The sequence below is a fragment of the Arthrobacter saudimassiliensis genome (assembly GCF_059090665.1).
Window position 1 is genome coordinate 55,243 of sequence record NZ_JBNHFX010000005.1, and the last position, 56,927, is coordinate 112,169.

At 70.0% G+C, this 56,927-nt stretch carries 45 protein-coding genes, 1 tRNA gene and 1 pseudogene (2 of these 47 only partly in view); 21 read left to right on the plus strand and 26 right to left on the minus strand.

Annotated features, from left to right (window positions below; translation table 11 throughout):
- Together AC5RV6_RS16330 and AC5RV6_RS16335 are read left to right on the plus strand one after the other, a co-directional pair.
- Window positions 1-533: the 3' portion of a cytochrome c oxidase assembly protein gene (locus AC5RV6_RS16330; RefSeq protein WP_494008417.1), read on the plus strand. The gene continues 247 nt to the left of window position 1, outside the view; the window shows 533 of its 780 coding nt (coding positions 248-780); its start codon lies off the left edge, out of view; its stop codon occupies window positions 531-533.
- 171 nt (window positions 534-704) lie between these two features.
- Complete coding sequence (locus AC5RV6_RS16335; protein WP_494008418.1) at window positions 705-2,360, plus strand: RecQ family ATP-dependent DNA helicase; 1,656 nt, start codon at window positions 705-707, stop codon at window positions 2,358-2,360.
- Here the strand turns inward: AC5RV6_RS16335 and mmsB are convergent.
- The gene (gene mmsB / locus AC5RV6_RS16340) at window positions 2,344-3,252 is read right to left on the minus strand and encodes a 3-hydroxyisobutyrate dehydrogenase (protein ID WP_494008419.1); all 909 of its coding nucleotides are present in this window, start codon (window positions 3,250-3,252) and stop codon (window positions 2,344-2,346) included. The genes AC5RV6_RS16335 and mmsB overlap by 17 nt on opposite strands.
- A gap of 90 nt (window positions 3,253-3,342) precedes the next feature.
- Window positions 3,343-4,782 carry an MFS transporter gene (locus tag AC5RV6_RS16345; RefSeq protein WP_494008420.1) on the minus strand — a complete coding sequence of 480 codons (1,440 nt, stop codon included), beginning with the start codon at window positions 4,780-4,782 and terminating at the stop codon, window positions 3,343-3,345.
- A gap of 218 nt (window positions 4,783-5,000) precedes the next feature.
- Here AC5RV6_RS16345 and AC5RV6_RS16350 point away from each other — a divergent pair, with 218 nt between their 5' ends.
- From AC5RV6_RS16350 to AC5RV6_RS16360, 3 genes are read left to right on the plus strand one after another with little or no spacing between them, the layout of a single operon-like run.
- Window positions 5,001-6,233 carry a type III polyketide synthase gene (locus tag AC5RV6_RS16350; protein ID WP_494008421.1) on the plus strand — a complete coding sequence of 411 codons (1,233 nt, stop codon included), beginning with the start codon at window positions 5,001-5,003 and terminating at the stop codon, window positions 6,231-6,233.
- Window positions 6,230-6,985, plus strand: coding sequence for a class I SAM-dependent methyltransferase (locus tag AC5RV6_RS16355; protein ID WP_494008422.1), 756 nt, complete (start codon window positions 6,230-6,232; stop codon window positions 6,983-6,985). The genes AC5RV6_RS16350 and AC5RV6_RS16355 overlap by 4 nt, the downstream gene beginning before the upstream one ends.
- Window positions 6,986-6,999: 14 nt before the next feature.
- Window positions 7,000-8,142, plus strand: coding sequence for an FAD-dependent oxidoreductase (locus AC5RV6_RS16360; protein ID WP_494008423.1), 1,143 nt, complete (start codon window positions 7,000-7,002; stop codon window positions 8,140-8,142).
- A 95-nt stretch (window positions 8,143-8,237) separates the two neighbouring features.
- Here AC5RV6_RS16360 and AC5RV6_RS16365 read toward each other — a convergent pair whose 3' ends face one another.
- Window positions 8,238-9,914 carry an MDR family MFS transporter gene (locus AC5RV6_RS16365; RefSeq protein WP_494008524.1) on the minus strand — a complete coding sequence of 559 codons (1,677 nt, stop codon included), beginning with the start codon at window positions 9,912-9,914 and terminating at the stop codon, window positions 8,238-8,240.
- A 47-nt stretch (window positions 9,915-9,961) separates the two neighbouring features.
- Window positions 9,962-10,468 carry a MarR family winged helix-turn-helix transcriptional regulator gene (locus AC5RV6_RS16370; RefSeq protein WP_494008424.1) on the minus strand — a complete coding sequence of 169 codons (507 nt, stop codon included), beginning with the start codon at window positions 10,466-10,468 and terminating at the stop codon, window positions 9,962-9,964.
- A 184-nt stretch (window positions 10,469-10,652) separates the two neighbouring features.
- On the opposite strand from AC5RV6_RS16370, the gene AC5RV6_RS16375 reads away from it, so the two are divergent.
- Window positions 10,653-11,753 (plus strand): alcohol dehydrogenase catalytic domain-containing protein, encoded by a 1,101-nt coding sequence (locus AC5RV6_RS16375; protein WP_494008425.1) that lies wholly within the window; start codon window positions 10,653-10,655, stop codon window positions 11,751-11,753.
- Here the strand turns inward: AC5RV6_RS16375 and AC5RV6_RS16380 are convergent.
- The 6 genes from AC5RV6_RS16380 to speB form a co-directional block, all read right to left on the minus strand.
- Window positions 11,750-12,673, minus strand: a complete 924-nt coding sequence (locus tag AC5RV6_RS16380; RefSeq protein ID WP_494008426.1) for an alpha/beta fold hydrolase — start codon at window positions 12,671-12,673, stop codon at window positions 11,750-11,752. The two genes, AC5RV6_RS16375 and AC5RV6_RS16380, sit on opposite strands and share 4 nt — an antisense overlap.
- Entirely contained in the window at window positions 12,670-14,169 is a 1,500-nt protein-coding gene (locus tag AC5RV6_RS16385; protein WP_494008427.1) for a flavin-containing monooxygenase, read from the minus strand. Before AC5RV6_RS16385 ends, AC5RV6_RS16380 begins: the two co-directional genes overlap by 4 nt.
- 114 nt (window positions 14,170-14,283) lie before the next feature.
- Entirely contained in the window at window positions 14,284-14,553 is a 270-nt protein-coding gene (locus tag AC5RV6_RS16390; RefSeq protein ID WP_494008428.1) for a hypothetical protein, read from the minus strand.
- Window positions 14,554-14,697: 144 nt separating this feature from the next.
- Window positions 14,698-16,278 (minus strand): Na+/H+ antiporter, encoded by a 1,581-nt coding sequence (locus AC5RV6_RS16395; protein ID WP_494008429.1) that lies wholly within the window; start codon window positions 16,276-16,278, stop codon window positions 14,698-14,700.
- Window positions 16,279-16,388: 110 nt separating this feature from the next.
- Window positions 16,389-18,047: a thiamine pyrophosphate-binding protein gene (locus AC5RV6_RS16400; RefSeq protein ID WP_494008430.1), complete on the minus strand. Its 1,659-nt coding sequence runs from the start codon at window positions 18,045-18,047 to the stop codon at window positions 16,389-16,391.
- Window positions 18,044-19,012, minus strand: coding sequence for an agmatinase (speB, locus tag AC5RV6_RS16405; protein ID WP_494008431.1), 969 nt, complete (start codon window positions 19,010-19,012; stop codon window positions 18,044-18,046). Before speB ends, AC5RV6_RS16400 begins: the two co-directional genes overlap by 4 nt.
- 162 nt (window positions 19,013-19,174) lie before the next feature.
- Here speB and AC5RV6_RS16410 point away from each other — a divergent pair, with 162 nt between their 5' ends.
- Entirely contained in the window at window positions 19,175-20,857 is a 1,683-nt protein-coding gene (locus AC5RV6_RS16410; RefSeq protein WP_494008432.1) for an FAD-dependent monooxygenase, read from the plus strand.
- Window positions 20,858-20,884: 27 nt separating this feature from the next.
- Here AC5RV6_RS16410 and AC5RV6_RS16415 read toward each other — a convergent pair whose 3' ends face one another.
- A complete protein-coding gene (locus tag AC5RV6_RS16415) occupies window positions 20,885-21,460 on the minus strand; it encodes a helix-turn-helix domain-containing protein (RefSeq protein ID WP_494008433.1) in 576 nt (191 codons plus the stop codon).
- A 229-nt stretch (window positions 21,461-21,689) separates the two neighbouring features.
- On the opposite strand from AC5RV6_RS16415, the gene AC5RV6_RS16420 reads away from it, so the two are divergent.
- Window positions 21,690-23,228: a sodium:solute symporter family protein gene (locus AC5RV6_RS16420; RefSeq protein WP_494008434.1), complete on the plus strand. Its 1,539-nt coding sequence runs from the start codon at window positions 21,690-21,692 to the stop codon at window positions 23,226-23,228.
- A 66-nt stretch (window positions 23,229-23,294) separates the two neighbouring features.
- Here AC5RV6_RS16420 and AC5RV6_RS16425 read toward each other — a convergent pair whose 3' ends face one another.
- On the minus strand, window positions 23,295-24,494 hold the full coding sequence (locus AC5RV6_RS16425; RefSeq protein ID WP_494008435.1) for an AI-2E family transporter: 1,200 nt from the start codon (window positions 24,492-24,494) through the stop codon (window positions 23,295-23,297).
- Window positions 24,495-24,510: 16 nt separating this feature from the next.
- Window positions 24,511-26,247: a long-chain-fatty-acid--CoA ligase gene (locus tag AC5RV6_RS16430; protein WP_494008436.1), complete on the minus strand. Its 1,737-nt coding sequence runs from the start codon at window positions 26,245-26,247 to the stop codon at window positions 24,511-24,513.
- Between the two features lie 273 nt (window positions 26,248-26,520).
- On the opposite strand from AC5RV6_RS16430, the gene AC5RV6_RS16435 reads away from it, so the two are divergent.
- Window positions 26,521-27,648 carry a VIT1/CCC1 transporter family protein gene (locus tag AC5RV6_RS16435; RefSeq protein WP_494008437.1) on the plus strand — a complete coding sequence of 376 codons (1,128 nt, stop codon included), beginning with the start codon at window positions 26,521-26,523 and terminating at the stop codon, window positions 27,646-27,648.
- Between the two features lie 33 nt (window positions 27,649-27,681).
- On the opposite strand, the gene AC5RV6_RS16440 is transcribed toward AC5RV6_RS16435, so the two are convergent.
- Genes AC5RV6_RS16440 through AC5RV6_RS16450 form a run of 3 tightly spaced genes read right to left on the minus strand, consistent with a single transcriptional unit; the run spans window position 27,682 to window position 30,642 of the window.
- Window positions 27,682-28,569, minus strand: a complete 888-nt coding sequence (locus tag AC5RV6_RS16440; protein ID WP_494008438.1) for an ATP-binding cassette domain-containing protein — start codon at window positions 28,567-28,569, stop codon at window positions 27,682-27,684.
- Complete coding sequence (locus AC5RV6_RS16445) at window positions 28,566-29,624, minus strand: ABC transporter permease (protein ID WP_494008439.1); 1,059 nt, start codon at window positions 29,622-29,624, stop codon at window positions 28,566-28,568. The genes AC5RV6_RS16440 and AC5RV6_RS16445 overlap by 4 nt, the downstream gene beginning before the upstream one ends.
- A 22-nt stretch (window positions 29,625-29,646) precedes the next feature.
- Complete coding sequence (locus AC5RV6_RS16450; RefSeq protein WP_494008525.1) at window positions 29,647-30,642, minus strand: sugar ABC transporter substrate-binding protein; 996 nt, start codon at window positions 30,640-30,642, stop codon at window positions 29,647-29,649.
- A gap of 440 nt (window positions 30,643-31,082) precedes the next feature.
- Here AC5RV6_RS16450 and AC5RV6_RS16455 point away from each other — a divergent pair, with 440 nt between their 5' ends.
- The 3 genes from AC5RV6_RS16455 (at window position 31,083) to AC5RV6_RS16465 (ending at window position 35,661) form a co-directional block, all read left to right on the plus strand.
- Window positions 31,083-33,029: a BCCT family transporter gene (locus AC5RV6_RS16455; RefSeq protein WP_494008440.1), complete on the plus strand. Its 1,947-nt coding sequence runs from the start codon at window positions 31,083-31,085 to the stop codon at window positions 33,027-33,029.
- A gap of 102 nt (window positions 33,030-33,131) precedes the next feature.
- Window positions 33,132-34,727 carry an alpha/beta hydrolase family protein gene (locus tag AC5RV6_RS16460; protein WP_494008441.1) on the plus strand — a complete coding sequence of 532 codons (1,596 nt, stop codon included), beginning with the start codon at window positions 33,132-33,134 and terminating at the stop codon, window positions 34,725-34,727.
- Window positions 34,728-34,830: 103 nt separating this feature from the next.
- Complete coding sequence (locus AC5RV6_RS16465; RefSeq protein ID WP_494008442.1) at window positions 34,831-35,661, plus strand: aldo/keto reductase; 831 nt, start codon at window positions 34,831-34,833, stop codon at window positions 35,659-35,661.
- Window positions 35,662-35,790: 129 nt separating this feature from the next.
- Here AC5RV6_RS16465 and sucD read toward each other — a convergent pair whose 3' ends face one another.
- The 4 genes from sucD to AC5RV6_RS16485 form a co-directional block, all read right to left on the minus strand.
- Window positions 35,791-36,693: a succinate--CoA ligase subunit alpha gene (gene sucD, locus AC5RV6_RS16470; RefSeq protein ID WP_494008443.1), complete on the minus strand. Its 903-nt coding sequence runs from the start codon at window positions 36,691-36,693 to the stop codon at window positions 35,791-35,793.
- 36 nt (window positions 36,694-36,729) lie between these two features.
- On the minus strand, window positions 36,730-37,899 hold the full coding sequence (sucC, locus tag AC5RV6_RS16475; protein ID WP_494008444.1) for an ADP-forming succinate--CoA ligase subunit beta: 1,170 nt from the start codon (window positions 37,897-37,899) through the stop codon (window positions 36,730-36,732).
- Window positions 37,900-38,100: 201 nt separating this feature from the next.
- Window positions 38,101-40,629 carry a DNA helicase PcrA gene (gene pcrA, locus AC5RV6_RS16480; RefSeq protein WP_494008445.1) on the minus strand — a complete coding sequence of 843 codons (2,529 nt, stop codon included), beginning with the start codon at window positions 40,627-40,629 and terminating at the stop codon, window positions 38,101-38,103.
- Window positions 40,630-40,691: 62 nt separating this feature from the next.
- Window positions 40,692-41,486: an inositol monophosphatase family protein gene (locus AC5RV6_RS16485; RefSeq protein ID WP_494008446.1), complete on the minus strand. Its 795-nt coding sequence runs from the start codon at window positions 41,484-41,486 to the stop codon at window positions 40,692-40,694.
- A gap of 49 nt (window positions 41,487-41,535) precedes the next feature.
- Between AC5RV6_RS16485 and AC5RV6_RS16490 the strand changes: the two genes are divergently transcribed.
- Window positions 41,536-42,177 carry a hypothetical protein gene (locus tag AC5RV6_RS16490; protein ID WP_494008447.1) on the plus strand — a complete coding sequence of 214 codons (642 nt, stop codon included), beginning with the start codon at window positions 41,536-41,538 and terminating at the stop codon, window positions 42,175-42,177.
- Between the two features lie 21 nt (window positions 42,178-42,198).
- On the opposite strand, the pseudogene AC5RV6_RS16495 reads toward AC5RV6_RS16490, so the two are convergent.
- Window positions 42,199-44,160 (minus strand): annotated as a pseudogene (locus AC5RV6_RS16495) (MMPL family transporter); the annotation flags it as partial.
- A gap of 101 nt (window positions 44,161-44,261) precedes the next feature.
- Here AC5RV6_RS16495 and AC5RV6_RS16500 point away from each other — a divergent pair.
- Together AC5RV6_RS16500 and AC5RV6_RS16505 are read left to right on the plus strand one after the other, a co-directional pair.
- Window positions 44,262-44,852 (plus strand): MarR family winged helix-turn-helix transcriptional regulator, encoded by a 591-nt coding sequence (locus tag AC5RV6_RS16500; RefSeq protein WP_494008448.1) that lies wholly within the window; start codon window positions 44,262-44,264, stop codon window positions 44,850-44,852.
- A gap of 29 nt (window positions 44,853-44,881) precedes the next feature.
- A tRNA-Arg gene (locus AC5RV6_RS16505) sits at window positions 44,882-44,955 on the plus strand.
- Window positions 44,956-45,074: 119 nt separating this feature from the next.
- Here the strand turns inward: AC5RV6_RS16505 and AC5RV6_RS16510 are convergent.
- From AC5RV6_RS16510 to AC5RV6_RS16520, 3 genes are all read right to left on the minus strand, one after another.
- On the minus strand, window positions 45,075-45,989 hold the full coding sequence (locus tag AC5RV6_RS16510; protein WP_494008449.1) for a carbohydrate ABC transporter permease: 915 nt from the start codon (window positions 45,987-45,989) through the stop codon (window positions 45,075-45,077).
- Between the two features lies 1 nt (window position 45,990).
- Window positions 45,991-46,911 carry a carbohydrate ABC transporter permease gene (locus AC5RV6_RS16515; RefSeq protein ID WP_494008450.1) on the minus strand — a complete coding sequence of 307 codons (921 nt, stop codon included), beginning with the start codon at window positions 46,909-46,911 and terminating at the stop codon, window positions 45,991-45,993.
- A gap of 66 nt (window positions 46,912-46,977) precedes the next feature.
- Window positions 46,978-48,213: an extracellular solute-binding protein gene (locus AC5RV6_RS16520; protein WP_494008451.1), complete on the minus strand. Its 1,236-nt coding sequence runs from the start codon at window positions 48,211-48,213 to the stop codon at window positions 46,978-46,980.
- A 339-nt stretch (window positions 48,214-48,552) separates the two neighbouring features.
- Here AC5RV6_RS16520 and AC5RV6_RS16525 point away from each other — a divergent pair, with 339 nt between their 5' ends.
- From AC5RV6_RS16525 to AC5RV6_RS16545, 5 genes are read left to right on the plus strand one after another with little or no spacing between them, the layout of a single operon-like run.
- Window positions 48,553-49,488, plus strand: a complete 936-nt coding sequence (locus tag AC5RV6_RS16525) for an SIS domain-containing protein (protein ID WP_494008452.1) — start codon at window positions 48,553-48,555, stop codon at window positions 49,486-49,488.
- 9 nt (window positions 49,489-49,497) lie between these two features.
- Window positions 49,498-50,436 carry an ROK family protein gene (locus AC5RV6_RS16530; protein ID WP_494008453.1) on the plus strand — a complete coding sequence of 313 codons (939 nt, stop codon included), beginning with the start codon at window positions 49,498-49,500 and terminating at the stop codon, window positions 50,434-50,436.
- Window positions 50,433-51,407 carry a 1-phosphofructokinase family hexose kinase gene (locus AC5RV6_RS16535; protein WP_494008454.1) on the plus strand — a complete coding sequence of 325 codons (975 nt, stop codon included), beginning with the start codon at window positions 50,433-50,435 and terminating at the stop codon, window positions 51,405-51,407. The genes AC5RV6_RS16530 and AC5RV6_RS16535 overlap by 4 nt, the downstream gene beginning before the upstream one ends.
- Window positions 51,404-52,264 carry a class II fructose-bisphosphate aldolase gene (locus AC5RV6_RS16540; RefSeq protein WP_494008455.1) on the plus strand — a complete coding sequence of 287 codons (861 nt, stop codon included), beginning with the start codon at window positions 51,404-51,406 and terminating at the stop codon, window positions 52,262-52,264. Before AC5RV6_RS16535 ends, AC5RV6_RS16540 begins: the two co-directional genes overlap by 4 nt.
- A 6-nt stretch (window positions 52,265-52,270) precedes the next feature.
- Entirely contained in the window at window positions 52,271-53,083 is an 813-nt protein-coding gene (locus tag AC5RV6_RS16545) for a DeoR/GlpR family DNA-binding transcription regulator (protein WP_494008456.1), read from the plus strand.
- 33 nt (window positions 53,084-53,116) lie between these two features.
- Here the strand turns inward: AC5RV6_RS16545 and AC5RV6_RS16550 are convergent, their stop codons facing one another.
- Window positions 53,117-55,045 carry an ABC transporter ATP-binding protein gene (locus AC5RV6_RS16550; protein ID WP_494008457.1) on the minus strand — a complete coding sequence of 643 codons (1,929 nt, stop codon included), beginning with the start codon at window positions 55,043-55,045 and terminating at the stop codon, window positions 53,117-53,119.
- A 143-nt stretch (window positions 55,046-55,188) separates the two neighbouring features.
- On the opposite strand from AC5RV6_RS16550, the gene AC5RV6_RS16555 reads away from it, so the two are divergent.
- Window positions 55,189-56,868, plus strand: a complete 1,680-nt coding sequence (locus AC5RV6_RS16555) for a sensor histidine kinase (RefSeq protein WP_494008458.1) — start codon at window positions 55,189-55,191, stop codon at window positions 56,866-56,868.
- A gap of 16 nt (window positions 56,869-56,884) precedes the next feature.
- Here AC5RV6_RS16555 and fdhD read toward each other — a convergent pair whose 3' ends face one another.
- Window positions 56,885-56,927, minus strand: partial view of a formate dehydrogenase accessory sulfurtransferase FdhD gene (fdhD, locus tag AC5RV6_RS16560; RefSeq protein WP_494008459.1) — the 3' portion only. The gene runs 785 nt beyond the window's last position; the window shows 43 of its 828 coding nt (coding positions 786-828); its start codon lies beyond the right edge, outside the window; it ends in the stop codon at window positions 56,885-56,887.

Sequence of the window (56,927 nt, forward strand, 5' to 3'; positions counted from 1 at the left end):
TGCTGCTGGTCCTCTCACGTCCCTTTACCCTGGCGCTGCGCACCCTGGCGGTGTTTCCCGCCCGCCGGCTCAGCCGGCTGCTGCGCAGCGTCCCGCTGCGCTTCCTCGCCCATCCGGTGACGGCGGCGGTGCTGAACGTCGGCGGCATGTGGCTGATGTTCCGCACGCCGCTGCTGCAGGCCATGCAGGAGTCCATGCCGGTGCACTGGCTGGTCACCGCGCACCTGGTGGCCGCCGGCTATCTGTGGACAGCCGCCCTGATCAGCCGGGACCCCCTGGCTCACCGGGCGTCCTTCCCGCTGCGCGCCTCGGTGCTGGTGCTTTCGGTGGCGGCCCACAACATCCTGGCCAAACTGATCTACGCCGAGCCGCCCGCCGGGGTTCCGGCGGACCAGGCCGAGGCCGGAGCCCTGGTGATGTACTACGGCGGGGCCGTGCTGGAACTGGCGGTCATCATCATCTTCTGCCGGCAGTGGTACCGGGCCGCCCGGCCCCGGGAGCGCGCCGCCGTCGCCCGCCCCCGGACAGCCTGACGCCGGCCGCCCATCCTCTGCCCACACGAATCCGATGCCCGTCTCAGGCAACCCGGGGGGCGAAGCTCCCGACGTGGCCTATGCCACCCAATGCGGCGCCGGGCCGCGGAACTCAGTAGGCTGATGAACCGCGGCGCCGCCGGCACCGCTTCCAGGCCAGGAGGAAAGACCATGACCACGTCCCGCAGCGACCTGCAGCGCACCGCCGCCGAGGTGTTCGGCTGGGAGGACTTCCGGCCGGGACAGCTCGAAGCCATGGAAGCCGCCGCCGCAGGCCGGGACGTGCTCTGCGTGATGCCCACCGGCGCCGGCAAGTCCGCCGTCTACCAGGTGCCGGGCATGGCGATGCCGGGCACCGCCGTCGTGATTTCTCCGCTGATCGCCCTGCAGCGGGACCAGGCGGACGCCATCAACGAGGCCGCCGGGGCGGTCCGCGCCTACGTGCTGAACTCCACCGAATCCCAGGGATCCTGGGACGAGGCCTGGGCCGCGGCGGCAGAGGACGACGAGTCGCGGCGGGCGAAGTTCCTGTTCCTGGCTCCTGAGCAGGTCACCCGGGAGGAGATCGCCGACCGGCTGCGCGGGCTCGACGTCTCCCTGCTGGTGATCGACGAAGCGCACTGCGTCTCCGCCTGGGGCCACGATTTCCGCCCCGACTACCTGCAGCTCGGCCCCCTGGTCGAGTCCCTCGGCCGGCCCGTCATCGCGCTGACCGCAACCGCGGCCCCGCCCGTGCGGGCCGAAATCATCGATCAGCTGTGCATGCGGGAGCCGCTGCAGGTGGCGCAGGGCTTTGACCGCCCCAACCTGCACCTCGGGGCCGGCCGCTACGTCGAGGATGAGGACAAGCGCCGGGCGATCCTCGAGCAGGTGGCCGCGCTGCCGGGCCCCGGGCTGCTCTACGTGGCGACGCGCCGGGAAAGCGAAGAGTACGCCGAACGGCTGCAGGAGGCGGGGGTGCGCGCCGACGCCTACCATTCCGGCCGCCGGAAGGATGACCGCGAACGCATCCACGAGCAGTTCCAGGGCGACGACCTGGACGTGGTGGTGGCCACCACCGCCTTCGGCATGGGCATCGACAAGCCCAACGTGCGGTTCGTGGTGCACGCGGACGTGCCCGATTCGGTGGACAGCTACTACCAGGAGATCGGCCGTGGCGGCCGCGACGGCCAGGCCTGTGAGGTCTTCCTGCACTACCGGCCCGAGGACCTGGGATTGCGCCGTTTCTTCGCCGCGAAGGCTCCCGACGAGGACGGCCTGCTGCAGGTGCTGAACGCCTTGAAGGGCCGGCACAACCCGGTGCCCGCGGCGCAGCTGCGGGACGAGCTGGACGTCGGCGCCCGACGGCTTTCCGGCCAGCTTTCCCTGCTGGAGCAGTCCGGGTCGGTGGAGGCCGGTGAAGACGGCTACTGCTACGTGTCCCGGCGCGGCGGAGTCGACGCGGCGGTGCAGGCCGCCGTCGAATTCTCCGGGCAGCGGGAGAACATCGACTCCTCCCGCCTGGAAATGATGCGCCAATACGCCGAGACCACGGACTGCCGGCGCCGCTTCCTGCTGAACTACTTCGGCGAGGACGCCGAGGACATGTGCGGGTACTGCGACAACTGCGAGCGCGCCGAGGAGCAGGGGGAAGAGCTGGGCCCGCAGGAATCCGAAGGCCCGCAGCCCTTCCCCGTGCAGTCCACGGTGACCCACCCGGAGTGGGGGCCCGGGATGGTCATGAGCTACGAGGACGAGACCGTCACCGTGCTCTTCGAGTCCGAGGGCTACAAGACCCTGTCCCTGGAGCTGGTACTGGACAAGGAACTGCTCAAGCCTGGTCGGTGACCTCCAGCCGCCCGTCCACCAGCTGCACGATCATGGTGCAGTCCCGGCCGCCCTGCCCGCCGTCGAGCAGCTGCTGCAGCAGCTCCTGCACCTGGGCGCCGACCCGCAGGGGCGTGCCGGTGCCCTCCGCGGCCTGCAGCGCGAGCGTGATGTCCTTGTTCGCCAGCTCCGCCGTGAAGGTGGGCGCGAAGTCGTTGTTCGCGGCCGCGGTCGGGACCACGTCGGGCAGCGGGTACCAGGTGCGCAGCGCCCAGCTGTCTCCGGAGGAGACGGAGGCGATGTCCCAGAAGACCTTCCGGTCCAGGCCCAGCCGGTCCGCCAGCACCGCGCCCTCGGCGGTGCCGGCCATGTTGATGAACAGCATCAGGTTGTTGCAGATCTTCGCCGCTTCCCCGGTGGTCGGGCCCCCGGTCGGAATCACGTTGCCGGCCATCGGCTCGATGTAGCCGGCCGCCTCCTGCACCGCGCCCGGCTCACCCCCCACCATGAACGTGAGGGTGCCCGCCGCCGCCCCGCTGATGCCGCCCGAGACCGGGGCGTCCACGAACCGGAACCCGGCTCCGGCCGCGGTGTCATGCAGCAGCTGCGCCGTTTCGATGTCGATCGTGGAGGACTCCACGAGCAGCGTGTCCGTGGAGGCGGCGGCGAAGATGCCGCCCTCCCCCAGGTACACCGCACGCGAGTGTTCACCCTTGGGCAGCATCGTGAAGACCACGTCCGCTCCGGCCACCGCCTCCGCGACCGATCCCGCCGGTTCGATGCCGGCCGCCACGGCGGCCTCCACCGCCGCCGGAACGACGTCGTAGCCGCGGACCGTGTGCCCGCCCTTCACCAGGTTGGCGGCCATCGGCCCGCCCATGTTGCCCAATCCGATCCAGCCCACTGCGGCCATGCCAAGCTCCTTTGCTTCGCGTTGTGAAGTGCTGACAGCCTTGCACCCCCGCCCCTCGGCGGGCAAGGCCTGCCGGGGGGGGCGGTGCGGCTAGCGCCCGGGCCGGGTGCGGCGCCGTCCCCTGCCGGTGCCGGCGGCCGCCTCGGTTTCCGCGTCCTTGGCCGCCTTGGCGCTCATCAGGTCCGCGGTGCCCTGCGCGTCGGCGGCGTCGACGTCGTGCAGGGACAATCCCCGGGTTTCCCGCAGGGCCAGCACCGCCACCACCGTGATGATGCAGGCGATCAGCAGGTAGATGGCCACCGGCACGGAGGAGTCGTAACGGCTGAGCAGGCTCGTGGCGATGATCGGAGCCAGCGAGCCGGCGACGATGGAGGTGACCTGGTAGCCCAGCGAAACGCCGCTGTAGCGCATCCGGGTGGGGAACATCTCGGCCATGATGGCCGGCTGGCCGGCGTACATCAGCGCATGGAACATCAGCCCGATCGTCACCGCGGCCAGGATCATCAGGTCCCGGCCGGTGTCCATCATCGGGAAGGCGAAGAACCCCCAGGTGGCGCCCAGCACGGCGCCGGCCAGGTAGACCGGGCGGCGGCCCAGGGAGTCGGAGAGCCGGCCCACCAGCGGCACGGTGCAGAAGTGGATGAAGTGCGCCACCAGGAGCAGCAGCAGGATCCGGGACGTATCGGTCTTCACCACCGTGCTGAGATAGGTGATGGAGAAGGTGACCACCAGGTAGTAGAGGATGTTCTCCGCGAAGCGCAGGCCCATGGCGGTGAAGACGCCGCGCGGGTACCGGCGGAAGACCTCCACCACGCCGTAGCCCTTCGCCTCCTGCTCCACCTCCGCCTGCGCCGCCTTGAAGATCGGTGCGTCGGAGACCTTGGTGCGGATGTAATAGCCAACGATCACGATGACGGCGGAGAGCCAGAACGCCACCCGCCAGCCCCAGCTGAGGAATGCCTCCTCGCTGAGGGTGGAGGAGAGCAGGAACAGAACGCCCGTGGCCAGCAGGTTGCCCATCGGCACCGCGGACTGCGGCCAGCTGGCCCAGAAGCCGCGCGAGCGGGCCGGACTGTGCTCGGCGACCAGCAGCACGGCCCCGCCCCATTCGCCGCCGACGGCGAAGCCCTGGATGAAGCGCAGCGTCACCAGCAGGGCCGGCGCCCAGTAGCCGATGGAGTCGAAGCCGGGCAGGCAGCCCATCAGGAAGGTCGAGGCGCCGACCAGGATGATGCTCAGCTGCAGCAGCTGCTTCCGGCCGAGCTTGTCGCCGAAGTGGCCGAAGACAATGCCGCCTATGGGCCGGGCCAGGAAGCCGACGGCGTAGGTGACGAACGCGGCGATGATGCTGTCGAGGTCGGTGCCGGCGTTGGGAAAGAACAGCTTGCCGAACACCAGGGTCGCGGCCGAGGCGTAGAGGAAGAACTCGTACCATTCGACCACGGTGCCGGCCATGGAGGCCGCCACCACCTGCCGAAGGTTCCTGGGCGAGGGCTCGGCGTCGGGGGCCGGGCGGGATACGGAAGCCATGCGCACTCCTAGGTGTCCTCATTGACACGGTTCCGGGCGGAGCGCTGTGCACGGGAGCGGCAGGCCCGGCCGGCCCTGCGGGGGCAGGGTGGTACGAGTATGGCCCCGCCGGGCCCGCTGCTCAATCCTTTCGGCGGGCGTGTCCGGCGGCCCGCCGCAGCCCTGTCCCCGGTGCCCCTCGGATTGTGCCCGGCGACACTCTCCCCTAAGAATGGACTATGACGGTTACCCTGAGGTCCCTCGAAACTGCTCTCCCGCCGACCATCCTTGTCCAGTCAGAGGCACGTGACGTGTTCGCCTCCCAGCCCGGGCTCACCCGCCTGGGCCAGCGGCTGGTCCGCACCTGTTTCGACTCCGCCGCCATCGATACCCGCCGTACCGCGGTCTCCGAGCTTTCGCTGGGGCACCGCGCCGAGAACCCGGCGTTCTTCGACTCCGCGTCCGGGCAGCTGATGAGCCCGAGCACCAAGACCCGCAACGACATCTTCGCGGTGGAAGCCACCAAGCTGTTCATCGAGGCAGCGCAGAAGGCCCTCGCCGCCTGCCCCGACATCTCCGCCGAGGACGTCACGCACGTCGTGACCGTCTCCTGCACCGGCTTCTTCAACCCCGGCCCGGATTACAAGGTGGTGCGGGCCCTGGGCCTGAACCCGTCGGTGCGGCGCTACCACCTTGGCTTCATGGGCTGCTACGCCGCCTTCCCGGCCATGCGCGCCGCCAAGTCCTTCTGCCAGGAGGATCCGAACGCCGTCGTCCTGGTCGTCAGCGCGGAGCTGTGCTCGCTGCACGTGCGCACGTCCAATGATCCGGACACCATCATGGGTTCCTCCCTCTTCGCCGACGGCGCGGCCGCCGCGGTGATCACCGGACGGGACCTGCCCGCCGACACCCCCGCCATCCAGCTCGACCACTTCGAAACCGTGCTGACCCCGGTCGGCGAGGAGTCGATGGCCTGGAACATCGGCGACGAGGGCTTCGAGATGGTCCTGGGCACCTATGTGCCGCACATCATCGACGACCACATCGTCGGGGCCCTGGAGCCGCTGCTCGCCTCCGATCCGACGCTGGACGGCGTGCCGTACCACGAGATTGAACACTGGGCGATCCATCCCGGCGGGCGGAGCATCCTCGACAAGGTCGAGTCCAAGCTGGGGCTTTCCGAGGAGCAGCTGCTGCCCGCCCGGGAAACGCTGCGCAATTTCGGGAACATGAGCAGCGCCACCGTGATGTTCGTACTCAAGCACATCCTTGAGCAGCCCTTCTCGGGCGGCAACGAGCGGATCTGCTCGATGGCCTTCGGCCCCGGGCTGACCGTGGAGACCGGCCTGTTCACCCGTGTGGGCGGGCCCGTGGGCGCTCCGGCCCAGGCTGCCGACGCCGCCGCGGTGCCGGTTCCGGCCGCTGCGGACGTGTCCGACGGCGCGCCCGCCGCCGTTCCGGCAGGAGCATGAGCGCAGCCGGCACCGGAAGCCCGGCGGCCCGCCTGCGCCGGGCCCTGGTTCCGGACCTGAGTGTACGGGCCGCCGACGCGGTGGAGCAGATGGACCGCCCGGACTGCGATCCGCGCCGGCTGGAGCGGACCTACGCGCAGTTCTGGCTGATCAACGCGGTGGTGTCCGGCTGGCGCCGCAATTACGTCCGCTACCTGCGGCCGCAGCTCTCGGGCCCGGGCCCGCACACGCTGCTCGACATCGGCTCCGGCGGCGCCGACCTGCCGCGGGCGCTGGCCCGCTGGGCGCGCCGCGACGGCATCGACCTGCGGATCACGGCCCTGGACCCGGATCCGCGCGCCCACGCCTTCGCGTCCGCACGGCCGCGGCCGGGCCTTGCGTTCCGCCAGGCGTACAGCTCCGATCTGGTGGCCGAGGGCCGGGAATACGACCTGGTGGTCAGCAACCACATGCTGCACCATCTGGACGAGACCCGGTTCAAGGAGCTGCTGGCCGATTCGGAGCAGCTGACCCGGCGGCTGTGCCTGCACAGCGACATCGAACGGAACCCGTGGGGCTACGCCCTGTTCTCGGTGGGCACGCTCCCCTTTTTCCCGGGTTCGTTCATCCGTGAAGACGGCCTGACCTCGATCCGGCGCAGCTTCACCCGCACCGAGCTGGCCGCGGCGGCCCCCGGCGGGTGGACGACGGTGCAGCACCGGCCGTGGCAGAACCTGCTGATGTTCACCCCCGACGGCGGACGACAGCCGTGAGGGGTCCCGCCTCCGTGGAGCCGGATCTGGATGTGGCTGTGGTCGGCGGCGGGCCGGTCGGGCTGTACACCGCCATCCTGCTGCTGCGCCGGGGGCTGCGGGTGCGGGTGTTTGAGCAGCGCACCGAGCGCAGCGCGCACTCGCGGGCCATCGGCATCCATCCGCCCGGGCTGCGGGCGCTGGCCGCGGCCGGCGTCGCGGAGCAGCTCTCCGGCGAGGGGATGCGGATCCGCCGCGGGCAGGCCCGCTTCGCCGGTTCCCTGGTGGCCGAGGTGCGGTTCGACTCCGCCGACACCAAGTACCCGTTCGTCCTGACCCTGCCGCAGGTCCGGACGGAGCAGGTGCTGGAAGAGCGGCTGGCGGCGCTGGATGCCTCGGCGCTGGTCCGCGGAGCGGCCGTCACCGGCGTGCGCCAGGACCGCGCCTCGGTCACCCTGGACCTGGCCGGCCCGGCGTCGGACGCGTCGGTGACCGCGCGGCTGCTGGTGGCGGCCGACGGCGCCCGGTCCGGCGTGCGCGGGCTGCTGGCAGTGCCGCGGGAGGGCGAACGGATCCTGGATTCCTACCTCATGGGCGACTTCGCCGACGACACCGGCGACGGCCCGCTGGGCGTGCTCTACCTGGAGCCGGAGGGCATCGTGGAGTCGTTTCCGCTTCCGGGCGGCACCCGCCGCTGGGTCGCGCACACCGGCGCGCTGCGCCCCCTGGCCGACGCCGGCGACCTGGCCGGGGAGGTCCGCCGGCGCACCGGCGTGAAGATCGATCCGGACTCCAGCACCATGCTCAGCGCGTTCACCGTGCGCACCGGGCGGGTCCGGCGCATGGTGCACGGGCGCACCCTGTTCGTGGGCGACGCGGCCCATGAGGTGAGCCCGATCGGCGGCCAGGGGATGACCCTGGGCTGGCTGGACGCCGCCGCGGCGGTCCCGCTGATCGCCCGTTCCCTGCGCGGCGACGACGTGGGGGACGCCCTGCTGCGGTTCCAGCGGCGCCGGCGGCGCGAGGCCGTGGTGGCGGACGCCCAGGCACGGCTGAACATGGCGCTGGGCCGGCCGCTGCCGCCGGCGGTGATGGCGGCCCGCAACCGGGCGATGGGGGCGCTGCTGCGGTCCGGGCCGGCCGCCGACGCCGTGGCACGCCGCTTCACCATGCAGTAGGCGCCCTGCACCGGCTCCGCGTGCGGCGGAGGGAGCGCGAACGGCGGCCGGTTCCTTCGAACCGGCCGCCGTTGCTGCCTGCTGTCTCCCGGGCCTCAGCGCCGGCCGGCCTCCGAAGGTTCGGAGGCGCCGCCGGCGGTCCCCGCTCCCCCGTCGGGCACGGCGTCGGGCGCTGCCGGGCGGGCGGGCACCCCGGCGGGCTGGGCAGCGGGATCGGCTGCCGTGCGGACCAGTTCGCTGCCGCCGGTCACTTCCGGATCGACCGGGGCGGACGGCTTCAGGTCCAGGGTCAGGCGCAGCTTCTGTTCGCGGATGAACAGCACGGCGACCAGGGCGATCACGGCCACCAGCGCGGCGATCCGGAAGACCACGGCGATGCCGTCGCCGTACGCCGCGCGGAAGATCTCGGCGATCGGGCCGGGCAGGGAACCGATGTCCAGGGTGGCTGCCTCCGCGCCCTGGCCGGTGGGCATGCCCAGTTCCTCGAAGCGGGTGGTGACCCGGGAGGTGACCTGGCGGGACAGCACGGCGCCGAGCACCGAGACGCCGACGGCGCCGCCGACCGTGCGGAAGAATGCCACCGAGGCGCTGGCTGCGCCGATATCGGAGATGGAGACCGTGTTCTGGACGGCCAGCACGAGGTTCTGCATCAGCAGGCCCATGCCGAGGCCCAGGATAAACAGGAACACCCCGACCAGGACCATGTCCGTCTCGTGGTTGATCATGCCGGAGAGGCCGGTGCCCAGCACCACGAGGGCTGCGCCGATGATCAGGTAGATCTTCCATTTGCCGTACCGGGTGATCAGCTGGCCGGAGCCGACCGAACCGAGCAGGTTGCCGGCGATCAGCGGCAGCATGAGCAGGCCGGCCGCCGTCGGGCTGTAGCCGCGGGCCACCTGGAAGTACTGGCCCAGGTAGGTGGTGGAGGCGAACATGGCGATGCCCACGGCCACGGAGGCGATGATCACCAGGGCGGTGGTGCGCTGCCGGATGATGTTCAGCGGAATGATCGGGGCCTTGACCTTGGATTCGACCAGCACCAGCAGGGCCAGCAGCACGATGCTGCCGCCGACCATGGCGGCCGACTCCCAGGAGATCCAGGCGTAGTAGCCGTCCTGGTCCGCGAAGGAAACCCAGATGAGCAGCAGCGAGACGCCGCCGCTGAGCAGGATGCTGCCGAGCCAGTCGATGCTGGCCGGCTTCTTCTCGTGCTTGATCTTGAGCGTGAACTGCAGCAGGATCATCGCGATCACGGCCAGCGGAATGCAGCTGAAGAACGTCCAGCGCCAGCCCAGCGGGCTGTCGACGATGAAGCCGCCCAGCAGCGGGCCGCCGGCGGTGGCCACCGCCATGACGGCGCCCATGTAGCCGGAGTAGCGGCCGCGTTCCCGCGGCGGAATGATCGAGCCGATGATCGCCATGCCCAGGGCGGTCAGGCCGCCCATGCCCAGGCCCTGGATGACGCGGGCCACGAGCATGACGGTCATGTCGTTGGCGAACCCGGCCAGGACCGAGCCGGCCACGAAGATCACGATGCCCAGCTGTTCGAGCACCTTCTTGTTGAACAGGTCCGCGAGCTTGCCCCAGATCGGGGTGCTGACCGCGTTGGCGAGCAGGGCGGCGGTGACGACCCAGGCGTAGTCGGTCTGGGTGCCTTTGAGGTCGCCGATGATGGTCGGCAGCGCCGTCGCCACGATGGTGGAGCTCAGCATGGCGGTGAACAGGGCGGCCAGGAGCCCGGTGAGCACCTGCAGGATCTGGCGGTGCGTCATCTTCTCCGGGTCGTGGTGGGCCGGAGCGGCTGAAGTCTTGGGGGTGGTCACTGGGCGTTGGCCTCCGGGGCAGGTGAAGTGAGGGGCAGGGGTGTGGTGCCCGGGCGGGTTGACCGGGTGGATGCCTGCAGGGTCGCTGACAGGCGGGCCAGGCAGCCGGCGGTGTCGGCGGCCTGGTCTTCGGTCCATTCCTTGAGCATGTCCTGCAGGAGCAGGGCGCGGCGGTGCAGGGCGTCGGCCAGTGTGGCCCGGCCCTCCGCGGAGAGGCTGATCAGGTAGGCGCGGCCGTCCTGCGGATCGGGCCGGCGTTGCACCCAGCCCAGCTCCTCCAGTTCGGCGATATGGCGGCTGAGGCCGGCCGGGCCGATGCCCAGCTGGTGGGCGAGGTCGGTGGCGCGCAGTTCACCGCTTTCGCTGATGATGCGCATGACGCCCTGCAGGGCTGCGCCGGGGCCGGTGCTGATGACGCTCTGCTGGGTGACGCAGCGCAGCTGGCGCTGCAGCACCGAGATCTGGTGGATGAGGTCTTCAGCGGTTTCCTGTCGTACTGACACGGCCGCCTTTCGATGGATGCGGGAACGGAAGTTTGCTTGCGTCAGGCAACTATACTCAGGTTATTTGCTTCAGGCAACCAACTGTGGCCCACGGTACAGTTCCGGGGTGCATGCCGCCGGTATGCCCGCCGGTCCCCCTGCCCGTGGCAGACTGGCTCCACCCATCGACGGAAAGGGCCCGCCCATGCAGATCACCGGAGCCGTGCTGGAACAGATCGGAGCCGACCGGCCGTACGCGCAGTCGCGCCCGCTGAACGTTGTCGACCTTCAGCTGGATCCGCCCGGCGACCACGAGGTGCTGGTCCGGATGGAGGCCGCCGGGCTGTGCCACTCGGACCTGTCCGTGGTGGACGGCAACCGCCGCCGGCCGGTTCCCATGCTGCTGGGCCACGAGGCCGCCGGACGGGTCGAGCAGGTGGGCAGCGGCGTGACCGACCTGGCACCCGGGCAGCGGGTGGTGATGACCTTCCTGCCCCGCTGCGGGCAGTGCGCCGGGTGCGCCACGGACGGACTGGTGCCCTGCAGCGCCGGCAGCGCCAGCAACGAGCGCGGCGAGCTGCTGGGCGGCGGACGGCGGCTGCACCGCGACGGCGGCGACCCGGTCCATCACCATCTGGGCGTCTCCGGGTTCGCCACCCACGCCGTGGTGCACCGCAATTCGGTGGTTCCGGTGGACGACGACGTGCCGGTGGCCGCCGTCCTCGGCTGCGCGGTGCTCACCGGCGGCGGCGCGGTCCTGAACGCGGCCCGCCCCGCACCGGGTGAGTCGCTCATGGTGGTGGGCCTCGGCGGCGTGGGCATGGCGGCAGTCATGGTCGCGGCGTCCCTGCCGGATGTCCGGGTCATCGGGGTGGATATGGCCGAGGCCAAGCTGGAGCACGCACGGAACCTGGGGGCGCATGAGGTGTACACGCCGCAGCAGGTGGCCGACCTGGGCATTACGGCCAGCCATGCCGTGGAGGCCGCCGGCAATGCCCGCGCCTTCGAAACCGCGTTTGCCGCCACGGCGCCCGGCGGACGCACGGTGACGGCCGGGCTGCCCTCGCCGGAGGCCCGGGTCAGCATCTCTCCGCTGCTGATCACGGCACAGGCGCGGACCATCATCGGCAGCTACCTCGGGTCGGCGGTGCCGGCACGCGACATTCCGGAGTACGTGCGGCGATGGCGGGACGGGCGGCTGCCGGTGGAGAAGCTGATCTCCGCGCAGCTGAGGCTGGAGGACATCAACCTCGGCATGGACCGGCTGGCCGATGCCGCCGAGCTGCGCCAGGTGGTGCTCTTCTAGGCCGGCCCGGCCCCGCCGCCGTCGCCCGCCCGCCCTTCGGCTGCACCGTTCTGCGCGGACTGCCCGATGAAGCGGCGGGCCAGCTCCACGAACTCGGCCGCACGTTCGATCTGCGGCATATGCCCGGTATCGGCAAAGATGTGGCTCTGCGCGTTGGGCAGGGCGGCGAGCGCGGCATCGAACTGGCTGTTCGGCAGGATCCGGTCCGCGTCGCCCCACACCACGAGGGTGGGCAGGCCCAGCCCGGCGACGGCCTCCAGCAGCTCGGTGCGCCAGCGCCGGTAGACCCCGGCGTAGGGCAGCCCCAGCCCAAGGGTCACGGTGGCGAACGTGGCGAGATGGTCCGGCTGGCGTCCCACCTGCGCCGCGTGCCGCAGCCGGGCCTCGGTGGCGTGTGCGGGGTCGAAGAACAGGCGCCGGTTGGCCGCTGCCCCCGCTTCCCGCGCGCGCTGCCGGAAACGCGGCCCGACGCGCGGCAGCCGGGTTGCCAGGCTCAGCACGACCGGCGCCAGGGACAGCCTGGCCACCCGCCCGAATCCGGCGCTGTTGACGAGCACCAGGCTGGCGGCGCGCCCGGGATACCGGGCGGCAAACTGCATGGCCACCGCGCCGCCCAGGGAGTTGCCCATGACGTGGACTGGCCGGTCCTCCCCCACCGCGTCCAGCACTGTCGCCGCGGCGGCGGCGTAGTACGCCAGGCCGGGGCGGACCGTCCCCTGCGGGCTCAGCCCGAAACCGGGATGGTCGCTGCTGATGACCCGGTGGTCCACGGCCAGCAGGTCATGGGCGTCCTGCCAGTCTTCGAGGCTGCGCCCCACCCCGTGCAGCAGCAGGACCGGAGGTCCGGCCGGGGGCCCGGAGACCCGCACCCGCAGCGGCGTGCCCTCCACCTGGATCCATCGGGCGTCGTCGACGCTCATTGCGTGCTCCTTCCGGCCGGCCCGACGCAGCGCAGGTCCCGGTCCAGTTTCGGCCGGCGGGCGGCCGGCGCGTCCAGCAGGTAGTTCTGCCGCACCCGCCAGGGGCCCCGGTGGCCCTGGCGCGGGAAGGCGTCCACGGAGCGCTGGATATATCCCGCGGCGAGGTCCAGCAGGGGCCTCGGCCGCAGCCCGGCTGCCGGTTCCGGCACCGCCGCCTCACACCCCCGCCGGCGCATCCAGTTCAGCACCGTGCAGACCAGCCGGTGGCTCAGGTCCGCGCGCAGGGTCCACGAGGCATTGGTGTAGCCGATACACACGGCGAAGTTCGGCAGGCCGCTGACCATTGCCCCCTGCCAGACGAACTGCCGGGACAGGTCCACGGTTTCCCCGTCCACGGACGGGGAGATTCCGCCGAAGGCCTGCAGCTGCAGTCCCGTGGCCGTCACCACGACGTCGGCGGGAAGCACCTGCCCCGAGGCCAGCCGCACGCCGTCGGCCTCGAAGCCTGCGATGGTCTCCGTGACCATCCGGAGCGTGCCGGCACGGACGGCGCGGAACAGGTCGCCGTCGGGGACTGCGCAGAAGCGCTGGTCCCACGGGTCATAGCGCGGGCTGAAGTGCTCGCGCACCAGTGCGGCGCTGCCCAGGGCGCGCCGGTTCCGCGCGCTGAGCACCCGGCGGGCAAGGTGCGGCAGGCGCCGGCAGAACTGATGGAACGCGGTGCTGGAAAGGATGTTCACCGCCCGGATGGCACGGTGCGCCGCCCGGGCCGGGAGCAGCCGCTTCAGGACCTGGGCCCGGACATCCACCGCGGGCACCGAGCCGATCCAGGTCGGGCTGCGCTGCAGCATGGTGACCGACGCCGTCCGCGCCATTTCCGGCGCCAGGGTCACCGCTGTGGCTCCGGATCCGATGACCACCACACGCTTCCCCGCGTAGTCCAGGCCTTCCGGCCAGAACTGGGGATGCACCAGCGTGCCGGCGAAGCGCTCCACCTCCGGCAGCCGGGGATCATGGGGCGTCCGGTAGTCGTAGTAGCCGGCGCAGCTGTACAGGAAGCGGCAGGTGAGGGTGCGCAGTGCCGTGGCGCCCGCATCGTCCGTCTCCTCCACCGTCAGGTGCCAGCAGGCGTCTTCGGTGGAAAAGTCCGCGGCGGTGACCCGGCTGCGGCAGCGGATCCGGCGGTCCACGCCGAACTGCGCCGCGGTGTCCCTGATGTAGTCGAGGATCGCCGCACCGTCCGCCAGCGACCGGCCCTGCCGCCAGGGCTTGAAGGCGTAGCCGAGGGTGTACATGTCCGAGTCGGACCGGACGCCGGGATAGCGGAACAGGTCCCAGGTTCCGCCCGTCGCCTGCCGCTGTTCGAGGATGAGCCAGGACCGGTCCGGGCAGCGGGCCTGCAGCCGGCAGGCGGCGCCGATTCCGGAGAGGCCGGCGCCGACGATCACGACGTCGACGTCGGGGCCGCCGTCGGTTCCGGGAGGTGGGCTGCTCATGCGCTCCAGTCTGGACCACACGGCGCCCGTACTCCTGCTGCCCGCCCGGTGCGCGCGTCGGCCGCGGCCGGCTGCCTCCTGCCGGGGGCCGCCGGGGAAGCCCGCTTCAGGGGGTCAGGCAGCGGGGCCGACGGCGATCCGGTCCCACGCGTCGGCTTCGTCCCACCGGACGTACAGGTGGCCGGGAGGCTCGGTGCCGCCGTGCTTGTACATGTGGAACTCCACTCCCTCCCCGGGAGCCAGGTCCATTCCCGCGGGCAGGTTCTTCGTTTCGACCCCCACCTGGGAGCCGTCCACGACCACGTTGTGCAGCTCGCGGTCGCTGGTGTTGCGCAGCACGTACATGTCTTGGGCCGGGTGTTCCACCCGCAGGACGGTACTCATGGCAGCCTCCGGTCTTCCCGGCCGGCGGGCCGCCGGCCGTTGCACGGTACGGCTCCACCGTACGTCCGGCGCCGGGCGCACTGAAGGGTCCTGCGGCTCTTGCGGCCCGCCCGCGGACAGGACGGCACGGCGCCGCCGGGGCCGCTAGTGGCCGCCGCGGTCCAGCGTGACGGTGCGCAGGTCCAGGCGGCGCAGCACCCGGTCCACCGCCTCCGGGTCGACGCCGGGCTGCCGGCGGGCGGCCAGCACCTCGCGCCGGGCGGCGGCGAGGGCCTCCCGCTGCACCTGGTCCATCACCTCGAGCGTCGCCTTCAGCGCCAGCATCTTCTCCGGGTCGGATTCGAAGTCCCGTTCCAGGATGGTGTGCAGCGAAGACATCCGGCGGGCCAGGGCTGCCCGCCGCTCCGGCGGGAGCGCCTGCGCCGCCGTCGAGCGCTTCATGGTCTCCAGCGCCACCTTCTCGGCCCGCCGCGCCAGGTCGCGTTCCTTGGCCGCCGCCGCCCGGTGGTCGTCCGGCAGGTTCAGCGCCCGCATCAGCCGGCCCAGCGTGAGCCCGGGCAGCACCAGGGTCACCAGCAGCACGGAGCAGGCCGCGGCGATGATGAAGTTGCGCCCCTCCAGCGGCTCCCCGGCATCGGTGACCGACGGCAGCGCCAGGGCCAGCGCCAGCGTGGCCAGCCCCCGCATGCCGCACCAGCTGAGGACCAGCACCTCCTTGAGCGAGCCGGGCGCCTGGTTGCGCTTCTCCACCCCGCCGAACCGGTAGATGCCGTACATCCAGAGGAAGCGCACCAGCACCACGGCGGCGCAGATCGCGATGATGCCGGGAATGAAGCCGAGGATGTCCCGCCCCTCGTCCTCGATGACGTAGCGCATTTCGATGCCCACCAGGCCGAAGGCGGCACCGGTGGTCAGCAGTTCCACCACTTCCCAGAACGCGGTGCGCGTCAGCCGCTCCTCCGAGTCCTGCGGCCGCGCCCGGCGGCCCAGCTCCAGCGCGGTGACGACGACGGCGACCACCCCGGAGAAGTGCACCTCCTCGGCCAGCAGGTACACCGCGTACGGCGCCACCAGGGTCACCGCCGACCGGGCGACCAGGTTCGGCACGAACCGGTTCAGCGCCCCGACCAGCCAGCCCATGGCCAGGCCCAGCAGGACGGCCCCGGCCGCCCCGAGCAGGAACCGCGGCACCACGTCCCAGCCGACTTCGCCGCCGCTGAGCGTTGCGGTGACCGCGGCCTGGAAGATCACGATGGCGATCGCGTCGTTGAACAGGCCCTCGGTCTGCAGGACGCTGATCAATCGGCGCGGCATCTTCACCTTGCCGGCCACGGCCTCCACGGCCACCGGATCCGGCGGCGCGACGATGGCGCCCAGCGCGATGGCGGCCGGCAGCGCAATGGCCGGGACCATCAGCAGCGTGACGCCGGCGACGACGGCGACGGTCACCGCCACCAGCGCGACGGCCAGCAGCACCAGGGAACGCCAGCGCAGCCGGAACACGGACCAGGAGCTGCGCTGCGCGGCTGCGTAGAGCAGCGGCGGCAGGAACAGCGGCAGGATCAGCTCCGGATCGATGTGGATTTCCGGAATGATCGGCAGGAACGCCACCAGCGCGGAGAACACCAGCATGAGCACCGGATAGGGCAGCCGGATCCGTTCCCCGATTCCCACCACCAGCACGGTTCCGAACAGCAGGAAGACGAGAAGGATCAGGAACTCCACGGCGGTGCCTCCTCCGCATGGCGGGGAACGCGCCGGCGCCGTCCGGGCGGCGTCGTTCCCCAAAAGTGTGATTGGTTGCCTGGGGAAACTTTATCGGAGGAAGCTGGGCGTTACGTGAGGTGGGTGGGTGCGAAGAGCCGCAGCAGCGTCTCGACCACGACGACGTTCGGGCCCTCCGCCGCAAAGGATTCCTCCAGCGCGGCGCGCACGCCCTCCGGGCCGGTGCGGCGGGCGGGCACGCCGAAGGATTCGGCCAGCCGCACGAAGTCGGGGCGGGCCAGCTCGGTGGCGGTGGCCTTGCCGAACGCATCGGTCATGTACTCGCGCAGGATGCCGTAGCCGCCGTCGTCGACGATCAGCCAGGTGACCGGCAGATCATGCTGGCGTGCGGTGGCCAGCTCGGCGATGGAGTACATGGCCGAGCCGTCGCCGGAGACGGCCAGCACCCGCCCGCCCAGCCCGACGGCGGCGCCGAGCGCACCCGGGAACCCGTAGCCGAGCCCGCCGGCGCCCTGCGCGGAGTGGAAGGCCCCGCTGCGCGCATCCCAGCAGCTCCACGCCCAGTAGGCGGCGATGGTCATGTCCCAGAAGGTCTGCATGCCGTCCGGCACGGCGGCCCGGATGTCGTCCATGAACCGGCGCTCCAGGCCCAGGTCCTGGCTGTCCAGCCGCGCCCGGACCCTGGCCAGCGTGTCGGCCACGACCTGCTCGGCGGTGCGCCCGTGCCAGTCCGGCTCCCGGCCGCCCGGCGTCGGCACCAGCGCCTCGTCCAGGGCGCTCAGCGCCTGGCCGGCGTCGGCCCGGATGCCGAGGCCGGGGCGGTTGGACTCCAGCACCCTGGGCTCGGCATCGATCTGGATGATCCGTCCGCGCGGCTCCATGGTGAAGTAGTTGCTCGTCACCTCGCCCAGGGAGGAGCCGACGACGATCAGCACGTCCGCGTCTTCCAGCACGTCGGTGACGTGCCGGTCCTCGACCCAGGACTGCAGCGAGAGCGGATGCTCCCACGGGAACGCGCCCTTGCCGCCGGGCGAGCACACCACGGGTGCATGCAGCTTCTCGGCAATGGAGCGCAGCTGCGCCTCGGCCCCGCCGCGGCGGGTACCCCCGCCGGCGATGATCGCCGGCCGCCGGGCCTCACCCAGCCAGCGCACCGCCTCGCGGACCAGTTCGATCCGCGGCGGGTTGTCGAACGGCTCGGCGAGGGCGTCCTCGACGGCCGGGACCATGACCGGGTTCAGCAGCACGTTCTGCGGAATCTCGATCCACACCGGTCCGGCGGGCGAGGAGATCGCCTCGGTCCAGGCGTCCTGGATGGCCGACGGGATGCCGGAGGCATGCTGGATCAGCCGCTGGCTCTTGGTCACGTTGGCAGCCGAGGCCTTCTGGTCATCGAGCTGGTGCAGCATGCCCCGGCGTCGGGCACCCAGGCCCTCGATCGGAATCTGGCTGGCCACCACGACCATCGGCACGCCGGTGGCGTAGGCCTCCTGCAGCCCGGCCAGGGCGGTCAGGGCGCCGGGGCCGGTGGACAGGAACAGCACACCCACCTTGCCGGTCGCCCGGGAGAATCCGTCGGCGGCGAAGGCGGAGTTGTTCTCCACCCGGGAGGACACGAATTCCAGGGGGGAACGGGAAAGGGCGTCGAACAGTCCCAGGGCGTGCTGCCCGGGAATGCCGAACACCGTGGTGGCGCCCAGCGCGGAGAGGGTCTCAACGACGAGGTCGCCGCCGTTGCGGACGGGTGCGCCGGGCGCCGGGGTGCTCACTCGGACAGACCCATCAGGGTGATCAGGTCGTACGCCACGTGGGAGGCGGCCACGCCGGTCAGCTCGGCGTGGTCGTAGGCCGGGGAGACCTCGACCAGGTCGGCGCCCACCAGGTTCATGCCGCGCAGCCCGCGCAGGATCTCCAGCAGCTCGCGGCTGGTCATGCCGCCGGCCTCGGGGGTGCCGGTGCCGGGAGCGTGGGCGGGATCGAGCACGTCGATGTCCACGGAGATGTACAGCGGGCGGTTGCCGATGCGGTCCCGCAGCTTGGCGACGACCTCGTCCACGCCCTGGCGGAAGACATCGGAGGAGGTGACGATGCCAAAGCCGAAGCGGCGGTCCTCCTCCAGGTCCTTCTTGCCGTACAGCGGCCCGCGGGTGCCGACGTGGGAGATGGCCTCGGTGTCGAGGATGCCCTCCTCCACGGCGCGGCGGAACGGGGTGCCGTGGGTGTACTCCGCGCCGAAGTAGGTGTCCCAGGTGTCCAGGTGGGCGTCGAAGTGCAGCATGGCCACGGGCTGGCCGGCCCGCTCGGCGGCGGCGCGCAGCAGCGGCAGGGCGATGGTGTGGTCCCCGCCCAGGGTCAGCAGCTTGGAACCGTTCTCGGTCAGGTCCAGGGCGTTCTGCTGGATGGTCTCGATCGCCTCGTTGATGTTGAACGGGTTCACGGCCATGTCGCCGGCGTCGGCCACCTGCAGGTTCGCGAACGGCGAGGTGTCCATCGCGGGGTTGTAGGGGCGCAGAAGGCGGGAGGACTCACGGATGTGGTTGGCGCCGAAGCGTGCGCCGGGGCGGTAGGAGACGCCGGTGTCGAACGGGACGCCGACGATGGACACGTCCGCGCGCTCCACCTGGTCCAGGCGGGGCAGGCGGGCGTAGGTGGCCGCTCCCGCGTAGCGCGGCACCTGTGCCGCGTCGATGGGTCCGATGTTGCCGTTTTCGCTGATCCGCGGCGGGTTCTGCATTGCTTTTTCTCTCCGCAATCCGGGCGGCGGCCGATGGCCTCGCCGCCCTGTGGTGCCTGTCCCCCGGCCCTGGCAGGGGAACACAGGTTTTCTAATGGGAATCAAATGTTTAGTCGAAGGCTAAAGTGGAAGTGTGGTCTGCGTCAAGACTAGGCTGGGGCCATGGCCCACCAGGTTTCCACCGCCGCAGGTTCCTACGACGTCGACGTCCTCATTGTGGGCGCAGGCCCCACCGGACTGGCCCTGGCCGCCCAGCTGGCAGCCTACGGCACCAGCTTCCGGATCCTCGACCGCCGCATGCGCCCCGTGGAGGAGTCCCGCGCCCTGGCCATCCAGCCGCGCACCCTGGAGGCACTGCGTCCCTTCGGCGTGAGCGCCGAGCTGGCCGCGGCCGGAACGCCCGCCCGACGGCTCCAGCTGCACCTGCCCGAGGAGAACCTCGACGTCGACCTGTACGACGCCGGCCTGGAGGACACGGAGTACGGCCACCTGCTGTTCCTGCCGCAGTCCGAAACCGAACAGGCCCTCATCCGCCACCTCGGCAGCCGCGGCGTGCGGGTGGAGCGCGGCGTCGAGCTGATGGACCTGCAGCGGCTGGACCCCGAAGATCCCTTTGCCGGCATGGAGGCGCGGATCCAGCGCATGGACCGCGGCATCGAGCGGATCCGGGCCCGCTACGTGGTGGGCGCCGACGGCGTCGACAGCACCGTTCGGGCCAAGGCCGGCATGGATTTCCGCGGCGGCCGCTACCCGGACACCTTTGTCGTGGCCGATCTGGAAGTCGACGGCGTGCAGCCGGACACCGTGCACGCCTACCCGGCCGAGGACGGCTTCCTGCTCCTCTTCCCCCTCGGCCGCCCGGCCGGCTGGCGGATGATCAGCATCCGCGAGCGGGGTGACGACTCAGCGCTGGACACCGCGTCCCTACAGCAGATCGTGGACCGGTTCAGCGACGGCGAGGTGACCGTCCGCGACCCGCAGTGGATCAGCACCTTCCGGCTCTCGCACCAGATCGCCGAGTACTTCCAGAACGGCTCGGTCTTCCTCGCCGGCGACGCCGCCCACGTGCACTCCCCGGTCGCCGCCCAGGGCATGAACACCGGCATCCAGGACGCCCTGAACCTGGGCTGGAAGCTCGCCCTCGGTGCCCGCGGCCTGGCCAGCGACGACCTGATCGACAGCTACGACGCCGAACGCCGGCCGGTGGCCAAGGACATCCTGGGCTTCACCGACCGGATCTTCCGCCTCGCCACCAGCCGCAACGCACTGATGAAGCTGCCGCGCACCAAGCTGCTGCCGCTGCTGGCCCCGCGCGCCACCGGCATCACCCCGCTGCGCTCGGCCGTGTACCGCCGCATCTCGCAGCTGGGCATCGGCTACCGCGGCAGCGACATGACCGACCGCAACGGCTTCCCGTTCCCCGGAGCCCCCCGCCCGGGCGACCGGCTGCCGGACGCCGAAGTGCTTCGCGACGGCGCCCGCCGCCGCCTGCACGACGTGGTGGCCGCGCCCGGCTTCCACGTCCTGCTCACCGGCCAGGGCTGGGACGACGGCGCCGCGGCCCGGCTGGCCGCCGAGCTGCCCCGGCTCACCGGCCTGCTCTCCGTCCACCGGCTGGTTCCCGGCAGCCCCATCGCGGCGGCGGCACCCGGCGTCGTCCAGGACACCACCGGCGATGCCCTGCGCCGGCTCGGGGTCCGCGCCCAGCGCCCGGCGCTGCTGGTGATCCGCCCTGACGGGCACATCGGCTACCGTTCGACCGGCACCGAGCTGGACGGCGCCGTCGCATACCTGCGCCGGCTCACCGCTGCCGCCGGCTCCGCGGTGCCTGCCGCTTCGAGCTGAAAGCCCGGCCGGCCCGGACCGTCGGCCTCAGCGGACGCCCGGACTGACCAGGGTCCAGATCACCACGGCTTCCTCATCGGTGGGATTGGACCATGAGTGCGGCTCCCGGCCGGGGAAGGTGACCGTGTCGCCCTCCCCCAGTTCCATGGTGGCGTGGCCGAAGATGAGCACCAGCCGGCCGGTGACCACATGGAGGACCTCGACGTCGCAGTCCACGCTGTAGAGGTCGGCCTCGCCGGCACCGCCGGGCGTGATCACCGAGCGGACCACCTGCACCCGCCGTTCCGTGCGGGCACTGACCAGCCGCTCATTGATGCCGTGCCCGCCGAGGCTGATCCGCGGAGCCTCGCTCCAGCGGATAAGCTGGGTATCCGGTGCGTTAAACAGATCTCCGATGGAAATCGACAACACCTGGCACAGGGTCAGCAGCGAGGCGACCGACGGCGACGTCAGGTCCCGTTCCACCCGGCTCAGGAATCCCTTGGTCAGGCCGGTGGCGTCGGCAACCTGCTCAATGGTCAGGTGCCTGGCCTGTCGCGCTGCCCGGATCCGCGGTCCGATCGCAACCGTTTCGTCCTTCGGTTCAACGGGCAGTGCCTTCATGGTGGGGCGGATCCTTTCGAGGAGCAGCACCGGTGACGGTGCGGCAGCGAGACTGACCTAGAGCATATCCAGCCCGCTGTGCCGAACCGGCTCCGGGCTCCGCGCCCCTGTGTTGCAGAACGGACACATTGGGCGAAAACGTTGACCGGATTCCATCCGGAGAACTAGCGTATCGGTAAACATCTGTTTTCCAAGGGGCAATTTATGTCCCCTTACCGGCAGGAACGCTATGGAACATCTGAACGCCGCCATCGTGGTGGCCTATCTCGTGGGCATGCTCGCCTTCGGCTGGTGGGGCAAGGCCCGCACCCGGAACGAAAGCGACTACCTGGTGGCCGGCCGCCGCCTGGGCCCCTTCTTCTACACCGGCACCATGGCCGCGGTCGTGCTCGGCGGCGCCTCCACCGTGGGCGGCGTCGGCCTGGGCTACCAGTACGGCATCTCCGGCATGTGGCTGGTCGTCGCCATCGGCGTCGGCGTGCTCCTGCTGAGCCTGCTGTTCGCCTCCACGCTGCAGAAGCTGAAGATCTACACCGTCTCGCAGATGCTCAGCCTGCGCTACGGCCGCACCTCGACGCAGGTGTCCTCGATCGTCATGCTGGCCTACACCCTGATGCTGTGCGCCACCTCCACCGGCGCCTACGCGACCATCTTCGTGGTCCTCTTCGGCTGGGAGCGCTGGGTGGCAATCGCCGTGGGCGGCGCCGTCGTGCTGATCTACTCCACGATCGGCGGCATGTGGTCCATCACCCTGGCCGACATGGCCCAGTTCATCATCAAGACCATCGGCGTGTTCGCGCTGATGCTGCCCCTGACCTTCGCCGACGCCGGCGGGCTGGAGGGCATCCGTGAGCGGGTCGACGCCGAGTTCTTCAACATCACCGGCATCGGCGCGCAGAGCATCATCACCTACTTCGTGGTCTACACGCTGGGCCTGCTGATCGGCCAGGACATCTGGCAGCGCGTCTTCACCGCCCGCACCCCGCTGATCGCCCGCTGGGGCGGCACCGCCGCCGGCATCTACTGCATCCTGTACGGCGTGGCCGGCGCGCTGATCGGCATGGCCGCCTCGGTGGTCCTGCCCGGCGTCGAGTCCAAGGACGATGTCTACGCCGACGTCGCGATGAACCTGCTGCCGGTGGGCATCGGCGGCCTGGTGCTGGCCGCCGCCGTGGCCGCCATGATGTCCACCGCCTCCGGCTCGCTGATCGCCGCAGCCACGGTGGCCCGCGCCGACGTCGTGCCGTTTGTCCGCGGCTGGTTCGGCAAGCGCGCCGCCGCCTCCACCGGCAACCCGGAGCACGACGTCGCCCGCAACCGGGCCTGGGTGCTCGGACTGGGCCTGGTGTCGATCCTGCTGGCTATCCTGGTCCAGGACGTGGTCGCCGCCCTGACCATCGCCTACGACATCCTGGTCGGCGGCCTGCTGGTTGCCATCCTGGGCGGCCTGTTCTGGAAGCGCGGCACCGGCCAGGGCGCCGCAGCGTCCATGGCGGTGGGCACCGTGGTCACCCTCGCCACCATGATCTACCTCGAGGTCACCGCGGAGCAGCAGTACGACGGCATCTACGCCAATGAGCCGATCTACTTCGGCCTGGTCGCCTCCGCCGTCGTCTACGTGGTGCTCTCCCTGCTCAGCCCGCGCACCGACGAGACCGTCATGCGGGGCTGGGAGGACCGGCTCGCCGGCCGCGGCGTGGAGGACTCCGACGCCGCCGAGGCCCCGGGCGTCACCCCGGACGCCGACTCGGCGACCACACGGGGCTAAGCCCCCAAGGCGCCGCTCCCGGCGCCGGCCCCCGGACGGTTCACCCCCGCCCGTCCGGCACCGGCGTCAGGAGCGGTTTCCGCCGGCCGGATCCACGAATCCGGCCGGCTTTTTCGTGCCTGCCGAGTCCTGCGGCGCGTCGGCGTCGGGTTCCTCGGGCAGCTCGGCCACCTCGGCCGGGTCCCCCTGGTCCTCGCCGATCCAGACCTTGATCACGGCCCAGGCGACGGCGGCCAGCGGCACGGCCAGGATCGCGCCGATGATCCCGGCCAGGATGGTGCCGGCCGTCAGGGCCAGCAGGATGACCAGTGCGTGGATGCTCAGGGAGCGGCCCATCACGACCGGCTGCAGCAGGTTTCCCTCGAGCTGGTTCACGCCGATGATGACCGCCACCACGATCAACGCGATCACCGGACCGTTGGCGACCAGGGCGATCAGCGCGGCGAGCACGCCGGCCGCCGTCGCGCCGACCAGCGGGATGAATGCGCCCACGAACACGATCACGGCCAGCGGCAGGGCCAGCGGAACGCCCAGGATGAACAGGGCCGCCCCGATGCAGACGGCGTCGACCAGCGCCACGATCGCGGTGCCGCGCACGTAGCTGCCCAGCACCTCCATGGTCCGTGCGCCGGCCAGCCGGGCCTTCTCCTTGCGGTCCTCGGGGAACCAGCGCAGGATGAACCGCCAGATCAGGTCGCCGTCCTTCAGGAAGAAGAACAGCACCACGGCCATCAGCAGGAAGCCGGTAATGAAGTTGGTGGCGGCGGAGATGCCGGCCAGGGCTCCGGCACCGGCGGTGCTCGAGGTGGCGAAGTCGACGGCCGCGTCGCGGGCATCCTCAAGCATGTCGGTGTTGATTTCCAGCGGCCCGGACTGGATCAGCGCGTAGAGCTCGTCGAATCCGGCGACCGCCTGTTCGACCAGCGAGCTCCACTCATTGCGGATGGCGAAGACAATGCCGGTCACCAGGCCGCCGAAGATCACCAGCAGCAGCACGAACGAGGTGATGGTGGCGAGCGCGCCGGGCCAGCCGTGCCGGCGCAGCCAGTTCACGAAGGGCGCGATTGCGGCGGCCAGGATCAGTGCCAGCAGCAGCGGAATGACCACCAGGGTCACCCGGGTCAGGGCATAGACGGCCACGGTGACCAGCAGCAGCACCAACAGGAGCTGTGCCGAGCGGAGGCCGGCCCGTCCCAGCCCGTCATTCCAGGCGCGGCCGCCCGGATTCGGGGCGCCGGAGGCGGGCTCGTGAAGCTGGGTGGCCATGAGAGGGGTTCTCCTGTCAGTCCTGGTCCTGCGGCGGGTCCTGCAGCCGGTCCTTGACGTGCCGGCGCAGGACCTTTCCGATCAGCGAACGGGGAAGGTCCTGTATCTGAACGATCCTACGGGGTACCTTGTAGGCCGCCAGCTCGCGGCGGACGAAGGCCCGCAGCTCCTCGGCGTCGATGACCTCACCGGCGGGAACCACCGCGGCCACCACCTCTTCTCCGCCGCCCACCCGGGTCATGCCGACGACGGCGGCCTCGGCCACCGAGGGGTGCCGCTTGAGCGCCTCCTCCACCTCGGAGGGGGAAACGTTGAAGCCGCCGGTGATGATCAGTTCTTTGATCCGGTCCCGGACCGTCACGAAGCCGTCCTCATCGACGCTCACGATGTCCCCGGTACGGAACCAGCCGCCGTCGAGCAGCGCCGCCCTGGTGTCCTCCGGACGGTTCCAGTACCCCTGGAAGACCTGCGGTCCGCGGATCAGCAGCTCCCCCTCCTGCCCCGGCTCCCGGTCCCGGTCCGGGTTCTCGGGATCCACGACGCGGATGTCGGTCAGCGGGAAGGGCACGCCGACGGTTCCGGGGCGGCGGGTGGGTCCCATCGGGTTGCCGAGCGCGATCGGCGAGGTTTCGGTGAGCCCGTAGCCTTCGATCAGCAGGCCTCCGGTGGCTTCCTCCCAGCGGCGGACGGTCTCCACCGGCAGGTTCATGGCGCCGGAGATGGCAAAGCGCACGCCGCTCAGCGGGATGCCACGCTTCTGCGCCCCGTCGACCAGTCGGTCGTAGATGGGCGGAACGGCGGGCAGGAACGTGGGCGGGGTCGTGGCGGCCGCATCCAGGACCAGGTCGACGTCGAAGCGCGGGAACAGCACCAGCCGGGCACCGACCGCCATGGCGGTGGTCAGGGACAGGGTCAGCCCGTAGGCGTGGAACATGGGCAGCACGCCGTAGAACGTCTCGCCGCCGTCGCGCAGTCCGGGCACCCAGGCACGGCCCTGCGCGGCGTTCGCCGCCAGGTTCGCGTGCGTGAGCATGGCCCCCTTGGGATGGCCGGTGGTCCCGCTGGTGTACTGGATGACCGCCAGGTCTCCGGGCACGGGCCGGCGGTGGCGCTGCGGCAGCGGGCGGCCCTTGAGCAGCTTCCGCCAGGAGGTCACCGGGCGGGGCTCCTGCCGGACCTTGTCCTTGACGGTCAGCGCGGCGCGGGCCTTCCGGGCGGCCGGGACGGGCAGCTTCAGCTTCAGCCGGGTGCCGCGCGGCATGGCCTCCACCAGGTTCACGGAGATGATGCTGCGCAGGGCCAGGTCCTCGGGCAGGCCCTGCAGGCGGTCCACCACCTTGTCCCAGGCGATCGCGACGACGGCGTCGTGGTCTTCAAACTGGTGGCGCAGTTCGCGGTCCGTGTAGAGGGGGTTGTGCTCCACCACCACGGCTCCCAGCCGCAGCACGGCGTAGAACGCCACCACGTGCTGCGGGCAGTTGGGCATCACCAGGGCGACCCGGTCGCCGGCCCTGACGCCCAGCCGGCGCAGCCCGGCAGCGGCGGCGCGGACCTGCTCGCCGAGTTCCCGGTAGGTGGTGCTGCGGTCAAAGAAAACCAGGGCCGGGCTGCTGCCGTAGCGGCGCACGGACTGCTCCAGCAGGTCCACGAGCGAGACATCAGGCAGCTGCGGCGCGGCGGGAACGCCGTCGGCGTAGTGCCGGGTCCAGGGGCGGTGCGGGTCCGGTTGCGGGGTGTTGTTCTTCCTGCTCACGGTTCGACTTTAGCGGGCGCTCCTGTGGGTTTGCGCAGGGCCGCTTCCGAAGGCCCGGCCTTCCCCCCGCGGGCGGGCGGTCTCGGCTACACTGGAGCGCTGAAGGGGAGTAGCTCCGACACCGCCGGCTCCGCCGGGGCGTCGCGGCCTGTCGACATACTGGCCTGACCGGCCCGGCAGTCCACCCGCAGTGCGGGCGAGCGAGACCTTCGGCCAGCAGTCGTATGCCGGCCGGAGCCCCTGCGTGCATGCTCCGGCCCTGACAGGAGCACAGTGAATCCCACCGCCGACACCCCGACGCCCGGCGAGCAGCCCTCCCCCGAGCCTTCCGCCCAGGACATCCGCCGCTGGCGGCAGTACCTGGCCGATGAGCGGGCCGAAGCCGCAACCTACCGGTACCTCGCCGATCGGCGGCAGGGTGAGGAGCGGGACATCCTGCTGCGGCTGGCCGACGCCGAGGGCCGGCATGAGGAGCACTGGCTGAAGCTGCTCGGAGGTCACGCCGACCAGCGGCTGCGGCCGTCCTGGCGCAACCGGCTGCTTGGCTTCCTGGCCCGCCGGTTCGGGTCCGTCTTCGTCCTGGCCCTCGCCCAGCGGGCGGAGGGCCGCTCCCCGTACAGCCGGGACCCCTCCGCCACCCCGGCCATGGCCGCCGACGAACAGATCCATGAAGAGGTCATCCGCGGCCTGGCCACCCGGGGGCGCACCCGGCTCTCCGGCAACTTCCGGGCCGCGGTGTTCGGAGCCAATGACGGCCTGGTCTCCAATCTGGCGCTGATCATGGGCATCGGCGCCACCGGGGTGTCCAGCACGTTCATCCTGATCAGCGGCCTGTCCGGGCTGCTCTCCGGGGCGCTGTCGATGGGGGCCGGAGAGTACGTCTCGGTCCGCTCGCAGCGGGAGCTGCTGGACGCCTCGAAGCCCACGCAGATCACCCTCTCCGCGGCCAAGTCCCTGGACATCGACGCCAACGAGCTGGTGCTCATCTACCGGGCGCGCGGCATGAGCAAGGAAGCCGCCGAGCACCGCGCCGCCGAGCGCATGGGCCTGTTCAGCTGCGACTGCGATCCGAGCCTCTCGCTGAACCCCGAGGACGGGGACACCGCGGACGAGTACGAAGAGGTCGGCACCGGGCTGGGCGCGGCGGTGTCCAGCTTCTGCTTCTTCGCCTCCGGAGCGATCGTGCCCGTGCTGCCGTATCTGTTCGGGCTGACCGGCATGACCGCCGTCGTCGTGTCCCTGGTCCTGGTCGGGCTGGCGCTGCTGTTCACCGGCGGCGTCGTCGGCCTGCTCTCCGGCACCTCCCCGCTGCTGCGCGGGCTGCGCCAGCTGGCCATCGGCTTCGGCGCAGCCGGCGTGACGTACGCGCTGGGCCTGGTCTTCGGCGTCGCCGTCGGCTAGCGGCTGAGCCCGACGGCGGCGCCGCCTTCGGGCTCAGCCGGCCGCCGCCGCCCGGCGGATGTCGGCCGCCTCCTGGCCGTGGCCGCCGAGCTGCTCAAGCTCGTGGGCCAGCTCCTCCAGCTCCGCACCGCCGGCCATCTGCGTGGTCAGGTCGTCCAGGCTGATGCCGTCCTTGGTGTAGTAGCCGATCGACCGGCCGCGCTTGAGCAGCAGGAACCGGTCCCCCACCGGGTAGGCGTGGTGCGGGTTGTGGGTGATGAACACCACGCCCAGCCCGCGGTCCCGGGCCTGGAGGATGTAGCGCAGCACCACGCCTGACTGCTTGACGCCCAGCGCCGCGGTGGGCTCGTCGAGGATCAGCACCTTCGCCCCGAAGTACACCGCCCTGGCGATGGCGACGGACTGCCGCTCGCCGCCGGACAGCTGGCCGATGGGCTGCTCCGGATCCCGCAGGTCAATGCCCATCCCGGCCAGTTCGGTCCGGGTGATCTCCTTCATCCGCCGCACGTCGAGCCGTTTGAAGGGCCCGGCGCCCACGGTGAGCTCGGAGCCGAGGAAGAAGTTCCGCCAGACCGGCATCAGCGGCACCACGGCCAGGTCCTGGTACACGGTGGCGATGCCGGCGTCGAGCGCCTTGCGCGGAGAGGTGAAGGTTGTTTCCTCCCCGCCCACCAGCAGCGTGCCTTCGTCGTGGCGGTGCAGCCCGGACATGATCTTGATCAGCGTGGACTTGCCGGCGCCGTTGTCGCCCAGCACGCAGGTGACCCGCCCGGCCTCCACATCCAGGTCCACTCCGCCGAGGGCGTGGATGTTGCCGTAGCGTTTGCCGACGCCGCGCAGGCTCAGCAGCCCGGCGTCGTCGCCGGCAGCGGCGGCGGGGACCCCGTCCCGGGCGGCCGCGTGTTCAGGGGTGGCGCTCATTTGCTTTCCTCCGCACGCCGTTTCACGACAAGGTTGACGATCGTGGCCAGCAGCAGCATCAGGCCGAGGAAGAACTTGAACCAGTCCGGGTTCCACTCGGCGTACACGATGCCCTTGTTGGCCATGCCGAAGATGAACGCGCCGATGGCTCCGCCGATCGCCGAACCGTAACCGCCGGTCAGCAGGCAGCCGCCGATCACCGCGGCGATGATGTACAGGAACTCGTTCCCGATGCCCTCGCCGGACTGCACCGTCTCGAAGGCAAAGAGGTTGTGCAGGCCCAGCAGCCAGCCGCAGAAGCCAACGGCCATGAACAGCGCGATCTTGGTCCTGGCCACCGGGACGCCGACGGCGCGGGCCGCGTCCTCGTCCCCGCCTGCGGCGAAGATCCAGTTCCCCGCCCGGGTGCGCAGCAGGACCCACGAGGCCACCGCCACCAGCGCGATCCACATGAACACGGTGATCTTCACTTCCACGCCGCCGAGGGTCACCGAGGAGGCGAAGACCGCCTTCGCCGAGGCGAACCCGTCCATGTCGGAGATCCTCGGCGACGACACGCTGCCGCCGACGGCGCGGGTCAGGCCCAGGTTGAGGCCCGTAAGCATCAGGAAGGTGGCCAGCGTGACCACGAAGGACGGCAGCTTGGTGCGGATCAGCAGCCAGCCGTTCAGGAAACCGATGCCCAGCGAAACGGCCAGCGCCAGGCCCACGCCCACCCACAGGTTCAGCGAGAAGTACCAGCTGAACAGGGATGCGGTCAGGGCCGAACTGATCACGGCGACGCCGGCCGAGAGGTCGAACTCGCCGCCGATGATCAGCAGCGACACGGCCACCGCCATGATTCCGATGGTCGAGGAACCGTACAGCACGGTGGCGAAGGACCCCGGCTGCAGGAAGGTCGGGGCGACGACGGCGAAGAACGCGAACATGGCGACCGCGCCTACCAGGGCTCCGAATTCGGGGCGGCCGAGCAGGCGGACCGGAAGGCTCTTCCGGCGGGCCGGTCCTCCGCCGTCGGGCGCCGCGGGCGGGCGGATCATTGTTGCATGCGACATGGGCTCTCCTTTCGCCGGCGGTTCAGCGGATGCCGTCGCGGGCGTGGTCCAGGACCTCGCCGGCGTTGGAACCGTCGATGATGGCCGGCCCGGTCAGCACGGGCTGCCCGCCGCCGACCTGGAACCCGCCGCGGGTGTACTGCCAGATCGCCTCGACCGCCCCGTAGCCCTGCAGCCAGGGCTGCTGGTCCACGGTAAACAGCACCGAACCGTCGGCGATGCCCTGCGCCAGCTCCGGGTTCAGGTCGAACGAGGCGACCTTCGCCGCGTGGCCGGTCTCGCGGACCGCGGAGGCTATGGTCAGGGTGAACGGTGCACCCAGGCCGATCACGGCGTCAATGTCGGCCGAGGTCTGCAGCTTGGCGGTAACCGTGGAGGCAACCTGGGTCATGTCGGTGCCCTGGACGTACAGGTTCTCGGTCTCCGGAATGACCTGCTTCACGCCGGCGCAGCGGGCCTCATGGCCGACGTTGCCCTGTTCATGAATCACGCAGATGGGCCGCTCAAGGCCCTCCTCCACAAGCCGCTGCCCCACTGCTTCCCCGGCCAGCCGGTCGTCGGCCCCGAAGTGGGTGAAGGCACCGAGCCCCGCCGAAACATCTTCGCCGGCGTTGATGCTCACCACCGGGATCCCGGCGTCGGCGGCCTTCCGGACGGCGGACGACAGCGCCTCCGGCTTGGCCAGGGTCACCACGATCCCGTCCACCCGCTGGTCGATGGCCTGCTCCACCAGCTGGGCCTGCCGGCCGCCGTCGGGGTCGGAGCTGTACAGCAGGTCGACGTTGTCCTTGGCTGCGGCTTCCTCGGCGCCCTTGCGCACGATGTCCCAGAAGGTGTCCCCCGGGCCCGCGTGGGTGATCAGCGCGACAGTGATTTCAGGTGTGTTGGCGACCTGTCCGCCGCCGGCGGCCTCGGCTTCAGCGGCGGCCCGGCCGCCGCTGCCGGAGCAGCCGGCCACGGCCAGCAGCGGCAGCAGCATGGCGGCGGCAGCTGCCTTCCGCCAGGCGTTCTTCTTCAGCATCTTCATCTCCTTTGGGCACGGCTCATCGCCTGGTCGGCAGCCGCCGTGCGGACTTCCCCGGTTCCGGGCAGCGTCGATGGCACCCGGCCGGGCTTTCCACCATATCGGGTCCCGCAGCGGGCTCGGTCGGCCGGCGCCCCGCGGCGGGGTGCAGCCGGGGCCGGCAGTCCCGCGGAATCCCCGCCTCCACCACGCCGCTGTGACCGGTTCCGCAGGATCATCCGGAATTTGACTTGTCCATGAGCGCGTTGAAGTCTTGAAGCGATTCCATGTCAACCGGAGAAAGGGCCGCCTGCACGAAGGATCACTGCCAGTCCCCAGCCCTCTCACTGCCGCCCGGCAGGGCTGGTCCCACCGGTGCCGGGCCCGAGGGATCCTCCGTCTGCTCGAACAGCACGCTGCAGGCAGCCCTTTTCCACGTGAACGGAGGCATCACCTTGGGGACCATCAACGACCCCTCCCTCGAAAGTCCGACGCCGGGCAGCGACCCCGCGGCGGAATCCGCGCGGCACGATCCCGCTGCGGACACTCCCGCCGGGCATGAGCGCGACCAGGAGATCCTGGGCCAGCTGCTCGAGAGCGAGGCCGAAGTGGCGGCGCAGCAGGACGAAGCGACCCCGGCGAAGCTCGACCGGACCATCTTCGCAGTGGCCGGCGTCCTGACCCTGGCCTTCATCCTGTGGGGCTTCCTGGACAGCTCGGGGCTCGGCAGCGCCTCCACCGCCGCCCTGAACTGGGTCATGGAGAACACCGGCTGGCTGTTCGTGCTGCTGGCGTCCTTCTTCGTGCTCTACGTCCTGTGGCTGGCCCTGGGCCGTTTCGGCCGCATCCCGCTGGGCCGGGACGGCGAGGCACCGGAGTTCCGGACCTGGTCCTGGATCTCCATGATGTTCGCCGCCGGCATGGGCATCGGCCTGATGTTCTACGGCGTGGCCGAGCCTCTCTACTACTACCTCTCCCCGCCGCCGGGCACCGTCGAGGGCCAGTCCGCCGAGGCGATCGAGACGGCGCTGGCCACCTCCATGTTCCACTGGGGCCTGCACCCCTGGGCCATGTACGGCGTCATCGGCATCGCGATGGCGTACGGCAGCTTCCGGCTGGGCCGCAGCCAGCTCATCTCCTCGCTCTTCACCTCCCTGTTCGGCAAGCGGACGGTCGAGGGGCCGGTGGGCAAGGTGCTGAACATCTTCGGCATCTTCGCCACCCTCTTCGGCACTGCCGCCTCCCTGGGCCTGGGCGCGCTGCAGATCGGCAGCGGCATCCAGTCCACCGGCTGGCTGGGTGACGTCGGAACCCCCATCCTGGTCGCGATCATCGCCGTCCTGACCGCCTGCTTCGTGGCCTCCGCCCTGTCCGGGATTTCCCGCGGCATCCAGTGGCTGTCCAACATCAACATGGTCCTGGCCGTCGTCCTCGCCCTGGTGGTCTTCGTCGCCGGACCCACATTGTTCATCCTCAACGTCCTTCCCTCCGCGCTGGGCAGCTACGCCGCCGACATGGCGGAAATGGCGGCACGGACCGAAGCCGTGGGCGGCGACGCCCTGCGCGAGTGGCTCTCCTCCTGGACCATCTTCTACTGGGCCTGGTGGCTGTCCTGGACCCCGTTCGTGGGCCTGTTCATCGCCCGGATCAGCCGCGGCCGCACCATCCGCCAGTTCGTCACCGGCGTGCTGCTGGTCCCCACGGCCGTCAGCCTCGTCTGGTTCTCCATCTTCGGCGGCGGCGCCATCGGCCTGCAGCGCTCGGCCGAGGCCTCGGGCGCCGAGGGCCTGGCCACCATGGCCGACGGCGAGCTCAGCATCTCGTTCGACGGCGCGCTGTTCACGCTGCTGGACGCGCTGCCGCTGCCGAACATCCTCGCCGCGGCGGTATCGGTCCTCGCCATGGTCCTCGTTGCCATCTTCTTCGTGACCGGCGCGGACTCCGCGTCACTGGTGATGGCCACCCTCAGCTCCAACGGCAGCGAGAAGCCCTCCCGCGGCGTCGTGGTCTTCTGGGGCCTGCTGACCGGTGCGGTGGCGGCGGTGATGCTGCTCGCCGGCGGTGACGAACCGTCCGAGGCCTTGGACGGGCTGCAGAACATCACCATCGTCGCGGCCCTGCCCTTCGCGATCGTGATGCTGCTGCTGTGCGTGGCGCTGTACAAGGACCTGTCCCGGGACCCGCGGGCGCTGCGGCGCGAACTCGCGCTGTCCGTGGTCGAGCGGGCCATCCGCAGCGGCGTCGAGGAGCACAACGGGGAACCGTTCAACCTGGTCACCTCGCCGCCTGACGCGGCGGCGACGTCCGACGCCGGTTCCGACGGCGGCCCTGACGCCTCCGGGAAGGCACCGGCGAAGGATACCCGCCCGGGTACACCGGAACCAGCAGGCAGGGACGAATAGCCCGTCCTTTGCGCTGAAAGCCCGCCCCGGGGCTTGTTGAGGGCTGGCCCGAACTCGTAGGCTCCTGCAAAAGTTACCGAACGGTAACCAAGCATCCGGTCCATGACAACGAGGTCAGCCATGAACAAAGCCCTGGGCTCCGCGCTTGCCGCGGCGCTGCTGCTGGGATCCTTCCTCGCAGCAGCGCCAGGCGCCGCCGCGGTCACCGAAGCAGTTCCCCCCGCCCCCGCCGAGGCGGCGCCGCCGCCCGCAGCCCGCACCGACGTCGTGCTGACGTCCTTTGACGGCACCCCGATCCACACCAACTTCTTCCCGGCAGCGGGCCTGGCGGCGGAAGAGAAGGCACCCACCGTCATGGTCGGTCCAGGCTTCGGCTCACCCGGCGGACGGAACCCGGACTCGGCCACCAGCGCCCTGATCGGCTCGATCGGCCTCGGCCCGCTCCGCGAAGCCGGCTACAACGTGCTCACCTGGGATCCGCGCGGGTTCGGCTACAGCGGCGGCGAAGCGTACGTGAACCACCCCGAGTTCGAGGGCCGGGATGCGCAGATGCTCGTCGACTTCATCGCCGGCCAACCCGAAGCCGCGCTCGACGCCCCCGGTGATCCCGTGCTCGGCATGGCGGGAGCCTCCTACGGCGGCGGCATCCAGTTCGTCCTCGCCGCCCGGGACAGCCGGGTGGACGCCATCGCCCCCACCATCGCCTGGAACGACCTGACCACCAGCCTGTACCAGGACGGGGCCTTCAAGAAGGGCTGGGGTTCGCTGCTCTGCCTGCAGGGCACCGTATCGGGCCAGCTCGGTTCACTGGTCGGCAACCACGGCGCCCTGGCGGCTCCGGTGCGGCAGGCGTGCCGGGAGGGCCTGAACTACCCGTACAAGCTGAGCCAGACCTCCGTGGACTACTTCGCCGGGCTCACCTCGGACGCGTTGTTCAGCTCGATCAGCGCCCCGACCCTGATCATCCAGGGCACCGTGGACACGCTGTTCCCCCAGGACGAGGCCACCCGCAACTATGACCTGATCCGCAGCGCGGGCACCGAGGTGAAGATGCTGCAGTTCTGCGGCGGCCACGGCCTGTGCTCGGCCACCGCGGGGCCTGAGCGCATCACCCAGGCCACGCTGGACTGGTTCGGCAGGCACCTCGACGGCCGGGCCGTCGACACCGGGCCCGGATTCGAATTCATCGACCAGCTCGGAGTGACCCGGGCCGCCGATGCCTACCCGCAGCCCGCGGGCGCGCTGACCGGCACCGGGAAGGGCTCGCTGCTGCTCAGCCCGGCGGCCGTCAGCGGCGGCATCGTCGCCGCCGCGTGGGCGCCGTCCGCGGTGAACGTGCCGATCGGGGCGCCCGCCGTCACCACCTCGGTGTTCGGTGCGCCGCAGCTGACCCTGACCTACCGCGGCACCGGGCGGACCGCCGAAACGCACGTCTACGCACAGATCATCGACCGGTCCCGGGCGTCCCTGGTGGCCGGCAACCAGGTCACTCCGGTGCCGCTTATTTTGGACGGCGTCGAACGCACCATCACCATCCCGCTGGAGGAAATCTCGCACACGGTGTCCCCGGGCACCCGGCTGGCGCTGCAGCTGACCCCCGCCTCGACGGTCTACGCCCCGCCCACCGTTACGGCGCACACCAGCTTCACCGCCGCCATCACGCTGCCCACCGTCGCGGACTACCCTGTAGTTCCATAACCTGACCGCACACAACCACGACGGCGGCGGGCCGGGCGCCTGCACCCGCCCGCCGCCGTCGGGCCGGCTTCGCCTTGAACGGCCCGGCCCGGAAAGGCACCGGATGGTACAGCCCGCCCCCACGCTTCAGCTGCGCAGCTCCGCGGAGATTCCGCAGATCGGCCTCGGCACCTGGCCGATGGACGACGCCGAAGCCGCAGCCGCCGTTGAGGCGGCCATCGACCTCGGCTACCGGCATTTCGACACCGCCGAAAACTACGGCAACGAGCGCGGCGTCGGCGAGGGGATCCGGCGCAGCGGGATCGCCCGGTCCGAGGCGTTCGTCACCACCAAGTTCAACCGGAAGTGGCACAGCCGCGACGGCGTGCGTGAGGCCCTGCGCCGCAGCGTGGAACGGCTGGGCACCGAATATGTGGACCTGCTGCTCATCCACTGGCCCAATCCGGACCAGGACCGCTTCGTCGAGGCCTTCGCCGGCATGCGCGAGCTGCTGGAGGAAGGACTGATCCGGGCCGCCGGAGTCTCCAACTTCAAGCCCGCCCATCTGCAGCGGCTGCTGGCCGAGGGTTTGGTGCCCGACGTCAACCAGGTGCACCTCGACCCCTACCGGCCCCGCGACGACGTCCGCGCAGCTGACGCAGGCAGCGGCATCGTCACCGAGTCCTGGAGCCCCATCGGCCGCGGCGGGGACCTGCTGGCCGAACCCGTGCTTACCGGCCTGGCGGACAAGTACGGCAAGACCGCCGCCCAGGTGGTGCTGCGCTGGCACGTGCAGCACGGCCTGGTCGCCATCCCCAAGTCGGCCAACCCGGAGCGGATGCGGCAAAACCTGGACGTCTTCGACTTTGCGCTGGACGCCGGGGAGGTCGCGGCCATCGATGCGCTGGCCGATCCGGCCGCCCCGCTCACCGACTCCGACGAGTTCGGGCACTAAGCCGCCCCGCCACGCACCGCCCCGCCGCGCGGTGCAGCCGCAGCGGGCAGCATGCGAAAGGCCCCCATGCGAAAAAGGGACCCCCGCACGGATTCCGTGCGGGGGTCCTTTTCGCGGGGCGCAGCTGCCTTAGAGGGCGGCGTAGACCTCGCGCAGCAGGGTGGCGGTCTCGGACGGCGTCTTGCCGACCTTGACGCCCGCAGCCTCGAGGGCTTCCTTCTTGGCCTGGGCGGTGCCCGCGGAACCGGAGACGATGGCGCCGGCGTGGCCCATGGTCTTGCCTTCCGGAGCGGTGAAGCCGGCCACGTAGCCGACGACCGGCTTGGTGACGTTGGCCTTGATGAACTCGGCGGCACGCTCTTCGGCGTCGCCGCCGATTTCGCCGATCATCACGATCGCCTTGGTCTCGGGGTCGGCTTCGAACGCGGCCAGGGCGTCGATGTGCGTGGTGCCGATGACCGGGTCGCCGCCGATGCCGATGGCGGTGGAGAAGCCGAGGTCACGCAGCTCGTACATCATCTGGTAGGTCAGCGTGCCGGACTTGGAGACCAGGCCGATCGGGCCCTTGCCGGTGATGTTGGCCGGGGTGATGCCGACCAGCGCTTCGCCGGGGGTGATGATGCCGGGGCAGTTCGGGCCGATGATGCGGGTGATCTGCTTGCCGTCGGCGTCGACCTTGGACTGGGCGTGGGCCCAGAACTCGGCGGTGTCCTGCACCGGGATGCCTTCGGTGATGACCACGACGAGGCCGATTTCGGCGTCGATCGCCTCCATCACGGCGTCCTTGGTGAAGGCCGGCGGCACGAAGACGATGGAGACGTCGGCGCCGGTCTTCTCGATGGCCTCTTCAACGGTGCCGAAGACGGGCAGCTCCACGTCACCGTGGGTGACGGTGGTGCCGGCCTTGCGGGCGTTCACGCCACCCACGATGTTGGTGCCGGCCTTGAGCATCAGGGCGGTGTGCTTGGTGCCTTCGCCGCCGGTGATGCCCTGAACGATGACCTTGGAGTCCTTGTTCAAGTAGATAGACATGGTTCTATTCTCTTTTCTGCTTCAGGCAGGCTCGGGTCAGCGGGCGGCGTTGGCCAGCTCGGCTGCCTTGTCGGCGCCTTCGTCCATGGAGGTGGCGAGGGTGACCAGCGGGTGGTTGGCCTCGTTGAGGATGCGGCGGCCCTCTTCGACGTTGTTGCCGTCCAGGCGGACGACCAGCGGCTTGTTGGCCTCGTCGCCCAGGATCTCCAGGGCCTTGACGATGCCGTTCGCGACGGCGTCGCAGGCGGTGATGCCGCCGAAGACGTTCACGAAGACGCTCTTGACCTGCTCATCGTTGAGGATGACGTCCAGGCCGGCGGCCATGACGGTGGCGGAGGCGCCGCCGCCGATGTCCAGGAAGTTGGCCGGCTTCACGTTGCCGTGCTTCTCGCCGGCGTAGGCGACCACGTCGAGGGTGGACATGACCAGGCCCGCGCCGTTGCCGATGATGCCGACTTCGCCGTCGAGCTTGACGTAGTTCAGGTCGTTCGCCTTGGCCTTGGCCTCGAGCGGATCGGCGGCGTCCTTGTCCTCCAGGGCCTCGTGGCCGGGCTGGCGGAAGGCGGCGTTCTCGTCGAGGGAGACCTTGCCGTCGAGGGCGACGATGTCGCCGGCGCCGGTCTTCACCAGCGGGTTGACCTCCACCAGGGTGGCGTCTTCCTTGGTGAACACGTCCCACAGCTTGATGATGGTCTCGGCGACCTTGCCGCGCAGCTCCTCGGGGAAGCCGGCGGCGGCGACGATCTCGTCGGCCTTGGCGGCGTCGATGCCCACGGCCGGGTCCACTGCGACCTTGGCGAGGGCGTCGGGACGCTCGACGGCGAGCTGCTCGATCTCCATGCCGCCCTCGACCGAGCACATGGCCAGGTAGTTGCGGTTGGCGCGGTCCAGCAGGACGGAGAAGTAGTACTCCTCTGCGATGTCAGCGCCCTGCGCGATCATCACCTTCTTGACCGTGTGGCCCTTGATGTCCATGCCGAGGATGTTGGACGCGTGGTCGAACGCTTCGTCCGCGGTCTTGGCGACCTTCACGCCGCCGGCCTTGCCGCGGCCGCCCACCTTGACCTGGGCCTTGACGACAACGACGCCGCCGATCTTCTCCGCTGCGGCTTTCGCTTCTTCAGGAGTGTGCGCCACGATGCCGGCCAGCACGGGAACTCCGTGCGCCTCAAACAGATCGCGCGCCTGATATTCAAACAGGTCCACGGGCTAGTGTCCTTCTACGTCGAAGTAGGTTTACGTCGATCTCGCGATCGAGAAGCAGGTGCGTGACCGCGGGCCTGCCCCTTGGGAACTTTACCGCCCGCACTCCGGCACGGTCCCCAGAGTACCCGTTTAGTGATCAAGGGCACAGTTCTATGGTTTGTAGAAAATACGGGGTTTGCGATATGGGCGCGCGCCCCCTGCTCAGGATTCCTTGGTGAGCGGGGCGTAGCGCAGCAGCAGCCGCTTCTCGCCGGCGTCGAACTTCACCTTCGCCACGGTCTTGTCGCCGCTGCCTTCCACGGAGAGGACCACGCCGTGCCCGAAGCTGTTGTGGTTGACCTTGTCCCCCACCACCACGGAGATGACTTCCTTCTGCGGCTGCACCCGGCCGATGGCCTTGGCCTTGGCCACCGGCGGCACCGGATCGCCGGTTGCGGCACTGTTCCCGGCGCCCCACCAGGAGCCGCCGTAGCGGCTGCCCGTGGAGGAGATGGACCCGCCGCCGCCCCAGGCCGGGCGGTCCATGCCTTCGCGCTTCCACTCGATCAGGTCGGCGGGGATCTCGCCGACGAACTGGCTCGCGGGGTTGTACTGGCTCTGGCCCCACATGCTGCGCACCTCGGAGCGGGTCAGGTAGAGCCGCTGCCGGGCCCGGGTGAGGCCGACGTACGCGAGCCGGCGCTCCTCGGCCAGCTCGGCGGGGTCGGTGGCGGAACGCTGGTGCGGGAAGATGCCCTGTTCCATGCCGGTGAGGAAGACGACCGGGAATTCCAGGCCCTTGGCGGTGTGCAGGGTCATCAGGGTGACCACGCCCTGCCGCCTGGATTCCTCCACGGCTGCCGCGACCTCCTCGGCGGAGTCGGCGGGGGCGTCGGGCACCTGGTCGGCGTCGGCGACCAGGGAGACCTGTTCCAGGAACTGCTCGAGGGTGCCCTCGGGGTTCTCCCGTTCGTATTCGCGCACGACGGCGACCAGCTCGGCCAGGTTCTCCACCCGGGACTCGTCCTGCGGATCGCCGCTGGAGCGCAGCTGCGCCAGGTAGCCGGTCTGCTCCAGCACGGCCTCCAGCGCGGCGGACGCGCCGGAGCCGGACGCCACCTCGGCGAGGTCGTCGATCAGCTTCACGAAGCCGTTGACCGCATTGAGGGAGCGGGTGGCCAGGCCCGGCGCCTCGTCGGCGCGGCGCAGGGCGGCCATGAAGGACACCCGTTCGCGTTCGGCCAGGGCCGCGACGGCGTACTCGGCCCGGTCGCCGATGCCGCGCTTGGGTTCGTTGAGGATCCGGCGCAGGTTCACGACGTCGTCCTGGTTAACCAGCACGCGCAGGTAGGCCAGGGCGTCCTTGATCTCCTTGCGCTCGTAGAACCGGGTGCCGCCGACCACCTTGTACGGCAGGCCCACGCGGACCAGCACGTCCTCCAGGGAGCGGGACTGGGCGTTGGTGCGGTAGAAGATCGCGACGTCGCCCGGGCGCAGGTTCTCCTCGTCCTGCAGCCGGTCGATCTCCTCGGCGATGAAGCGGGCCTCTTCGTGCTCGTTCTCGCCCACGTAGCCGATGATCCGGTGCCCTGCGCCCTCGGCGGTCCAGAGCTTTTTCTCGGGCCGGTTCGGGTTGCGGGAGATCACGGCGTTCGCCGCATTCAGGATGGTCTGCGTGGAGCGGTAGTTCTGTTCCAGCAGGATGGTCCGGGCCTGCGGGTAGTCCTTTTCGAAGTCATTGATGTTGCGCACATCGGCGCCGCGGAAGGCGTAGATGGACTGGTCGGAGTCGCCGACGACGGTCAGTTCGGCCGGCGGGACCGGCTCGCCGTCGTTCCCTGCTTCCTCGGCGGCGGGGGCACCGGCGCCGACCAGTTCCCGGACGAGGGCGTACTGGGCATGGTTGGTGTCCTGGTATTCGTCCACCAGCACGTGCCGGAAGCGCCGGCGGTAGTACTCGGCCACGCCGGGGAAGGCCCGGAACATGTACACGGTCTGGGCGATCAGGTCGTCGAAGTCGTAGGCGTTGGCCTGGCGCATGCGCTCGGTGTAGCCGCGGTAGACCTCGGCCACGGCCGTTTCGAACGGGTCGGAGAGGTTCGCCGTGGCTGCGAAGGCCTCGTCGTCGATCAGTTCGTTCTTGAGCGTGGAGATCCTGTTCGCGATGGCCTTGGGCGTGAACTTCTTCGGATCCAGGTCCAGTCCGCGGGCCACCAGGGTGATCAGCCGCAGCGTGTCCGCCGAGTCGTAGATGGAGAAATTGGAGTTCATGCCCACGGCCTTGGCCTCGCGGCGCAGGATCCGCACGCAGGAGGAGTGGAAGGTGGAGATCCACATGCTCTGCGCGGCCGGGCCGATCAGGGCCTCGATCCGTTCGCGCATCTCGGCGGCGGCCTTGTTGGTGAAGGTGATGGCCAGGACCTGCCCGGGCCGGGCCCGCCCGGTGGCGAGCAGATGCGCGATCCGGTGGGTCAGGACGCGGGTCTTGCCGGAACCGGCTCCGGCCACGATCAGCAGCGGCGAGCCGGCATGCTTCACCGCCTCCTCCTGCTGGGGGTTCAACCCCTCGAGCAGCTCCGCGGCGCGGGCTTCGTCGACGCGGTGCCCGCCGGAGCCGGCACGGCCGGCCGAGGGCCCGCCGTCCGCAGGGTTCCCCCCGGCCGGGCCGCCGCCCTTGGCCCGCCGGGCATCCTTGGTCTCGGGATCGTCTTTGGCGGGCGCGGCGAAGTAGGGATCGAAGAGAAAGTCCATGGTGGGCTTAAGTCTAGGCGCTGCCCCTGACGCTTTGCTGGGCGGAACCGGCGCGGCGCCGTTCAGCCCACCAGGGCGCTGCGGATCTCCCGGACCGCGGCGCGGCCGCCGGCGATGTGCCAGCGGAAGCCGTTGACCTCGACGACGTCGGTGGCTCCCCCGGCGGCGAGCACGATCGCCTTCCCCGGCAGCCAGTCCCATTCCGGGCAGCTGTGCTGGAACCAGGCGCCGAGCCGGCCGGAAGCCACCGATCCCAGGTCGCAGGAGCCCGAGCCCAGCATCCGGATGGTCGCCGTCCGCGAGGCGGCGCGGGTCCACGGCCCTGCCACCTCGGGACGCGGCAGCCAGGTGGGGTGCAGGTAGCTGCCGGCCGAGATCCGGTCCAGGGGGGCGTCGTCCATCACCAGGGCGCCGCCGTTGAGGGTGGCCGGCCGGCCGATGCCGCCGAGGTAGAGCCGTTCCTCCTGCGGCTGGTAGACGGCGCCGAGCAGGACCTCGGGGTCGCCGTCGAGCGGGGCGGCGTCGTCGCTGCGCAGGGCGAGCGCCGAGCACCAGTAGGTGGAGCCGGCGGAGAAGTTGTAGGTGCCGTCCACCGGGTCGATCACCCAGGACCGGCCGGAGCTGCCGCGTACGCTGGCACCCTCCTCGCCCACGATGCCGTCCTCGGGGCGCAGCGCGCGCAGCCTCTCGACGATGAGTTTCTCCGCCGCATGGTCCGCGGCGGTGACGACGTCGGATACGGAGGTTTTCTGCTGGACGTCCAGTCCGCTCCCGCGCATGCGCAGGGCAAGCTGCCCGGCTTCACGGACCAGGTCGGCGGCAAGGTCGAAGTCTTCGCGGCTCGGGGTCAGGCTCATGGGCCCAGCCTAGCGAACCGTCCTCCCGGCGTTCAGCCATACTGGAACCATGTCCAAGACTCCGGCCCAGCGGGCAGCCAAGCACGGAGACCGGGCCGTTCCCGGCAAGGCCGTCCCGCCCGCCAATCCCACCGTCCAGCGCAGTCCGCAGCAGGCGCAGTCGAACGCGAACCTGATCATCATCGCGGGGGTGGTGACCACGCTGTTCCTGTTCTGGTACTACCATCTGCTGACGCTGAACCAGATGACCCAGCTCGCCGGCGGCCTGGCCATGCCCGATTCGCTCATCGGCGGCTATGACCTGGCCTACCTCCAGGACCTGCGCGGCGTGATGGACGCCGACGCCCTGGGGCAGCTGAGCTACCTGCACAAGACGGCCGGCCTGCTCTTCCCGCTGATCTTCGGCTTCACGTGGCTGCTGCTGATCGGCCAGAGCACCCGGCGCCGAACGCTCCGCTGGGTGCTCTGGTCCGCTCCGCTGCTGTTCGTGGTCGTCGATCTGTGGGAGAACGTCGCCATCGATGCGGCGCTGGGCGCCGCCGAGCTAACCGCGGGCGACGCCGCCCTGGCCGGCGGTCTCACGCTCGCCCGCTGGATCCTGCTCGGCCTCAGCCTGCTCGCTGCTGTGGCGGCCGTGTTTTCCCGTCGGGTTGGACGGCCACCAGAACTTGTCGCCCAGCAGGAACGTTAGCGCCGGGACGATCACCGTCCGCACCACCAGGGTGTCCAGCAGGACGCCGATGGCCACCAGGATGCCGACCTGGGTGAGCGTGACCAGCGGCAGCACGCCCAGGACCACGAACACCGCGGCCAGCAGGATGCCGGCGCTGGTGATCACGCCGCCGGTGGAGCGCAGCGCGGCGAGCATGCCCTTCGGGGTTCCCATGGTGCGGGCGTTCTCCTTGGCCCGGGTGACCAGGAAGATGTTGTAGTCCACGCCCAGCGCCGACAGGAACAGGAAGGCGTAGAGCAGCGTCAGCGTGTCCATGGCCGGGAAGTCCAGCACGTACTTGAACAGCAGCCAGCTCAGGCCGGCGGCGGAGAAGTTGGTCAGCAGCACGGTCACCACCAGCAGCACCGGCGCCACCAGCGCCCGCAGCAGGGCGACCAGGACCAGGAAGATCAGGATCACGACCGCGGTGACGACCAGGGTCATGTCGTGCTGGTTGGCCGCCAGCTGATCCACCCGTTCCGCGGCTTCGCCGCCCACGAGTCCGCCGTAGGAGCCGTCCGCCAGGACCTGGCGCATCTCCTCGACCTGGGCGTTGGCCTCGTCGGTGCCGGCTTCGTAGCCGGTGATGACGCTCAGCTGGGTCCGGCCGTCGCTCTCCGAGCCCGGGCTGACGGAGTCAACCCCTTCCACGGACTGCAGGTCGCCGACGGCGGCGTCCACCGAACCGGTGTCCACCAGGACCGTCAGCGGTGTGGTGGAGCCGGCGGGGAAGCCCTCGGCGAGGGTTTCCGCGGCGGTGACGGCCTGGGGCTTTTCGGTGAACTGTTCGTTCTCGCTGAGCCCGATCTGGACGTTGAACAGGGCCACGCCCATGGCAATCAGCACGACGAGCGCCGAACCGGCAATGATCTTGGGCCGCTTGTAGGTGGCCTCGCCGAGCAGGCCCCAGAACTTGCCCTCCCGGGACGGGTCGCCGACCTTGGGCACGAACGGCCAGAACAGCTTGCGTCCGAACAGGACCATGGCCGCCGGCAGCAGGAACAGCGCCCCGGCCATGGCCAGCACCACGCCTGTGGCTGCGGAGAAGCCGAGGCCCCGGTAGCTGAGCGTGTCGGTGAAGAGCAGCGTCAGCAGCGCCAGCACGACCGTGCCGCCGGAGGCGATGATGGCCTCCCGGGTCCGGGTCAGCGCGATGCCCATCGCCTCGTAGACCGATTCGTTGCGGCGCAGCTCCTCGCGGTAGCGGGCGATCAGCAGCAGCGCGTAGTTGGTGGCGGCGCCGAAGACCAGCACGCTGGTGATGCCGACGGCGGAGGGGTCCACTCCGATGCCGGTAACCGGTTCCAGCAGCTCCACCACGTGCAGCGCGAGCTGCTCGATGGTCGCCACGATGGCCAGCGGCACCAGCCACAGCCAGGGCGAGCGGTAGGTCACGATCAGCAGCACCGCCACGATGATGGCGGTGAACAGCAGGAGCGTGAAGTTGGCCCCGGCGAAGACGCCGGCGAGGTCGGCGGAGAACGCGGCCCCGCCGGTCAGTTCCGCGGTCAGTTCCTCGCCCGAGGCCTCGGAGATGGTCTCGCGCAGCTCGGCGACCTCTTCCTCGACCGCGTCGCCGTTGTCGGTGGTCGCCTGCAGGGTCACCGGAACCAGCGCCACAAGGTTGTTCTCGGACACGATCGGGGGCACCTGCGCCGGCGGGGCTTCGACGCCCAAGTCGGTGGCCGCCGTCGTGATCTCTCCGACGGTGGCGAGGTCCTCCTGCGCCAGCTCGCCGCCGTCGGCCCGCGAGACCACGATCAGGGCGGTAGCGTCCTGCGCATCGGGGAAGTCCTCGAGGAGCTGCTCCACCTCGGCGGACTGGTACTTGTCGCTGAGGCCGCCGACCGCGACCTCCCCGGTGTCCTGGGCCGGGATCGCGAAGGCGCCGCCGATGACGACGGCTCCCGTGATCAGCGTCGCCGCCGCGGTCTTCGCGGACCGGACTATTCCTGCAAACATGGGCTTCTCCTGATATGGGAAGATATCTCTGCTAGAAAGTATCTCAAAAGTAGAGATACTTCAACGCCGAGTGGATGCATTGCTATGTATATTGGAGGCCGATGAGCAACGGACGGAGTGCGGTGGAGGACCAGCAGCGGCTGCGGTGGAACATCATCACCGCCATCCGGGGCCTGAGCCTGGACGGCCAGCGGGTGGCGGACGTCTTCGCGCACCGCAACGGCCTCAACGCCACCGACATGCGCGCCCTCGTGATGATCATGGAGGCGGAAACAAAGGGCGCCCCGCTCACCGCCGGCCAGCTCAGCGCCGCTCTCGGCACCTCCTCCGGCGCCACCACTGCGGTGATCGACCGGCTGGAGCGGATCGGGCATATCCATCGACTTAAAGGGCACAGCGACCGGCGCAAGGTCACGCTGCACTTCGAGCCGGTGGCCCGCGACCTCGCCGGAGCCTTCTTCGGCCCCCTCGGGTCCCTCGCCGAGGGCGTCATGGACCGCTACTCGGAGCAGGAGCTGGGCGTGATCCTGGACTTCCTGGTGCGGATGCGCGACAGCTACGACCGGCATCTGCAGTCGCTGCGCGACGGCGCCGACGATGCCGCGCTGCCGCCCTCCGGAGGCGAACAGCCGGCCGGCCCGGTGAGCGGCACGCGGGGCTCCGGTGGCACGGACCGGATCGAAAACGGGTAAGCTGATTACCGCGCCGGCCCCGCCGGCCCGCCTCCGTAGCTCAGTAGGATAGAGCGGCCCTCTCCTAAAGGGCAGGTCGTCGGTTCGATTCCGGCCGGGGGCACTTTTACTGCCCGGTCGCTGCCTGCTCCGAAGCCCACCGTACGTCCGCCGGGCAGCCCGCTCCCCCTCCGCTGACGGGTCCCCGGTGCCTTCCGCTTCACGGGCGGGGTTCCTGTGTTCCTATTTCACTGCGCCTGCAGTCAGACCGCCGATCAGGCGTTTCTCGATAACGGCAAACAGGATGATCACGGGGACAATCGCCACGATCGAAACGCCGAAGACGTACTGCCAGCTGGTGGCGTACTGCCCAATGAACTTGGTCAGGGCCACCGAAAGCGGCTGGTTTTCCGACGTGGACATGATGACCAGGCTGGCGGCGAACTCGTTCCAGGCGGACACGAACGTGAAGATCACAGCCGTGACGACGCCCGGCCACACCAGCGGCAGGTTAATGGTGAACAGCACCCGGAGTCTCCCGGCTCCGTCGATCTGGGCCGCCTCGTCGATCTCCCGGGGCACCGCAGCGAAAAAGCTGTGCATGATCCAGAGCGCGAAGGAAAGGTTGAAGGCGGCGTTGATCAGGATCATCGCGAGCCAGGTGTCGTTCAGGTCCAGCCACAACATCTGCCGAAAGAGCCCTGCAGTCAAGACGGCGGGCTGGAGCATCTGGGTAACAATGACCAGGAACAGGAAGGCCATGCGGCCCGGGAAACGGAAGCGGGCCGTGTAGTACGCCGCCGGGGTGGCAACGAGCAGGACCAGGACGGTGGCGCACACCGCGATGACAATCGTGGAGACGAGGTTGAAAGGCAGCGGCGTCTCGGGGGTGTCCCACATGGTGGCGTAGTTTCCGAACTGCAGCCCCTCCTGCGGGAGGTAAGCAGGCGGAACACCGAGGATCTCGGCCCGTGTTTTGAGCGATCCCACCAGCATGATCAGATACGGCGACAGGAAGACCAGTCCGATGAGTGCGCCGACGGCTGACCGGGCTGCCATGCGGCCCCGGCCGGCCCCGCCTGCGCGGTGCCGGGATGGGCGCCCGTGCAGCTCCAGCGGCGGGCGGGCCTGGACCGGGGCGGGAGCGGTGGCAGCCATCTCATGCCTCCTTCATTGGCTTGACGATCCTGACGTAGACGGCGACGATCACCAGCACCGCGGCGAAATTGACCACGCTGAGGGCGCTGGCGATATCCAGCCGCCTGTCGAACTGCAGCACCTTGAAGATGTAGGTCATCAGGGTGTCGGCGCTGTAGCCGGGAATAGAGCCGGTCATGATGCGCAGGATCGGCAGGTTGTTGAAGACGTTGATGATGTTGATCAGCACCGCGACCGCCAGGGCTCCTCGCAGCTGTGGCAGCACCACGCTGAAAAACGTCCGTGCGGGGCCGGCGCCGTCCATTTTTGCGGCCTCGAGTGCGTCGTCACCGATCGCCTGGAGCCCTGCAAGCAGCGTGTAGGTGGTGAAGGGCAGCGACACGAAGACACCCACGATGACTGCCGCCGCCAGAGCGGAGGTGACGTTCTTGGTGAAGCCGTAGCTCGAATCCATCAGCCCGACGTCGACCAGGAGCTTGTTGATGATGCCGTAGTCCCGGTCCAGCCCGTAGTAGAACACTGTGGTGGTCATCACCACGCTGGCGGCCCACGGCACCACGACGGCCATCCGGACCAGCGTGCGGCCCGGAAAGGGCTTGTTAAGGAAGTTGGCCAGCGCCAGGGAAATCAGCACGGTCAGGGTCACGACAGCCACCACCCACACCACTGTGTTGACCATGATCCGTGGCAGGTTGGGATCGGAGAACACCGTGGCGAAGTTCTCGAATCCCACGCCCTCGACGTCGGTGCCCGCCTGGCTGATCCGGCGGGTGGAGTTGTAGACCATATACCCGGCTGGGAAGATCACCACTCCAAAAATCAGCACCAGCACGGGTCCGATCCACAGCAGGGCGGGTGCCAGCCCCTCGCTGCGGCGTGAACGGCGTCCGATCGTCGTGCGCGGCCGGGGCAGTGTGCGCATGGTCGGTCCCTTTCTCGGTACGGGGCCGGTTCCGAGAGCGATACCGGCCCCGCGGCGGGCTGCAGATCAGGATTCGTCGGCTTTGGCCTGGATCTGCTCCAGGACTGCGGCCGGCTCCTGGTCCTCAAGCTGACCCATCAGCGACTTGAAGGCTCCGTCGGTGGCGTTCCAGCCCGGATTGGTGGTGGGGTAGAAGCTGGCGCTGGGCAACATGTCCAGGAACGGCTTCAGAGTTTCGTCGGAGCCCATTGCTTCGGATCCGCTCTTGGTGGTCGGCAGGAAACCCTCCGTCTGCACCCAGTTCAGGTACTGGTCCTGTGCGAAGAAGAAATCCATGAACGCGGCGATGGCTTCGGTTTTGTCCTCGTCACTGCGGAAAGCCATCAACCGATCCGCCACGCCCAGGGTTGCGGGTTCACCGGTGTTGGTTGGCACGCTCGCCACCCCGTAGTTCAGGTCGGGGTTCGACTCCTCGATTTGACCTACAGTTTGCGGGAGCCCATACACCATGCCGATCTGCCCCTGGACAAAGACGTTGATCATCGGTGTGCGCTGGGTCGCGCCGGGATCCGGCTGTGTCACTCCATCGGCAATCATCTTCTTCATGAAGGCGGCGGCCTCGACGTTTTCCGGGCTGTTGACGGTGATGGAACTTTCGTCACCGAAGCCGCCGCCGTTGCCGGCGAACCAGATGAGGCTCTCGCCCTGGGCTTCCTCGGAGCCGAGCGGCATGCCATAGCCGGGCGTCCCGGTATCGGAGATTTTCGTCGCGGCGTCGTAGAGCTCGTCCCAGGTGGTCGGCGGCGCCTCGATTCCGGCCTGGTCAAAGAGGTCCTGGTTGTAAAACAGCGCACGGACCGAGGCGATGAGGGGCAGGCCGTACTGGGTCCCTTCGAAGGTCTCGTTCTCCGCGAAGGACTCCTGGAAGTCGGCGAGCGTGTCCTCGCCGGCGACTTCCTCGGCCGGATACAGCAGGCCCTCGTCGGCGAATCCCGAGAAAGGTCCGCCGTTGTAGATGTCCGGCGCCTCACCCGCCTGGATCTTCGTCTGCAGGACCGACTCGAGGTTCTCCCAGGATTCGACCTGCAGGACGACATCGATTCCCTCGTTTTCGGCCTCGAAGTCTTCGATCACGCCCTCCCACAGGGCTTTGGTTCCGTCGGAATAGGTGGGCACGAGCAGGTCGAGAGTAGTAGTCGATCCGTCGTCGTCGCCTCCCTCTGCGCCGAATCCGCAGGAGGAGAGGGCCAGTGCGCCGACAGTGGCGACGGCAATCAGACCGGAGGGCACGATTCGCTTCATGGAATCCTCTTTCGGGTCGGTTCGGAGGTGGTCGCTGACACCGGCAGATGGCCGCTTGACGCGCATTCGTCCGGGAGAACTCTTCCGTGCTGGAGTTTGAGTGATTGAAAGTGATGTCTTCGCGCTGCTCACGCTCATCGACAAGCAGTCGAATGCCCACATGCTCGCCCTCGGTTGTGCACCCGTCAAGAGGAAAGAGCGGTCTTTTCGCACGGAATGGCATCCGTATTCGACTACCTGCCTGCACGTTTCTGCTCTCTGGACATATCGAAAGATCATGATTCACCATGAGCTATCGCGCACCCCGGTCAGCGGGGCGCGGCCCGAAAGGAGCCCCGCATGCCGCACACTCCGACCACAGCTCCAGGTCTCGGGGCCGCCCAGCCCGGGCAGTGGATGCGCAAGGAACTCGAGTCACAGCCGGACATCTGGGAGCTGGCCATTGCCCGGGCGGAGGCGGAGCACCTCCTCCCCAAGCCCACCGCACGTGTGGCTGCAGTGGGATGCGGCACCTCCTGGTTCATGGCCCAGGCCTTCGCTGCGGCCCGGGAGTCCTCGGGGCTGGGCGAAACGGATGCCTTTCCGGCTTCCGAAGCGGCCGTCGTGCCCACCCGCGGGTACGACGGAGTGATCGCCATCAGCCGGTCCGGAACCACCAGCGAGGTCCTCGAACTCCTCCGGGTGCTGCGGTCGGCGGCCATTCCCACCATCCTGCTCGTGGGCGATGCGAATACGCCTGCTGCCGAGCTGGCCACGGCCGTGGTGGCGCTGCCTTTCGCGGACGAGACCTCTGTGGTCCAGACCCGCTTCGCCACAGCCGCTCTCTGCTACCTGCTGACTTCCCTGGGCTGGGACCTGTCCCCGGCGGTGGACGGTGCGCGCACCGTGATCGCGGAAGAGATTCCCGCAGAGCTGCTGGCCGCGGAGCAGTTCACGTTTCTGGGCCATGGGTGGACCGTGGGGCTCGCCCATGAGGCGGCCCTCAAAATGCGCGAGGCCGGGCAGGAGTGGACGGAGTCGTACCCAGCCATGGAGTACCGGCATGGCCCCATCGCCATCGCGGCTCCCGGCCGCGTCACCTGGCTGCTGGCGCCCGCACCCGAGGGCCTCGGAGACCAGGTTCGCGGCGCCGGTGCCCACTTCGAGGCAGCCTCCCACCATCCGCTCGCCGAGCTCGTCCGAGTGCACCGCCTCGCTCTGGCCCGCGCACTCGCGCGCGGGATGAACCCCGACCGGCCGCGGAACCTGACCCGTTCCGTGATCCTCTCCGGTTAGGAGGCCATCGTGTCCGTCTCACCGCCGCAGGACGAGGGTCTGGTCCTGGCCTTCGATGTGGGCGGAACGGATATCAAGGCCGCCCTGCAGGATAATGCCGGCCGTTTCCGTGGACTGATGCGCGTGCCTACTCCGCAGGATGCGCGCCGGCCGGGGGACATCATCGTTGAACGGGTCGCCGAGCTCGCACAGGAGTACGCTGTCCGGGCTGAGGGCCGCCCAATCCGCTCCGTCGGATTCGTCGTGCCCGGACTCGTTGATGAGGACGCCGGAACCGGCATCCTCGCAGCGAACCTGGGCTGGCGCAACTACCCCTTCGCCTCCCGCCTGCACGAGGCCACCGGACTGCCGGTCGCCTTCGGACACGACGTTGGGCTTGCCGGCGAGGCGGAGATGCGCGTGGGCGCCGGCCGCGGACTGTGTGACGTGGTGGTCCTCATCGTCGGGACCGGGATTGCCGGCGCCGTGTTTGCCGACGGACGTCGCGTGCGCGGCGGCGGGTTCGCCGGCGAGTTCGGTCACATGCCCGCCGGCGGCGGGCTTCCCTGCCCTTGCGGAGCCTCCGGCTGCCTCGAGACCGTTGCCTCGGCAGGTGCCATCGCGCGCAGATTCGCTGACCGGACAGGCTCGCCGGTGCGGGAGGCCCGGGAGGTGCTGGCCGCCGCGCGGAAAGGAAACGCCGCTGCCCGCGACATCTGGAACGATGCGGTCGAAGCCCTTGCGACCGTCATCTGCCAGACCGCGGCCGTCCTGGGCAGTGAGGCGGTCATCTTCGGCGGCGGGCTTTCCCAGGCAGGTCCCGCACTGCTGGACCCATTGGCCAGGCTGACCGACGCCAGGCTTTCCTTCCATCGCCGGCCCCGGCTGCTGCGCTCCGCGCTGGGCCAGGACGCAGGGCTGGTGGGGGCGGCGATGCGGGCCAGGGACCTGCTGGGCGGCGCATCATGAACGCAGCACGGAACCTGATCCTGACCCTCACCCCCAACCCCGCGCTCGACGAGACCTACGACCTCGCCGCGCTGGTTCCCGGCAACAGCCATCGGGTGCCCCCGCCCTTGTCCCGCGCCGGCGGCAAGGGGCTCAACGTCGCCCGGGTGGCTCATCAGCTCGGCTTTCCCGCGCTGGCGCTCGCACCGCTCGGAGGGCCGACCGGCGCTGCCTGCCGCGACGAGCTGGCCGCCGCGGGGGTTCCGCACAGGTTGTCCGAGGTCTCCTCCCCCACCCGCCGTTCCATGGCCTTTGTGGACAGGGCCAGGGGCCTGACCACCATCATTAACGAGAGTGGCGTGCCCCTGGATGACCCCGACCGGGAACATCTCTTCGCGCTCGTCGAACGGGAGCTTCCGCACGCCGGCTGCGTGGTCGGCTCCGGCAGCCTGCCGCCGGGAACACCCTCCGACTTCTACGCCCGGCTCGCACGGTACAGCGCTGCTGCCGGTGTGCCCTGCATCGTGGATGCCTCAGGTCCGGCGCTGCTGGCAGCAGCGGCGGCTGGAGTATTCGCGGTGAAGCCGAACCGGGAGGAGCTTCTGGAGACCACCGGCTGCTCCGACGTCGGAGCCGGCGCCGATGTCCTGATCAGGGCCGGTGCCAAGCATGTTTTTGTCACGTCCGGATCCGAGGGCATGCGGCTGTTCAGCGCGGCCGAGCCTGAGACCTGCCTGGCTGCCTCGCTCGGCCGCGTGCTGCGAGGCAACCCCACAGGTGCCGGTGATGCGGCAGTTGCGGCGCTCGCCGTCCTGCTGGCGGCCGGGCAACATGACCCGTGTCGCCTCATTCGGACAGCCACGGCGTGGTCGGCCGCGGCTGTCCTGATGCCCGTTGCCGGAGAAATCTCCACAAGGCACGGCGAATTCAGCGACGAAATCCGTGTCAGAAGAGTCCGTCGCCATCCGCCGCACCGGGAGCAGAACGAATGAGCCTCATACCCACCCGTAGCCTGGTCGACGCCGCCGTTTCCGCCGGCACCGGCATCGGCGCCTTCAACGTCCTGCATCTGGAAACGGCGGAGGCCATTGTCCTCGGCGCCGAGGAGGTCGGCCTGCCGGTTATCCTGCAGATCTCCCAGAACTGCGCCGCCTATCACGGCGGGTTGGAGCCGTTGGCGCTGGCGTGCCGGTCCGTCTCCGCCGCCGCCTCGGTTCCGGTGGCTCTGCATCTGGACCATGCGGAGGACCAGGCCCTCATCAGGGAGGCTTTGGACCTGGGCTTCGGGTCGGTCATGTACGACGGGTCGGGCCTGCCCTACAGCGACAACGTGGCGGCGACGACATCGGTGGTGAAGCACGCGGAGCCCTACGGCGCCTTCGTCGAGGCTGAGCTTGGCAGAGTCGGAGGCAAGGACGGCGCACACGCGCCGGGGGCCCGTACCGACCCCTTCGAAGCTGCGGACTTTGTTCTGGCCACCGGGGTCGACGCCTTGGCTGTCGCCGTCGGTTCCTCACATGCAATGACCCGGCGCAGCGCGGAGCTGGACCTGATGCTCATCAGCGACCTCCGCCATGCGCTGCACGTGCCTCTGGTCCTGCACGGTTCTTCCGGCGTGGGGGACGAGATGCTCGCGGCCGCAGTACGGGCGGGCATGACTAAGATCAATGTTTCAACTCATTTGAACGGGTTTTTTACCCGTGCCGTCCGGACTGTTCTGGAAAATACTCCCGAGCTGGTGGATTCACGGAAATATCTCCATGCCGGCCGACAGGCCCTCGCGCCGGAGGCAGGCAGGCTGTTGGCCCTCCTCTCGCTCGGCGGGAGGAGCCCCGGTGGCCAAGATTAGGATCCAATGGACAAGACAGAGCGGCTGAACGCGATACTTGACCTGCTCGCGGCTCAGGGCAAAGTGCAGATTGAGGACATCGTGTCCGGGCTGGAAGTGTCCGCCGCCACCGCCCGGAGGGACCTGGATGCCCTGGCCGCCCAGCGCCTGCTGACCCGCACACGCGGCGGAGCCACGATGGAAGCCGTGGCCTACGGCCTTCCCTCGCGGTACACCCGTGACGTATTCGCGACACAGAAGGAGGCAATTGCCCAGGCCGCGAGCGCACTTGTACCGCGCGGCGCCGTGATCGGCCTCTGCGGGGGAACCACCAGCACTGCCATAGCCAAGGCCTTGGGTATGCGGCGGGACCTGATGGAACCGTCCAACAAGCCCACGCTCACCGTAGTGACGAACGCCATTAACATTGCGGTTCAGCTGGTGGTGCGGCCCAACATCCGCATCATGGTTACCGGCGGCGTGGTGAATCCCCGCTCCTACGAACTGGTCGGCCCCTATACCGACACCATTCTGGAGCGGGTTGCCCTGGATTTCGCTTTCGTCGGCGTCAACGGGTTGGACCCCGAGGTGGGGCCGACCATCAGTGACGAGGGCGAGGCGGCGGTCAACTCGCTGATGTCCCGCCGGGCCTCGGAAACGTACATCGTGGCCGACTCCTCCAAGATCGGCAGCCGCAGCTTCGCTACCCTCAGCGATTTCGAGTTCCGTAACCTGATCACCGACAACGGCATCACCGTCCAGCAAAAGGCCGCCTTCGAAACCGGCGGCACCCGGGTCATCGTCGCCGACCCGGCCAAGGCGGGCCCGGCCCGCCCCTGACACCGGCCCGGACCTGCCCCACGGCAGCGTTGCCTACGCCGATGGCAGCTGGGTGGGCGCCGTTTCCTGGGCGGGCTCCCTTTCCTGGGCCGGGCTGTCTCCACCCTCGCTGAACTGGGTCCGGTAGAGCTCTGCGTACCGGCCGCCTCGGGCCAGCAGATCCGCGTGGGTGCCCTGCTCGGCGATGCGCCCGCCCTCAATGACCAGGATGCGGTCCGCCGAGCGGATGGTGGACAGCCGGTGCGCGATGACGACCGCCGTCCGCCCGGCCAGTGCTTCGGTGAGCGCGGCCTGGACCGCCGCCTCCGACGTGGAATCCAGGGACGCCGTCGCCTCGTCGAGCAGCACGATGCGCGGGCGGGCCAGCAGCAGCCGGGCAATCGTCATGCGCTGCCGTTCCCCGCCGGAAAGACGGTAGCCCCGCTCCCCCACCATCGTGTCCAGGCCGTCCGGCAGCGAACGGACCAGGTCTTCGAGCCGGGCCCGGCGCAGCGCGTCCCACAGCTCCTCATCGGTTGCCTCCGGCCGGGCCAGGCGCAGGTTGGCGCCGATGCTCTCGTGGAACAGGTGCCCGTCCTGGGTGACCATGCCCAGGGCCCGGCGGATGTCCGCGAAGGACAGGTCCCGCACGTCCGTGCCGCCGTAGCGGACGGCACCGGCGTCGACGTCGTAGAGCCGGGCCAGCAGCCCGGCGATGGTGGATTTGCCCGCGCCGGAGGAGCCCACCAGGGCCACGGTCTGGCCCGGTTCCACCCGGAAGGAGATCCCGTGCAGCACCTCTTCGCCTCCGCGGGAGTCGAGCACCGCAACGTCCTCCAGCGAGGCCAGCGACACCTTGTCCGCGGTCGGGTAGGCGAACCGCACGTCGTCGAACTCCACGCTCAGCGGCCCCTCGGGCAGCGGCGCCGGTTCCGGCTTCTCCTGGATCAGCGGCTTAAGGTCCAGGATTTCGAAGACCCGCTCGAAGCTCACGACGGCGCTCATCACTTCCACCCGGGCGTTGGCCAGGGCGGTGAGCGGTGCGTAGAGGCGGGTCAGCAGCAGCGCCAGGGTCACGACGTCGCCCGTGTTCAGCCGCCCGGTCAGGGCGAACCAGCCGCCCAGCCCGTAGACCAGCGCGAGGGCCAGGGCGGAGACCAGGGTCAGCGCCGTGACGAACACGGTCTGCATCATGGCGGTCTTCACGCCGATGTCGCGCACCCGTGCGGCACGGACTGTGAACTCGGCGGATTCCTGCTCCGGGCGGCCGAACAGCTTCACCAGGGTGGCGCCGGGAGCGGAGAACCGTTCGGTCATCTGCGTGCCCATGGAGGCGTTGTGGTTCGCCGCTTCCCGGCGCAGCGCGGCGAGCCGCCCGCCCATGCGGCGGGCGGGCAGCAGGAACACCGGGAGCAGGGCCATGGCCAGCAGGGTGACCTGCCAGGAGGTGCCGAGCATGACGATCAGGGTCAGGACCAGGGACACCAGGTTTCCGACGACGCCGGAGAGCGTGCCGCTGAAGGCCTGCTGCGCGCCGATGACGTCATTGTTGAGCCGGCTGACCAGGGCACCGGTCCGCGTGCGGGTGAAGAAGGCGACCGGCATCCGCTGCACGTGGTCATACACCCGGGTCCGCAGATCCAGGATCACGCCTTCGCCGATCCGCGAGGAGAACCACCGGGTGGCCAGCGTGACGCCGGCGTCGGCCACTGCCACCGCGGCGATCAGCAGGGCCAGCCGGACCACCGTCGCGGCCGGGCTCTCGGCGACGATGGCGTTGACGACGTCGCCGGCCAGCACCGGCGTCGCAACCGCCAGGACCGCGCCCAGCACGGAGAGCAGGACGAATCCCGCCAGCCGCCGCCGGTAGGGGCCGGCGAAGTCAATGATCCGGCGCAGGGTGGCTCGGGAGATCCTGCGGTCGCCGTCGCCGGCCCGGGAGATGCGGTAGAGCGAGTTCCAGGCCGCGCCTTCCATGCTCATATGGGTGTGCCTCCTCGGGCAATAAGTACTCTGTTTCAGCTTATGCCCGGCACGCGCGTGCTCCGCGCCTCGGCGGGGGAACCCGCTGGTACACTTCCTATCGCCGGCCATCGTGTGTGGCGCATCACTGGAGAAAGGCCGCCATGTCAACGGCTCTCAGGATCGATGGCAGGACCCCCGGCGGGGAGGCCGCGGGACTGCCCGCACTGGTTGCCGTCATGGACCCCCTTCTGCGCGCTGAAGTCACCGCCGCCCTGGCCGCCGGCGGACTGCGGCCCGTGCCGTTCCCGGGCCGCGGCGAGGCGCCCTGCACCCAGGAGGCGGCCGCGCTTGCCGTCGTCTGCGAAGAGACCGTTGCCTCGCTGGCGCCGGCGCAGGCTGCGCGGCTGCGTTCAGCCGGGAGCGATTCGCCGCTGCCGCTGCTGCTGGTGACCACCGGCGCCCTGCCCCCGGTGGAAGACATGGTCCGGCGCGGCATCACCGATTTCGTCCTGGCCGACAGGGTCGGCCAGGACCTGGGCTACCGGGCGGCACTGATCCAGGCCGAGACCCTGTTCGCCCGCCGCCGCCGCGCCTCCGCCGGGACGCTGCGTGAACGCGCCCGGCGCATCTCGGCGGCCGTGCGCGCCACCAACGATCCCGAAGCCATGGCAGAGGTCGTGGTGCAGGGCCTGGTGAATGCGTTCGAGGCCGATCACGCGGTGCTGCTGACGTTCCCGGATGAACGGGTTCCCCAGCTGAGCCTGGCCTTCAGCCGGGAGCACGCCGCCGGCGCGGCCCCCGTGCTCAGCGGCCCGGCGGTCGAGGATTTCGCCCGGCAGCTCTGGGCCGAAGGACGGGTCGCCAGCGTGGAGGACCATTTGCGGCCCGCCGACGAGCCGGAACCGCTGCAGGGGGCGGCGCTGGCGGCGGAGGTGCGGGCCTCGGTCTTCCTGCCGCTGGGCCACGGCGAAGCATCCTTCGGCATGCTCTGGCTTGCGGCCTCGGCCGGGCCCCGGACCTTCACCAGCACCGAACTGTCCCTGATGCAGCATGTCTGCGGGAACCTGGCGCACGGCCTGGTTCAGGGCCACCTGATCACCGCGCAGCGCAAGGTGATGGCGCGGCTGCGCGAACTGGACCAGGCCAAGACCACCTTTGTCGCCACCGTCAACCACGAGCTGCGCACGCCGCTGACCTCGATCACCGGCTACCTCGACCTCATCCTGGACGGGTCGGGCACGCAGCTGCCGGCCGACGTGCAGCAGATGCTGGCCATCGTGGGCCGGAACGCCAACCGGCTGAACCAGCTGATCTCCGACCTGCTGACGCTTTCCCGCAGCGACGCCCGGGAGTCCGCACTGGAGGTCGAGGAGATCGACCTGGCCCGGCTGTTGTCGGAAGTGGGCGATTCGCTGGCCCCGACCGCCGACGCCGGCGGCGTCGCCGTGCACGTGGACTGCGCCGTCCACCCGCTGCTTGTGGACGGCGACTGCGACCAGCTCGAACAGGTCTTCACGAACCTGCTGTCCAACGCGGTGAAGTTCACCCCCGCCGGAGGCACGGTCCGGGTCAGTGCTGGGACGGCGCCCTCGGAGCTGTCCGGGCCGATGGTCCGGATCAGCATCACGGACACCGGCATCGGAATTCCGGCCGAGGACCTGCCCAAGCTCTTTCAGCGGTTTTTCCGGGCGTCCAACGCCACCTCCGCAGCCATCCCGGGCACCGGCCTGGGCCTGGCGATCGTGCAGGACATCGTGCACCAGCACGGGGGCGAGCTGCAGGTGGCCTCAGAGGTCGGCCGGGGAACGACGTTCACGGTCCAGCTGCCGGCCCGGGCCTGAACCTGCGCCACCGGGCTCAGGCGAGGACGCGCTGTTCTCCGGTGTAGCAGTTCAGCGAG

Excerpts from the sequence above, each read along its gene's own strand:
- AC5RV6_RS16335 (WP_494008418.1), top strand. The coding sequence starts at position 705 with ATGACCACGTCCCGCAGCGACCTGCAGCGCACCGCCGCCGAGGTGTTC.
- mmsB (WP_494008419.1), bottom strand. The coding sequence starts at position 3,252 with ATGGCCGCAGTGGGCTGGATCGGATTGGGCAACATGGGCGGGCCGATG.
- AC5RV6_RS16345 (WP_494008420.1), bottom strand. The coding sequence starts at position 4,782 with ATGGCTTCCGTATCCCGCCCGGCCCCCGACGCCGAGCCCTCGCCCAGG.
- AC5RV6_RS16350 (WP_494008421.1), top strand. The coding sequence starts at position 5,001 with ATGACGGTTACCCTGAGGTCCCTCGAAACTGCTCTCCCGCCGACCATC.
- AC5RV6_RS16355 (WP_494008422.1), top strand. The coding sequence starts at position 6,230 with ATGAGCGCAGCCGGCACCGGAAGCCCGGCGGCCCGCCTGCGCCGGGCC.
- AC5RV6_RS16365 (WP_494008524.1), bottom strand. The coding sequence starts at position 9,914 with ATGACGCACCGCCAGATCCTGCAGGTGCTCACCGGGCTCCTGGCCGCC.
- AC5RV6_RS16375 (WP_494008425.1), top strand. The coding sequence starts at position 10,653 with ATGCAGATCACCGGAGCCGTGCTGGAACAGATCGGAGCCGACCGGCCG.
- AC5RV6_RS16380 (WP_494008426.1), bottom strand. The coding sequence starts at position 12,673 with ATGAGCGTCGACGACGCCCGATGGATCCAGGTGGAGGGCACGCCGCTG.
- AC5RV6_RS16385 (WP_494008427.1), bottom strand. The coding sequence starts at position 14,169 with ATGAGCAGCCCACCTCCCGGAACCGACGGCGGCCCCGACGTCGACGTC.
- AC5RV6_RS16390 (WP_494008428.1), bottom strand. The coding sequence starts at position 14,553 with ATGAGTACCGTCCTGCGGGTGGAACACCCGGCCCAAGACATGTACGTG.
- speB (WP_494008431.1), bottom strand. The coding sequence starts at position 19,012 with ATGCAGAACCCGCCGCGGATCAGCGAAAACGGCAACATCGGACCCATC.
- AC5RV6_RS16410 (WP_494008432.1), top strand. The coding sequence starts at position 19,175 with ATGGCCCACCAGGTTTCCACCGCCGCAGGTTCCTACGACGTCGACGTC.
- AC5RV6_RS16415 (WP_494008433.1), bottom strand. The coding sequence starts at position 21,460 with ATGAAGGCACTGCCCGTTGAACCGAAGGACGAAACGGTTGCGATCGGA.
- AC5RV6_RS16420 (WP_494008434.1), top strand. The coding sequence starts at position 21,690 with ATGGAACATCTGAACGCCGCCATCGTGGTGGCCTATCTCGTGGGCATG.
- AC5RV6_RS16425 (WP_494008435.1), bottom strand. The coding sequence starts at position 24,494 with ATGGCCACCCAGCTTCACGAGCCCGCCTCCGGCGCCCCGAATCCGGGC.
- AC5RV6_RS16440 (WP_494008438.1), bottom strand. The coding sequence starts at position 28,569 with ATGAGCGCCACCCCTGAACACGCGGCCGCCCGGGACGGGGTCCCCGCC.
- AC5RV6_RS16445 (WP_494008439.1), bottom strand. The coding sequence starts at position 29,624 with ATGTCGCATGCAACAATGATCCGCCCGCCCGCGGCGCCCGACGGCGGA.
- AC5RV6_RS16460 (WP_494008441.1), top strand. The coding sequence starts at position 33,132 with ATGACAACGAGGTCAGCCATGAACAAAGCCCTGGGCTCCGCGCTTGCC.
- AC5RV6_RS16465 (WP_494008442.1), top strand. The coding sequence starts at position 34,831 with ATGGTACAGCCCGCCCCCACGCTTCAGCTGCGCAGCTCCGCGGAGATT.
- sucD (WP_494008443.1), bottom strand. The coding sequence starts at position 36,693 with ATGTCTATCTACTTGAACAAGGACTCCAAGGTCATCGTTCAGGGCATC.
- pcrA (WP_494008445.1), bottom strand. The coding sequence starts at position 40,629 with ATGGACTTTCTCTTCGATCCCTACTTCGCCGCGCCCGCCAAAGACGAT.
- AC5RV6_RS16485 (WP_494008446.1), bottom strand. The coding sequence starts at position 41,486 with ATGAGCCTGACCCCGAGCCGCGAAGACTTCGACCTTGCCGCCGACCTG.
- AC5RV6_RS16490 (WP_494008447.1), top strand. The coding sequence starts at position 41,536 with ATGTCCAAGACTCCGGCCCAGCGGGCAGCCAAGCACGGAGACCGGGCC.
- AC5RV6_RS16500 (WP_494008448.1), top strand. The coding sequence starts at position 44,262 with ATGAGCAACGGACGGAGTGCGGTGGAGGACCAGCAGCGGCTGCGGTGG.
- AC5RV6_RS16510 (WP_494008449.1), bottom strand. The coding sequence starts at position 45,989 with ATGGCTGCCACCGCTCCCGCCCCGGTCCAGGCCCGCCCGCCGCTGGAG.
- AC5RV6_RS16515 (WP_494008450.1), bottom strand. The coding sequence starts at position 46,911 with ATGCGCACACTGCCCCGGCCGCGCACGACGATCGGACGCCGTTCACGC.
- AC5RV6_RS16520 (WP_494008451.1), bottom strand. The coding sequence starts at position 48,213 with ATGAAGCGAATCGTGCCCTCCGGTCTGATTGCCGTCGCCACTGTCGGC.
- AC5RV6_RS16525 (WP_494008452.1), top strand. The coding sequence starts at position 48,553 with ATGCCGCACACTCCGACCACAGCTCCAGGTCTCGGGGCCGCCCAGCCC.
- AC5RV6_RS16535 (WP_494008454.1), top strand. The coding sequence starts at position 50,433 with ATGAACGCAGCACGGAACCTGATCCTGACCCTCACCCCCAACCCCGCG.
- AC5RV6_RS16540 (WP_494008455.1), top strand. The coding sequence starts at position 51,404 with ATGAGCCTCATACCCACCCGTAGCCTGGTCGACGCCGCCGTTTCCGCC.
- AC5RV6_RS16545 (WP_494008456.1), top strand. The coding sequence starts at position 52,271 with ATGGACAAGACAGAGCGGCTGAACGCGATACTTGACCTGCTCGCGGCT.
- AC5RV6_RS16550 (WP_494008457.1), bottom strand. The coding sequence starts at position 55,045 with ATGAGCATGGAAGGCGCGGCCTGGAACTCGCTCTACCGCATCTCCCGG.
- AC5RV6_RS16555 (WP_494008458.1), top strand. The coding sequence starts at position 55,189 with ATGTCAACGGCTCTCAGGATCGATGGCAGGACCCCCGGCGGGGAGGCC.